Origin of the sequence: Flavobacterium sp. N502536, assembly GCF_025947345.1 — a bacterium.
Classification (GTDB): domain Bacteria; phylum Bacteroidota; class Bacteroidia; order Flavobacteriales; family Flavobacteriaceae; genus Flavobacterium.
In genome coordinates, this window is sequence record NZ_CP110011.1 from 1,903,156 (window position 1) to 1,960,826 (window position 57,671).

The following is a 57,671-nucleotide window of genomic DNA, read 5'->3' on the forward strand; positions in this document are numbered from 1 at the left end:
GGAATTTCTACAGGATATTGAAAAGAAAGGAAAACTCCTTTGTGCGCTCTTTCTTCAGGAGCAAGATCGGCAAGATCTTCTCCATCAAGGAAAACTTCTCCATCAGTAACTTCATAGTTTTCGTTTCCGGCAATTACAGCCGAAAGTGTACTTTTTCCGGAACCGTTTGGTCCCATGATAGCGTGTACTTCGCCAGCTTTTACTTCTATATTAATTCCTTTAAGGATTTCTTTATCACCAATTGAGGCGTGAAGGTTTTTTATTGATAACATTGTTTTTTTATTTTATATAAATGTCAATTCTATTTTTGTTGTTTGGTTTAGGATGTTGGCATTAAAATGCGCGTGTCCTAAATATTCCATGCCCAGATAATCGGCTGATTTTTTGAACGGAATGTAAAAACTATCTTCAATTTCATTATCGTGTGAATTGGAAATCACACCAATTTTCTTTCCTCTGAGTTTTCTTCCGGTTTCTTTTTCAATTCGGATTAAATCCGAAAAGCGATCAAAGAATACCTTCATGATTCCACTCATATTATACCAATATATGGGTGTTGCAAAAATTAAAGTGTCGTATTTTTCGATGATCCTTTTTATTAAAGGAAAAAAATCATCTTCTCTGTTCTTGCTTTCGTAATCATAATAGGAAATATTATAATCACTCAGATCAATTACTTCTATTCCGGTTTCTTTAGAAATTTCATCCGCAATTCGGGTTGTATTCCCGTTTTTTCTGGATGAACCTAAAATGATTACTTTTTTACCTTCCATTTCGTGATTAACCTACAGATCCTTCTAGAGAAATTTCTAATAATTTTTGAGCTTCAACAGCAAATTCCATTGGCAATTTGTTCAAGACATCTTTACTGAAACCGTTTACAATTAAGGCAATCGCTTTTTCAGTCGGGATACCTCTTTGGTTGCAATAAAAAACCTGATCTTCTCCAATTTTACTTGTTGTTGCTTCGTGCTCTATTTTAGCAGATGGATTTTTACTTTCGATATATGGGAAAGTATGTGCTCCGCAATTGTTCCCCATTAAAAGAGAATCACATTGCGAAAAGTTTCTGGCATTTTCTGCTCTCGGACTAATCTGAACTAATCCGCGGTAACTGTTTTGTGATTTACCAGCCGAGATACCTTTAGAAATAATAGTCGATTTAGTGTTTTTTCCTAAATGGATCATTTTAGTTCCTGTATCGGCTTGTTGGTAATTATTGGTAACGGCAATAGAGTAAAATTCTCCAACCGAGTTGTCTCCTTTTAATACACAAGAAGGATATTTCCAGGTCACAGCAGAACCTGTTTCCACCTGTGTCCATGAAATTTTAGCGTTTGTTTCGCACAAACCTCTTTTGGTAACGAAGTTGTAAACTCCACCTTTTCCTTCTTTGTTTCCAGGGAACCAGTTCTGAACGGTAGAATATTTAATTTCAGCGTCATCTAAAGCGATTAATTCAACCACTGCAGCGTGCAATTGGTTTTCGTCACGACTTGGAGCAGTACAGCCTTCCAGGTAAGATACGTAACTTCCTGCGTCGGCAATAACCAAAGTTCTTTCGAACTGACCTGTTCCTGCCTGGTTGATTCTGAAATAAGTTGAAAGTTCCATTGGGCAACGAACGCCTTTTGGGATGTAGCAGAAACTTCCGTCAGAGAAAACGGCTGAGTTTAATGCTGCGTAGAAGTTGTCTTTTTGAGGGACAACAGTTCCTAAGTACTTCTTTACTAATTCAGGATGTTCTTTTATAGCTTCTGAAATCGGGCAAAAAATGATTCCTTTTTCAGCAAGTGTCTTTTTGAAAGTAGTGGCTACAGAAACAGAATCGACTACAATGTCCATAGCGACATTGTTCATCATTTTTTGTTCGTCCACAGAGATTCCTAACTTTTTGTACATTTCTAAAAGTTCAGGATCTACATCATCCAAAGTTTTGTTTGGATCTACTTGTTTGGGTGCTGAATAATAGGAGATGGCCTGAAAATCAGGTTTCTCATAATGTACGTTAGCCCATTCCGGCTCAATCATTTCTTTCCAGGCACGAAAAGCTTCAATGCGCCAGTCAGTCATCCATTGAGGTTCTTCTTTTTTAAGAGAAATAGCTTTTACGATGTCTTCGTTTAAGCCAATAGGAAAGGTCTCCGATTCAATATCAGTATAAAATCCGTATTCGTATTCTTTAGTTTCGAGTTCGATTTTTAAATCGTCTTCTGTGTATTTTGACATTTTTTAGTTTTTTAAAACACTTAAGAAAAGGGTTTTTCTTAAGTGTTTAAATTTTTGCTTTTGTTAGATTCTTTTAATTTATAGCGAAAAAGACTCTCCGCAACCACAAGTTCTGCTTGCATTTGGATTATTGAATACAAATCCTTTTCCGTTCAATCCTCCTGAAAATTCAAGGATTGTTCCGGCTAAATACAGGAATGATTTTTTTTCAACTGCAATTGTTATGTCGTTGTCTACAAATATTTTATCGTCGTCGCCTTTCGTTTTGTCAAATTTTAAATCATATGACAAACCAGAGCATCCGCCACTTTTCACACCTACTCTTACGTAGTCGCTAGCGGCATCAAAACCATCATCTTTCATTAAGTCGATGATTTTCTTTTTAGCTGTATCAGAAACTTTTATCATTGTTTATAGTATTTGTTTGTGCTTTCACTTCAAGCTGCATTCAAAACGGTAATCCAATTATTACATTTTAAAGTGCTGTCTTTCAATGTTGAAATGAAATTATCTGCAAAGATACGACTTAAAAACCTTTTTCCATAACGGTTCACATTATTATAACAAATGTTAAAATAGATATTAGTTATTTTAAAGAAGGGAGGTGTTATTTCTGACCCATAAAAAAGGAATAAGAAGCATTCAAATTCCATTTATGAAATGAAGTTTTGATTTTTTTAAACAAAAATATTTAGCATAAGGGAATTGTATTTCCTAGCTTTGTTTTCCTATTAGAAATATATCCTCATGAAACTTTACCCTATAGAATCCGGAAATTTTAAATTAGACGGAGGTGCCATGTTTGGCGTTGTTCCGAAAACCATCTGGAACAAAACCAATCCGGCCGATGCCAATAATTTAATTGATATTGCGGCACGCTGCCTGCTTATAGAAGATGGAAACCGCCTGATTTTGATTGATACCGGAATGGGAGACAAACAGTCGGAGAAGTTTTTTGGCTATTATTCACTTTGGGGATCACATTCAATCGATAAATCTTTGGCGAAATATGGTTTTCACAGAGATGATATTACCGACGTTTTTATGACACATTTGCATTTTGACCATTGTGGTGGGAGTGTGCAATGGAATTCAGATAAAACAGGGTATGAGCCGGCTTTTAAAAATGCCAGATATTGGAGCAACGAGAATCATTGGGAGTGGGCAACAAAACCCAATGCGCGTGAAAAAGCTTCTTTTCTTTCAGAGAATATTTTACCCATGCAGGAAAGCGGACAGCTGAATTTTATTAAGCGTCCTGAAAATGATTTTGGCTTTTCTGAAGAATTGAACTTTGGAATTTATTATGTAGACGGTCATACCGAAAAACAAATGATTCCACATATTAAGTATCAGGATAAAACGATCGTTTTTTGTGCCGATTTGTTAGCTACGGCAGGGCATATCCCGTTGCCCTATGTAATGGGTTATGATACTCGACCTTTACTAACGATGCCCGAAAAATCAAAATTTTTGAATGCTGCTGCAGACAACAATCACTATTTGTTTTTAGAACATGATGCCCACAATCAGATTATAACGGTGGAACATACTGAAAAAGGAGTTCGATTGAAGGAGGTTTTTACCTGCGAAGAAATTCTTTAGAAGAGACTTAAATATAAAAATCCCATTTCAAATTGAAGATGGGATTTTTTAGTTGAACTAAATTGTATTGTTTATTCTAGGATCACTTTTTTAGCCGAAGCAGCATCCTGATTGATTAAGTATACATAATAAACTCCTTTTGGTAAACCTTGTAAATTTATGGTATTAGTGGTGTCACTTGAATTTAAGGTAAATGATTTTACAAGTTGTCCTAAGCTGTTATAAACATTTGCTTTTTCTAAACTTGCATTTTGAATGTTTACTTCGCCTTTTGTTGGGTTTGGATAGATTGTTACTTTTTCAAAATTGTTGGTATCAATACCTAATGTTTTACAAGTGTTAGAATAAGTGGCGCTTTTTTCTTTAATGTTTGCCCAGTTGGCATTTGAATAATCGGCATCATCCACTTGTATACAGCTTAGTGTTTTGTTTTCTAAGAAGCTGGTGTATATGGCGGTAGCAGCATTTTTTCCGGTTTGAGAGGGTAATATAAAATTTTTGTTATTACCATTTTGAATATTCAGTGAAGTTAACGGGTTAAATTCAAGGAAAACAAGTTCTAAAAGGGGATTATGTGATAAATCTAGTGATGTCAACTGATTCCAGGCAAGATTTAATCTTTTTAAACGAGGATTATTGCTAAGGTCTAAAGTGGTTAATTGAGCATTATCGAAATATAAGTCTTCTAATTTTGGATTAGAAGAAACATCTAGTTTTGAAATTTTAGTATAGACGCAGTTTAACTGCAAAAGATTAGGTTGATTTGATACATCTAATGTTGTTAGATCATTGTGACCGCAATAAAGTGATTCTAGTTCAGGATTTGCTGATAAATCAATGCTAGTTAACTCATTTCGATCCGCCGTTACGTAATGAACTTTTTTATTTTGCGATAAATCAATGGTTGAAATTTGATTCATACTAAACATTAAATTAAAGAGTTCTTTGTTTGCAGTAACATTCAGAGCTTTTAGTTTATTGTCGTGCAGTGATAATTTCTTAAGTGATTTGTTCTGACTTACATTAATCGACTGTATATTGTTATAGTTAAGATCTAGGTAGGTCAATGACGTGAAATCTTCTATACCTTTAACATCACTAATATTGGAATTAGAAAGGTCTAAGAAGGTTACTTTACTGATACTTTCGGTTGCAACTTTACCATTTTTACCATCTTTATCAATTTCGAGAGCAATCAATTTATCTTCGAAATTAAAATCTGGAATTAAGGTGTATCTGGTACAGTCTACATTGTAGTTTGCAATCGCATCTTTGAAAGCAGTCCAATTAGTATTGGCATAAACATCGTCGTCAACTTGGATGCAATTTAAATTAGGATTATTCTTGAAATTAGAGTTTACATCAAAATTTATATTATTCCCATTCTTTAGATCTAAACTTTCTAAAGAATTATTGGTACAATTAAGAAGGATTAAAGCTTTATTTTGAGAAAGATCTAAAAGAGACAATAGATTCCCGGAACAATTTAGAGAGTTTAAATTGGTAAAACCTTTAATTCCGGTTAAGTCTTTTATCCCACTTGAAGCAACGTCCAAAGAAGTTATATTTTCGATATCGCTGTTTAAAACAGATCCGTTTTTACCATCGGTATCTATGTTTAGTGTTATTAATTTATCTTCAAAAGTCGGATCTGGGATTGCTGTAGCTTTATCGCAATCTATAGTTGTATATGTTGCTGACGCATCTTTGAAATTTTCCCAAATTTTGTTAGAATAAAGTGCATCATCGACTATGATACAAGTTAGTAATGGTGTTCTTGTAAAATTAGTAGCATTGTAAGTAATTTGCATATGGCGGTTGTTTCCATTTCTTATATTTATCGTAGTCAATAATTTATTTTCAGGGCATGTTAAAGATGATAAAGATGTGTTTTTAGAAAGATCTAAACTTGTTAACAGGTTTGAAGCGCACCATAATGAAGATAGATTTTTATTGTTGGATGTATCAATATTGGTTAGTTTGTTCGAATCGACGCTTAGAAGTCTCAAATTAACATTTTGAGAAAGATCGAGATTTGTTATTTGATTGTAAGCTAGTGATAAGTATAATAGAGCAAGGTTTTTTGATGTATTTAATGTTGTTAGATTGTTGAAACTTGCTTGTAGGGATATTAATTGCAAATTTTGAGAGATGTCAAGACTGGTTATCTTGTTGGACATGCAACTTAATGACGTTAAAGCTTTAAAATCCTGAATTCCGGTTAAATCAGTAATATTACTAAAATAAAGATCTATTTCGGTAATAGTAGAAACTTTTGAAGTTAGAACTTTTCCGTCTGGAGCTCCAGAGTCGATTCCTAAAGCAATTAATTTTTTTTCAAAATTAATATCCGGAATTAAGGTGTAAGATTCAGGAGCGATACAAGGGGTTGAGGAAAAAGATGTAGTTGGGTCTTTTTTGGCTGACCAATTTGTATTTGCAGCTGCAACATCACTAACCTGAATACAAGTTAATTTTGGATTTGATGTGAAAGAGATTTGATTGCTAAGTAAGGATGTATTGTTAGTGAGATTTAAACTTGTCAATAGATTCTCTTGTAAATATAAAGTAGTTAGTCCCGGATTATTGGAAACCTCTAATGTTTCGAACTTATTTTGACGAAGGTCCAGACTACGCAAAGCTTTATTTTGAGAAAGATCTATCGTTGTTAATTGACTGTTTGCTGCAGTGAAAGACTCAAGAGCTTTGTTTTTGGTTAGATCATGACTTTTTGATAAATTGTTTCCGGAGACGGACAAATAAGTAAGTTTTAAATTTTGAGATACGTCAAGATCTGTTATTTTATTTTGATTAATAGTAAGTGTTTCCAGAGCTTTATTAGCGGTTAAATCAATATTTGAAATTTGATTTGAGCTCACATTTAATTGAATTAATGAAAGGTTTTTGGTAACATCTATAGTTGTTAGAATATTTCCTGCAATAAAAAATTTCTCTAATGATAAATTTTTAGTGATATCAATTGTTGTCAGTTTATTATAAGGACAATAGAGCAATTTTAAGGCTAAATTTTGCGATACGTCTAAGTCTGTTAGCTGATTTCCGGAGCAGTATAATGTGGTTAGCTTTGTGTTTTTAGTAACGTTTAATTTTGTCAATTTACCTGTTACTCCTCCATTAGGGTCGGAAGTTCCCGAGCAATACAAGGTTTCTAAGTTAGAAAAATCTTCAAGCCCTGTTAAGTCATAAATTATTGTGGCGGCAAGGTCTAAAATTTTAACTTTTATAATATTGGCAGTTAATACTTTTCCATCGGCAGTTCCGGAGTCAATTCCTAATGCAATTAACTTGTTTTCAAAATTAACATCTGGAATCGCAGTGTATTGTTGCGCATAAATAGAAAAATTTACTAGTAATAGTAATACAAGTAGTTTTGTTTTCATAGAAAATTGATTAGGAGGTGCAAGTATACGATTTGTGATCGGTATTTCTTTACGGAAAGACGTAATGGTTTGGCTGATTTTTTTTGGTTTCGAGAGGGCATAAAAAATCCTGTTTTCAGTATATCGAAAACAGGATTTTTTGGTTTAACTAATTGTAATTATTAAGATTTTAATTGGTTTTGAATTTCCAAATCTGACCGATTGTTTCTCCTCCTTTATTGTCTTTTACAACAACTTTCCAGAAATATTCTTTTGAAGTGCTAAGTGTTACATCAAATGAAGTTGAATTTGTATTTTCGGCAACTTTTGCTGTTGGTGGATTCGTCGTTCCAAAATACACATCATAAGTAAGAACATCATTACTGTCAACATCTGTGGCACTCCATTTTAAAATAGCCGTTGTTGTGTTCAAAACGGAGTTTATAACAGGCTGTATTAATTCCGGAGAAAAGGGCAAGTGATTGACCACTGCATCACCACTGGTGTAGAGTTTAAAAGTAGCGGAATAAGTGCTTGCCAGTCCTTTACTGTCGGTCGCTTTAACTCTCCAATAATAGGCAGTGTTTTTCTCCAATGCGATTGAAGTAGTATTAGTAGTTACTTCGGATGATTTTGCAATTTGTGCAAACGTATTTTCTTTTGCTACCTGAATCTGATAGGTTATGGCATCTTTATTTGAATCGGTAGATAGGTCCCATTGAAAAGAAACGGTATTATCGACACATAATTTGTTATCAGCCGGAAGTTTTAATGCAGGTACAGTTGGTGCCTCATTAGCTGCTTCCGGAGATCCTGAATCATCGCTGCCGCAAGCGGCAAATAAAAGACCAATGATGGTGAGGGATATAAACTTCTTCATCTTTATTTTTTTATAATTTTAATGTATTCCGGAGTCTCTAAATAGATTTTGGCAGCATAAATTCCTGACGGTTGATTGTCAAGATTTAATAACACTTTTCCGTTTTCAATCGTGTACGTTTGAGTCGAAACCAATTGACCCGAGAAGTTGTATAGTTCTATTTTAACTTCATTTTTAGTGCTTGGAATCTCTATTTCAAAACTACCTGAAGTAGGGTTTGGATAAGCCGATAAAGTTTGTGACTCGAAATCTGAAACCGATACTTTTTTGGCAAAAATACCTTCACAAGCTTTTGCAGTCGCTACTTCTACTAAGCCATTTTTAGTAACATCTATAGTAAAAGTGGCCTCATTGGTTTGAAATTGCTCTGTTCCGTTAACAAATACGGTAAATGGAGCTGTTCCTTGCGTAATTTCAACAGCAACCGTTTTAGCCGTTACGCTGGATTTTCCGGAAACAGTACCCCCTTTTGCAATGGTAACCGTAAAGTTTTGCTCGAAAATTACATCCGGAATCGTAATTTTAATCTTGTAGCTTCCTGGAGCCAGAGCCGTAATTTTTAAGCTGTTGTTGGCAAAAGTATAAGACTTATCATTTATAGTCGCGGTATACGCAAATGCTGCTTTCCCTGTGATACTTATTTCGCCATTATTTTCACCAAGACAAGATTCACTTTTTGTTTCAATGGTAAAATTGTTGGCAGGCAAACTTAATTCTCCGGTACATTCTGTATTATAAGTTGCAAAGGCATCTTTGCTATACGGCCAATTCGTCTTTGCATAATTTACATCATCAACCATAATACAATACAGTTTTGGATTTGATGAAAAAGAGACATAATTGTTGTTTAGTAAAGTGTTTTTACCATTTTTAAGATTCAAACTCGTCAATTGGTTAGAGTTAACCGTTAAAGTGGTTAATAGCGGGTTTTGCGACACGTCTATTGCTCCAATTTTATTTTCGCTTACTTCCAGCCCGGTTAATAAAGTATTATTTGAAACGTCAAGAGTGGTTAATTGACATTTTTTAACATTCAAATAAGTTAATGCTTTATTTTTAGAAACATCTACCGCTTTTAATTCCGTTGAAAAAGCACTTAAAGTTGTCAACTCCACATTTTTAAATGTATTTACTACTGCTATTTTATTTCCATAGATAGCGAGTTTTTTTAATGCTAAATTGGCAGCCACATCAATGTTTGTAAGCTGATTGGAACCCACTTCTAAATCCTCTAAAGCAAGATTTTGAGACACATCAAGAGTTGTAATTTGATTGTTATTAAGACGAAGCGTTTTTAAAGTTTTATTGGCTGACAGATCTATTGCTGTTAAATTGTTGAAACCGAAAGTTACCGATTCCATAGCAGTGTTTTTAGAAAGGTCTAAACTGCTGATTTTATTTTCACGTAAGTCAATATACTTTAATTTAAGATTGTTAGAAAGATCTATTTTAGTAATTGCTCCGTTATAACAGGTCAGTTTTTCTAATGCTGTAAAATCTTCGATCCCTTTTAAATCTGTAATTTTATAAGTGGAGTCAGTTACATCTAATTCCTGAAGATTTTTAATGCTGGAAGTTGCAATTTTTCCGTTTTCACCATCTTTATCAATACCTTTTTTGATTAAAACTTTTTCAAAGTTACTGTCCGGGATTAACGTATACTGAACATTTTCAGGACATATTCCGGTAGAATAACTGGCTTGTGAATCTTTTGCAAACCATTTCTCCGTAGAGAATGCCGCATCATCAACCTGAATGCAAAGTAAATTTGGATTTTCGGTGAAATTTCCAAAAATCATACGTTGCATGTTGGCATTGTTTCCATTCTTTACATTTAAACTATAGAGATTATTGCCTGCACAATCAAACTCTTTTAAACTTTTATTTTTAGAAACATCCAGATTTGTAATTTTATTAAAACTTGCACTTAGAGTAAGCAGCAGCGTGTTTCTGGAAACATCTAAAGTCTGAATGTTGTTAGAACTACAATTTACGTTAGTTAGTAAAGTGTTGTAATAAACCGGTAACTCGCTCAGTTGATTTTTAGAACAATTTAAGGAAGTCAAAGAATTAAAGTCCTTGATTCCGGTTAAGTCTTTAATATTACTGTTCGAGACATTTAAAGAGGTGACATTAATAATACTGGCCGTTAAAACTTTTCCGTTTTTACCGTCCTGATCAATTTGTAGCGCTATTAGTTTATCTTCAAAATTGGAATCAGGAATTGCAGTATATGCTGCTACAACCGGACATGAGTTTGAATAACTGGCAGTTGCATCTTTAAATTTTGCCCAGTTTGCATTAGAATACGCAACATCATCAACCTCAATGCAGGTTAATTTTGTATTGACAAAACCGGCATAAGCAAAGGTATTGGTTGAGAAGTTTTTATTGTTCCCGTTTTTTAAATTCAAATAGGTTAAATTCGAATTATAGGCACAAGATACACCCGTTAATAAAGTGTTTTTAGAGACATCCAAAGTTCTAAGATCGTTAAATTCACAATATAATGACCCCAGTTTTGTGTTTTTAGAAAGATCCAGTATTTTTAGATCGTTGCGTTCTACACCTAAATATTGAAGGTTAGTATTGTTCGAAACGTCTAAGGTTTTGATACCGGTTTCTGAACCGCTAAGGGTAACCAATGCCGTGTTTTTGGTGACATTTAGTTCGACTAGAGGATTTTGTCTAATGTCTAAAGATTTTAAAGCTGTATTTTTTGAAAGGTCAACTTTAGAAATTTTATTTTTAGTTACACTTAAAATCTCTAAAAATAAATTATTTGAAGTATCAAGTGTTGCTATGTTATTGTAAGAACAATCTAAGTAGGTAAGATTTTTAAGTGCTGAGATGTCTAGTTTTGTCAGTTTACTAGGTGTAGAATAGTTGGTAGCAGAACAATCTAATGATTTTAAATTTTTAAAATACTCTAATCCTGTTAAATCCGTTACTAATCCTCCGTTGAAATACAAATTCTCGGTGCTTTCCACTCTTGATTTTAGAACTTTCCCATCTAAAACACCATCTACGTTATTGCTGATTAAGGCTTTTTCAAACGCTGCATCTGGAATTAAAACATATTCCGGAGCTGTGCAGGTTAAAGAATAAGTAACATGCGCATCTTTAGATGTTGTCCACTTTGCATTAGCATAAGCAACATCATCCACAAGTATACAGCTTAGACTTGGATTGTTTTTCAAATTGATAGAGCTTATCTGACTATTTTTACCGTTTTGAAGGTTCAAAGTTGTCATTTCAAGATTTGCATTACACATTATGGTAGACAAAGCAGTGTTTTTGCTTAGGTCTAGTGTGCTTAGACGATTTGACGGAGCGCTTAAGTACACTAAGTTTTTATTTGCAGAAACATCTAATGAAGTTAATTGATTTGAACCGCAATACAGGTAAAGCAATTTGGTATGTTTTGAAATGTCTAACGAGGTGAGTTGATTGGAAATGCAGCTAAGAACTACTAAATTCAAATTATTAGAAATATCGAGAGTGGTCCATTTAAGATTCTGAATGTCCAGCTCCTTCAAGTTTGTATTTTTAGAAATGTTTAAACTTGGTAAAGAAGTAGATCCACAATACAAATAAGTTAAGACCAGATTTGTTGAAAGATCAAGTGAAGCAATTGGGTTATTGCTTATACTTAAGCTTTCCAGAACAGGGTTCGCAGCGGTACTTAGAACAGAAATTTTATTATAGTTAATACCTAAAGTAGTCAATTTCGGATTCTTAGAAATGTCTAAACTGCTAAGTTGATTCCCTGAAAGATGTAAAGAGGTCAAATTAGTATTTTTAGAAACGTTTATCGCTTTTAGTTTACCATTTCCTCCGGCACCGGTATATGAACTTGCATTACAACTTAATGTCTCTAAAGCCTCAAAAGCCTCTATTCCTGTTAAATCAGAAACTGTCGAAGCTTCAATAGTTAACGATTTAACGGTTTTGATCTTATCAGTCAATACTTTTCCATCGGCAGCTCCTGAATCGATTCCAAGCGCAATAAGTTTACTTTCAAAATTGACATCCGGAATTAGCGTATAGGCACAATCTATACTATAACTGGCCGATGTATCTTTTGTAGGACTCCAGTTTGTGTTAGCATAAGTTACATTGTCAACCAGTATACAATTTAACTGAAGATTCTGCTTAAAATTAGAAGTTTGAGCTTGAAGTCTGTCGTTATTCCCATTTTTCAGATTTAAAGAGACCAGCTTATTGTTGTTACATCTTAATGAAATGATCATGCTATTTGATGAAACATCAAGGTTTGTAAGTTGATTGCTTCCACAGTCTAACTCTTTTAAAAATAAGTTTTTAGAAACGTTTAAAGCCGCAATTTTATTGTTGTACGCGTTTAGAACAGTCAGCTCAGTATTTGCGGAGACATCTAAAGTGGTAATTTGGTTAGTGTAACAAAGTAAATCGGTTAAGAGCGTATTTTTTGATATATTTAAACTTGTTAACAAATTTTCTCCACAGTATAACTTGGTTAAAGCGGTAGTATTGTCAAGGTTTAAATTGGTTAGTTTATTGCCTGCAACATTTAGTTCCTTTAAGAGTTTACTATTCGATAGCTCTAAAGAACTTAATTGATTAAAGTTAACATTCACCGATAACAAATTGGTGTTTGTTGACAGATTTAAACTGGTAATTTTATTCGTCTGCGCATAAAGATTCTGTAAAAGAACATTTGCGGTAAGGTTTAATTCGGTCAGTTGATTTTCGCTAACATCCAGTCTGGTTAATTTTTTGTTCTGTGATAAATCGATCTTTGTTAATTGATTTCTTTTACAAGATAAATAGGTGAGCGATGTAAAGGCTTCAATCCCGGTTAAGTCAGAAATAAGCCTGCTTTCAACTTCTAACGAGGTTACAGAAGCCACATTTGCCGTTGGTATTTTTCCGTCAGGATTACCTGAATCAAGACCCAGGCTGATCAGTTTGTTTTCGAAATTGATATCCGGAATCAAGGTAGTAGCGGCACAATCTGTACTGAAACTTGCTATTCCGTCTTTTTGGTTAGACCAATTCGCATTAGCATCTCCCTCGTTATCTACCTGAATACATTTTAGATCCGGGTTTAATCTGAAGCCTACATTAATAAGGAAAAAATTCTTCCCGTTTTGTATATTCAAACTGGTTAGTTTATTTAAGGAACACTGTATGGTAGTTAGTTTAACATGTTTAACGAGGTTAAGATTCTCTAGCAAATTATCATAACACGTCAAGTTGGACAGATTCAGGTTGGAAGACAAGTCGAGAACCTTGATTTTATTTTTGGCACAATTTAAACTGGTTAGCATCAATTGATTAGAGGTGTTGATGCTTGTAAGTTGATTGTCGTCACAAGAAAGGGTTGTAAGTGCTTGGTTGTTAGATAGATTTATTGTTGTTAGAAGGTTCTTGGAACAATCTAAATTATCCAACAGAGTATTTTTAGACAAATTCAACTGTGTCAATCTGTTAGAGGAACAACTTAGTCTTTTTAAACTAATAAAATCTTCAATTCCGGTAAGGTCAGTGATGGAGCTGTTATCAACAAACAAAGTAGTGATACCAGCTACATTGGATTTTAAAACTTTCCCGTCGGGAGCACCTGAATCAAAGCCCAGACTTATTAGCTTGTTTTCAAAATTCACATCAGGAATTGAAGTGTACTGTTGTGCATGAATCGAAAAACTTGCTAACAACAGTAAGAAGAGTAGTTTTGTTCTCATAGATTAGATTTATAGTTAGGTCGGGCAAGTGTACAAAATGAAACTGATATTTCCTTACGGGAAGACGTAATCTGCAGAATTTAAATGGTTAACATAAAAAAGGCATAAAAAAAATCCCATTTTCGTTTGAATGAAAATGGGATTTTTGCTTTAATTAAATGGTATTACTCTACCACAATTTTTTTCGCCGAAGCTGCTTCCTGATGAATCAAATACAGGTAGTAAACTCCTTTTGGCAAATCAGATAAATTGATGGTATTATTGGTATCAGCCGGGTCTAGGGTGAATGATTTTACCAATTGTCCTAATGAGTTGTAAACAGCTGCTTTCTCTAAAGTAATATTGGTAATGTTTACTTCGCCTTTCGTTGGGTTTGGATATAAAATTACATTTTTAAGAGTAGTTTCCTCAATACCCAGCGTAGCGCAAGTTGCCGAATAAATGGCTGTTGGTTCTTTAATTTTAGACCAGTTTGCATTAGAATAATCAGGATCATCTACTTTGATACAGCTCAATTTGTCCAGACCAAGAAAAGAGGTGGTGATCGCATTTGCTGCGTTTTTGCCAGTTTCGGATGCTACGATAAAATTCCTGTTATTGCCATTTTGAAGGTTTAAAGAAATTAACGGATTGTTTGCAACATAGATAACTTTTAGATTTCTGTTTTTAGAGAGATCAAGAGTAGTGATTTGATTAAAAGCGGCATTTAATGTTTCTAAAGCCACATTTTTGCTAAGATCTAAAGACGTTAGTTGATTGTTTTCACAGTTTAAATGTACTAACGAAGTAAAGTTTTCGATACCAGACAAATCGGTAATGTTGCTATTAGAGAGATCCAAAGAGGTAATAGCCGTTACATCTGCAATGGTGATTTTACCGTTTAGTCCGTCGGTATCAATTCCTAAATCAATTAATCTTTGTTCAAAGTTTTGATTTGGAATCAAGGCAAATTCTGCCGTACAACTTGTATTGTAAGCAGCTGTGGCATCTTTTTGAGTAGACCAGTTCGCGTTGGAATACCCAGCATTATCGACCTGAATACACGTTAAATTTGGATTGTTTCTAAAATCTACATTGTAAACAATAACACCCGGATTTGGGTTGTAGGGCACTAAAAGTGTATTGTTTCCATTCTTTACATTTAAATAGATAAGTTTATTAGACGCACATTTAAAGGTACGAAGGTTTGGATTTAAGGAAACATCCAGTGTTGTCAGTTGATTATTATTGCAATCCAGCAAACCTAATTTAGTGTTTTTTGAAACATCCAGTTTGGATAACTTATTATTGGCACAATACAAATAATTTAATTTTAGGTTTTTAGAAACATCTAAAGCCGTTATCGTATTAAAAGTACAGTCAAAAGTCTCCAGATTAGTATTGGAGGACACATCAATGCTCGTTAATTGATTTCCGTAAACAAGAAATCGTGTCAAGGCTAAATTTTTAGAGACATCTATATTCGTCAGTTTATTGGTATTGCAAATTAAACTGGTTAGAGCTGTGTTTTTAGAGACATCTAAAGTTGTAAAAAAGTTATTTCCAGACCATAACTCATTTAAAGCGGTGTTTTTACTAATGTCTAAATTAGACAATTGGTTTGAAGTACAGGTTAACGACTTCAATTCTGTGTTTTTTGAGACGTCTAAAAGAGCTATTTTATTATAACCACAATCTAATTTAGTTAACAAAGTATTTTGTGTAACATCTAAAATTGCGATCTGATTGGAAGCACATTGTAGTGTTACCAAGGCTTTATTTTTCGAAACATCTAATGTTTGTAATCCGTTAGAATAACAATTTAAATAGGTCAAAGCTGTATTTTTTGACATGTCTAATTTAGCTACCAGATAATTGTTGTTACTGTCTAAATGAGTTAAGGCTATGTTTTCTGAAACGTCTAGTGTTTTTAACTGATAATTACCATAACATTCTAACTTGGTCAAAGCTTTGAAACCCTGAATTCCGGTTAAATCGGTTATAGAGCTATAGGAAACATTCAAAGAAGTTACGGTGTTGATGTTTGAAGTTAAAACCATTCCATCAGCAACGCCGGAATCAATACCCAGCGAAATCAGTTTGTTCTCAAAATTCACATCAGGGATAAGCGTATACAAATCAGAGGAGGAACATGACAATGAAAAACGGGCAGTTGCATCTTTAGCCTTAGCCCAATTTGCGTTGGCATAAGTTACGTCGTCTACCTCAATACAACTAAGATTTGGATTTTTAACAAGTGTTAAAATAGAACTGTTTAATAAGGTGTTTTTTCCGTTTTTCAAATTCAAAGAAGACAAATCATTCCAATCGCAGAAAAATGAAATCAGGGCCGGATTTTTAGAAAGGTCTAAGTCTTTTAATCGATTTGAGCTGCAGGAGAAGTAGTTCAAATTACTATTTTTAGAAACATCTAATGCGGTTAAAAAGTTTGAATTACACTGGAATTGTGCTAAATTGATGTTTTTGGAGACGTCTATAACCGCTAATTTATTAAAACCACAATCGAAGTTTTTTAATAAAACATTTTTAGAAACATCTAATGTACTAATGTCGTTTGCGCCACAAAACATAGAAACTAGCTCGATATTGGCGGTAATATTTAATGCTGATAATCGGTTAGAGCTACACCATAAAATATTTAAAGTTGTGTTTTTAGAAAGATCTAAACTGGTGATCTGATTGCTGCTGCAATCTAGCGTAGTTAATAATGTATTTTTGGAGACATCCAAACTAGTTAATTTTCCCTCTCCGCGAGTGTTCGAATTTCCATCAAGACCACTACAGCGCAAGCTGGTTAGTAAAGTATTTTGGGTTACGTCTAAACTTAACAGCTGTTTTGAACTACAATTCAGACTGGTGAGTAAAGTATTTTTTGATACATCTAAACTTGTCATGTAATTTCGACTACAGTCCAGTGTTTTCAAAGCGCTAAAGCTTTGAATCCCGGTTAAATCCTGTATGGAGCTCGATGAAACGTCTAGAGAAATTACAGTTTTAATCTTTGAAGTTAAAACTTTCCCATCAGCAATACCGGAATCAATACCCAAAGCGATTAATTTCTTCTCAAAATTAAGATCAGGAATAGCAGTGTAATAAGGATCGCAGACGGTCAAATAATTGGCGGTAGAGTCTTTTTTACTTCCCCAATTTGTATTCGAATACGCAACATTATCTACTTGTATGCACGTTAAATTAGGGTTATTTGTAAAATCGATATAGCTTGATAATGAAGTGTTTTTTCCGTTTTTTAAGTTGAAATCGGTTAATTGATTCGATTTACAGGACAGAGCGGTAAGTGCTGTGTTTTTAGAAACATCAAGACTGGTTAGCTTATTAAAATTACAGTCGATATTGTAAAGCGCAATGTTTTTAGAAACATTCAGAGAGGTCAGCTTATTTGATTCACATCGTAAATCTAAAAGAGCAGTATTTTTAGAAAGATCGAGAGTAGTCAAATCATTAGATCCGCAGAACAATTGAGTCAGGAGCGTATTTTTAGAAACATCCAAACTCGTCAATTGATTTGAAATAGCATACAATTCTGTTAGTTTAACATGTTTCGTGATATCGATAGTTTTTAAAGGATTCGAACTAACACGCAAAGAAGTCAAATCTAAATTTTTAGTAATATCCAGCTCCGAAAATTGATTGTTTTGGCACCATAAACCCGTCAGTTTAGTATTTTTAGTGACATCAAGCGTTTTTAATAAATTACCATTACAATCTAATTTAGTCAACGCAAGGTTCTGAGATACATCCAGACTTGTTAATTGATTGTACCTGCAATCTAAATAAGTCAAATCAGGATTTTTAGTAACGTCCAGAGTCGTTAATCGATTAGGGCTATTGGTCGTGGAGTCGCAGGATAAATAAATCAATTTGACATTTTTTGTTACATCCAGGCTCACTAAAGGGTTACTGCCGGTATACAACGTGGTCAGATTCACATTTTTAGTAACATCCAGATTGGTCAACTGGTTGGAGTCGCAGTATAATTCATTTAAGGCTAAATTCTCACTAACATTCAGATGGGTTAATTGATTAGAGTAACAAACCAATTGAGTTAAGGAAGTGAAACCCTCTATCCCTGTTAAATCGGTGATATCACTAGAGGCAACATTTAGCGTTTTGACAGCCGAAATTCTTGATGTTTGAACTTTTCCGTTCATACCGTCATCGTCAATGCCTAATGCAATTAACTTGTTTTCAAAAAGAGGATCGGGGATAAGCGTGTACGATTCGCAACTATTATTAAAAACGGCTGCTGCGTCTTTTTTTGAGCTCCAGTTGTTAGTAGAATAGAAAACGTCATCTACCTCAATACAAGTTAAATTCGGATTGTTGGTAAAGAGAATATCGTTGCTTACAAAAGCACTGTTATTTCCGTTTTTTAAATTTAAATAATAAAGCGCATTATTCTCACATCGCAAAGAGGTGATAAGCGGATTTTTAGAAATATCAATAGATTTTATTTGGTTAGAACTGCAATTTAGAGCTTGTAATTTGGCAAAGTATTCAATTCCGGATAAATCTGTAATTAAACTGTTTGAAAGGTCAAGTGTCGTTATATTGCTAATATTTGCAGTTGAAACAAATCCATTTTTACCATCTGTATCAAGCCCCAGACTGATTAATTTGTCTTCAAATTTTTCATCCGGAATCCTAGTGATACCAGCGCAGCTTATTTCAGAATATAAACCACCTGTTTTATTAAGGGTTGGCCAGTTTTTGTTTGAAAAAGTGGCATTATCTACCTGAATACAGAATAATTTAGAATTGTATGTAAAATCTAAATTATAACCGTTGATGTAATTATTACCACCGTTTTTTAAGTTTATAGAGGTTAATTCGTTGAAACTGCAATTTAATCGGGTTAGAACTCTGTTTTTAGATAAATCAAGCGTTGTTAATCGATTGGAATAGCAAATTAAATCTGTTAAAGATATATTTTGGGTTACATTCAGGCTGGTAAGGCTATTTTGTGAACAATCTAAACGGGCTAAACTTGTGTTTCGGGAGGTATTGATACTACTAAGTTTGTTTTCCTGACAATAAAGGGATTCTAGTTTAGTGTTTTTAGTCAGATCCAAAACCGTTAGTTGATTTTGTCTTAGGTTTAAACTCCGTAGTTGGAAATTTAGCGAAACATTCAATCCGGTTAACCTATTTACATCGCAGGATAGATTGACAAGCTCTGCATTGTTAGAAACGTCCAGGTTTGTTAGTTGATTGGATCGACAGTTTAAAGTAATAAGATTCCTGTTTTTTGTAACGTCGAGTGTCGTTAAACTATTGTTATTACAGTACAAAGCAGCCAGCAGCGTATTTTTGGAAACATCCAGACTAGTCAGTTTATTAGAATAACAAGACAAATCTGTTAACGAGACAAAATCCTGAATTCCGGTTAAATCAGAAATATCGCTTGAAATTACATTCAAAGAAGTCAGATTTGAGATTTTTGAAGTAAGTACTTGTCCATCAGTAGCGCCGGAGTCAATCCCTAAAGCGATTAACTTTTTTTCAAAGTTAATGTCAGGGATTGCGGTATATTGAGCATAAATAGAAAAGTTTGCTAACAACAGCAACAAAAGTAGTTTTGTTCTCATAGATTAGAGTTAGGATTAGGTCGAACAAGTGTACAAAATACAAATGGTATTTCCTTACGGGAACACGTATTCAGGAACTTATCTTTAAAGTTTAAAAGCCAGAGAATCAATTAGTCGTTTTTTTAAAGAGGTTAATGAGATCAGATTTTTTGATACGGAAGGGATTACAAGGTTCTTAAGGTTTCTTAAATGTTAAGGCAAAAATCATAAGACAGTGTTAATCGTTAGTTTTATGTAACAAAAAATCATAATTTAGGCGCATATTTAACTTTACAATATTTATTTAGATACATGAGACCTATAAAATCCCTCAAATTATCTGCTTTTGCATTAATCGTTTTAGCAGGTTGCAGCACCACTATGCAAGCGCAAACATCGGCAACAAAAGAATTTATTAAAGCTCCTTTAGCCGTTGTTAAAAAAGCCCCTGTTAGCGAAAATGAATTAAAAAGATGGAGCCATCTTGATCTAATCAAAGATTCGATTCCGGGAATGAGTGTCGATAGGGCTTACGCTGAATTATTGCAAGGCAAAACAGGACAAAAAGTGATCGTCGGAATTGTAGATTCGGGTGTCGATATCGAACATGAAGATCTAAAAGGGATGATCTGGACCAATCCTAAAGAAATACCGGGTAACGGAATCGACGATGACAAAAACGGATTTGTGGATGACATTCACGGGTGGAATTTTCTTGGAGACGCTATTCACGAAAATCTCGAACTGACACGTGTCGTTAAAAAAGGCGATGATGGATCTGCCGAATACAAAGAGGCTTTGGCGCAGTATACTAAAAAATACGAAGATGCCTTACAAGATAAACAACAAGCCGATTTTTTACTTGAAGTTCATAAAACAATACAAAAAGAACTCAATAAAACGACCTATAAATTAGAAGACTTAAGTACCATAACTTCTACAGATTCACGAGTTTCTCAGAGCAGAGATATCATGACTCAGGTTTTGACAAATGCCGGGCCAACTTTTGATCCTGATACAGAGTTAAAAGAATATAGTAAACAGGTTTACGATCAGTTAAACTACAACTTAAACAAAGAATACGACGGTAGAAAAATCGTAGGAGATAATCCTGAGGACATTAAAAACACAAATTATGGAAATAATATTGTTTTTGGACCAGATAAAGAGGAAGCACTTCACGGAACGCACGTAGCCGGAATTATTGCACAAATTCGTGGAAATGCTTTGGGAGGAGACGGAGTTACTAACAATGTAGAAATCCTGACCGTAAGAGCCGTTCCGGATGGTGATGAGTACGACAAAGATATTGCTTTGGCGATTCGTTATGCTGTAGACAATGGAGCAAAAGTAATCAACGGAAGTTTTGGAAAAAGCTTTTCTCCTCATAAAAAATGGGTTTATGACGCGATAAAATATGCGGCCAAAAAAGATGTTTTAATCGTGCATGCAGCCGGAAACGATGGTTATAATATTGATGAAACAAAAAACATCAACTATCCGAATGATTCAGAAGACAACGTCAAAGAATTTGCGAATAACCTGATTACAATCGGAGCACTTAATAAAGAATATGGAGAAACTGTTGTGGCAGGATTTTCAAACTTTGGAAAAATAAACGTAGATGTTTTTGCTCCGGGTGAAGAAATTTATGCAACGGTGCCAAACAACAAATACAAATACCTGCAAGGAACTTCAATGGCGTCTCCAAATGCTGCCGGTGTTGCTGCATTGATTCGTTCGTATTATCCAAAATTAAAAGCAGCTCAGGTAAAACAAATTTTAATGGATTCAGGAGTTGCACTTCCATCAAAGGTAGTTTTAGGTACAAACCCAAATCCGGAAGCAAAACCGGTGGCTGTTTCTTCAGCAGAATCTTCAAGAACTGCTAAAATGGTCAACGCCTATAATGCTTTATTGATGGCCGAAAAAATGTCAAAAAAATAACGAAAACCAAATATTAATTTAATGGAAGAGTGTGAGCTCTTCCATTTTGATTGAAATAACAATGCGAAAAATTATACTATTATCTTTTTTGAGTTTGGGTTTAAACTCAGCATTTGCACAAAGTGCACCTTATTGGCAACAGCATGTGGATTACAAAATGGAAGTATCCATGGATGTAAAGAATTATCAATACAAAGGAAAACAAGAGTTGGTGTACACCAACAATTCTCCTGATACGTTGAGAAAAGTTTTTTATCATTTGTTTTTAAATGCATTTCAGCCGGGAAGTGAAATGGATGCGCGTTTGCATACTATAAAAGATCCCGATGGAAGAATGGTGTCTAAAGTGAAAGGTGCGGATGGAAAAGAAACCAAACAAAGCCGAATCGAAACTTTAAAACCAAATGAAATTGGCTATTTAAAAATTTCAGATTTTAAACAAGATGGAGTTTCAGCACAAACAAGAGTTTCCGGAACTATTCTAGAAGTGACTTTGGCGAAACCAATTTTACCAAATTCTAAAACGACATTTACCTTAGATTTTGACGGACAGGTTCCGGTTCAGGTTCGTCGTACAGGACGTAACAATTCAGAAGGAGTAGAATTGTCAATGTCGCAATGGTACCCAAAATTAGCCGAATTTGATTTCGAAGGCTGGCATGCAGATCCGTACATCGCGAGAGAATTTCACGGAGTTTGGGGTAATTTTGATGTAAAAATTACAATCGACAAAGACTATACAATTGGTGGTTCAGGATATTTACAAGATAAAAATCAAATTGGTCATGGTTATGAAGATGCGGGTGTAACTGTTACTTACCCAAAGAAAACAAAAACATTGACATGGCATTTTATTGCGCCAAATGTTCACGATTTTACCTGGGCAGCTGACAAAGAATACACGCACGATATTGTAAAAGGACCAAATGATGTTGATTTGCATTTCTTCTACAAAAACAATCCAAAAACAACCGCAAATTGGAAACAATTAGAGCCTTTAATGGTTAAAGTAATGGATTATTACAACCACAGAGTTGGAGCGTATCCGTACAAACAATACTCTTTTATTCAGGGTGGCGACGGTGGAATGGAGTATGCAATGTGTACTTTGATGCTTGGAAACGGAACTCTTGAAGGAATTTTAGGAACAGCAACTCATGAACTTGGACATTCCTGGTTTCAGCATATCTTAGCTTCAAACGAATCAAAACACCCTTGGATGGATGAAGGTTTTACAACGTACATCGAAGACAGCGCTTTGAACGAACTGAAAGGTGATAAAAAAGAAGTAAATCCTTTTGTTGGAAATTACAAATCGTATTACAGTTTGGTAAATTCTGGTAAAGAACAGCCACAAACTACTCATGGAGACCGTTATGACGAAAACCGTCCGTACAGCATTTCCTCTTATGTAAAAGGAAGTCTTTTTCTTTCTCAGTTAGAATATGTAATTGGAAAAGACAATGTAGATGCTACTTTGAAAAGATATTTTAACGATTTTAAATTCAAGCACCCGACTCCAAATGACATCAAAAGATCAGCAGAGAGAGTTTCAGGAGCAGAATTAGATTGGTATTTAGTTGATTGGACGGGAACAACCAATACGATCGATTATGGGATTAAGGATGTAGCCGATAACGCTGGAAAAACCAATATCACTTTAGAAAGAATCGGAAGAATGCCAATGCCGATTGATTTAACAGTTGAATATACAGATGGTACTTCTGAGAGCTTCTACATTCCATTAAGAATGATGAACTTCATTAAGCCAAATCCAAACCCGAATGTAAAAAGAACGGTTTTAGACGACTGGGCTTGGGCACAATCTAACTATAGTTTTACAATAGACAAAAACAAAACAGCCATCAAAAAAATCACAATTGATCCAAGCGGATTAATGGCGGATGTAAAAGCGGCAAACAATGTTTATGAAGTGAAATAATCTTCATCTTAGCATATAAAAGTCTCGTTTGGAATTTATTTCTAAACGAGACTTTTTATTTAATAGCCTTTGTGTGATAAAGAAGAGAGGCTAAAAAGAATTGAAAACCGGCATCCATTAACGCTGCCAGTAAAAACCGTGGGCAAATTAAAACCATAAAAAAAACGCACAAATTGTGCGTTTTTATATTTTGTAGGCAGCTTATTATCCTAAATGCTCTAACATGTCTTTGGTCATCGATTCCAGATCAAAAGTATGTTTCCAGTCCCAGTCTTGTCTTGCCTCAGTATCGTCAATACTTGCCGGCCAGCTGTCCGCAATTTTCTGACGGAAATCAGGATTGTACGTTATTTCGAAATCAGGAATATGTTTTTTAATTTCAGCAGCAATTTCAGTAGGAGTAAAACTCATTGCAGCCAAATTGTAGGAGGAATGTATTTTGATTTTCTCTGCCGGTGCTTTCATAATGTTAATGGTCGCATCAATCGCGTCATCCATATACATCATTGGCATTTTTGTTTCAGAAGATAAAAAGCATTCGTATTTTTTATCGGCGATAGCCTTGTAGAAAATATCAACAGCATAATCTGTAGTTCCGCCACCAGGAGGCGTCGACCAGCTGATTAAACCAGGATAACGGATGCTTCGTACATCAACACCATAAATGTTATGGTAGTATTCGCACCATCTTTCTCCGGCTTGTTTACTAATTCCATAAACAGTAGAAGGTTCCATTACCGTATATTGAGGGGTATTTTCTTTAGGAGTAGTAGGTCCAAAAACAGCAATACTCGAAGGCCAGAAAATCTTCTGTACCTTTTTGGCTTTTGCTAAATTTAAAACGTGAAATAATGAATTCATGTTCAGATCCCAGGCAAATGCAGGGTTTTTCTCGGCTGTAGCCGACAAAAGCGCCGCCATCAAATAAATATCAGTAATTTTATGTACTTCAACAAGATGTTCGATTTGGTTGAAATCTAAAGCATTGACCACTTCAAACGGACCAGAATTAACAACGTCAGTATTTAATTTTCTAATGTCAGAAGCAATAACATTGTCTGTTCCGTATAGTTTGCGCAGTTTTTGGGTTAGTTCTGTCCCAATTTGACCACAGGCACCAATGATTAATATTTTTGGATTCATTTTTTGAATGGTTTTTTTAGAGAGACAAATATAACGTTTCCTCAATTATTTTTACTTTTCAGAAGGACAAATTATAAATTTAACAATGATAAAGATTCTTTTTTAGATTATTCGTTGTTAGACAGGGAGCGTAGATCAAAATTTATAAGTATTTTCGATCAGGAATTCGCGGTTTTTTGATAAGTCTTACAAACAGGAATTTGCAAATTCAGAATCCGCTACCCGTTGACAGATAAAGTAATTTGTATCAGAAATCAGAATTCGTAATTGTAAAATTACTTTGTAACTTTGTAGCTTAATGTTTTACCAAATGAAATATAAGATATCTCTTTTTCTACTGTTTGTTTTTGTATTGAATTCATGTCAGAATGAAGATGAAAAGCGCCGTGCTGAAAACGAAAAAGAAGCCAAAAAAAACGAAGTCATTTTTAATAAGATCAATAAAGGCTGGGATTTTATCGATGAGCCTATTAACGAAATTTCGGAACAAAAAGTGAATTCGTGGAACGAATGGCGTGACTTTTTAAAAGAACTCGGAGATAAGCCAAGAAAAACTATTGGAGCCTTTCAAAAGAAATCAACCGCGATTTCCAAAAAAGTAATGGCTTTAAACAATAACATTCCTGCGGAGTTTAATATCCCACAGGTCAGAAGCCGAATTTCTATTCTGATTACAAAAGTCAGAATGATGGATTTGTTTATTCACCTGAATCAGATTCCGTCAGATAAAGTAACATTTTTAATTGGGGAGATCAACAAAGAACTGGTTTCATTAGAAAGACAGATGGATCTTATTATGGTAAAAAGTAAAATTCCAAAAGAAGAAGGAGAGGAAGAGTTCTTAAAAATGTTAGATACAACACGTGCTATTCCAAATGCTGGCACAGCTCCCATTCCGGTAAAAAATATAGATCCAAACACACCAAAAGTTGAGTAAAAACGCCTTATATACCCTGTACGATAATCTGCCAAAAAATCAGCAGATTGCTACACAATTACTGGAGCAGAAGCAAATAAAAATGCATCTTAACGGATTGTTAGGGTCGGCGGTTTCATTTGTTATACGTGCCGTTTTCAAAAAAGCGGAATTGCCTTTTTTGGTGATTTTAGACAACAAAGAAGAGGCTGCTTATTATCTGAACGATCTCGAACAAATGATCGGAGAACAGGACGTATTGTTTTATCCTGCGTCATTCCGTCGTCCGTATCAAATTGACGAAACCGATAATGCCAATGTGCTGCTTCGTGCTGAGGTTTTAAACCGAATTAATTCCCGTAAAAAACCTGCCGTAATTGTCACCTATCCGGAAGCCCTTTTTGAGAAAGTGGTTACCCGAAGAGAACTGGATAAAAACACATTGAAAGTCGCTTTGAACGATAAAATTTCGATCGATTTTATCAACGAAGTTTTGTTTGAATATGAGTTTAAAAGAGTCGATTTTATTACCGAACCGGGAGAATTCTCTGTTCGTGGAGGAATTGTAGATGTATTTTCGTTTTCAAACGATCATCCTTATCGAATAGAGTTTTTTGGGAATGAAGTAGACAGCATCAGAAGTTTTGATGTTGAAACCCAATTATCGGTAGAAACGCACAAAAAAATTACAATAATCCCGAATGTCGAGAACAAGCTTTTTCAGGAGAACAGAGAGAGTTTCCTGGATTATATTGCAGAACATACCGTATTGTTTGTTCAAAACACCGACGGGCTTCTCAATCAGTTAGACAAACAATTTGCCAGAGCTGAAGAAGCTTTTGAGAAACTTTCAAAAGAAATAAAACATGCTGAACCTGAAAAGCTATTCTTAAATCAAAGTTCGTTTATCAAACGGGCGTTAGATTTTTCGATAGTAGAGCTGGCTTCAAAACCTGTTTTTAAAACCACAAAAACATTCGAATTTCATATTCACCCTCAGCCTTCCTTCAACAAACAATTTGATTTGCTGTTGAACAATCTGAGCGACAATCATTTTAACGGATATAAAAACTATTTGTTTTGTTCGAATGAAACTCAGGCCAAACGTTTTCATGATATTTTCGAAACTTTAGACGAAGCCAATTCCGAGAACATTCGAAAACAATATCATACCGTTGTATTGCCATTGTTTCAGGGATTCATTGATGAAGAAAGTCAAATTACAGCCTATACCGATCACCAGATTTTTGAGCGTTATCATAAATTTAATATCAAAAATGGTTATTCGAAAAAGCAGAATATTACCCTTAAGGAATTAACTGCGCTTTCGGTGGGTGATTATGTAACGCATATCGATCACGGAATTGGGAAATTTGGCGGCCTGCAGAAAATTCAGGTCGAAGGCAAAACGCAGGAAGCCATAAAACTGGTTTATGCGGATAACGATATAGTGTATGTAAGCATTCACTCGCTTCATAAAATTTCAAAATACAACGGAAAAGACGGAACTCCTCCGAAAATCTATAAACTAGGATCGAACGCCTGGAAAGTTTTAAAACAAAAAACCAAAGCGCGTGTCAAACATATTGCGTTCAATTTGATTCAATTGTACGCCAAACGACGCTTGGAAAAAGGGTTTCAGTTTGCACCGGACAGTTATTTGCAAAACGAATTAGAAAGTTCGTTTATATACGAAGACACGCCGGATCAAACCAAATCGACACAAGAGGTTAAAGCCGACATGGAGAGCGATCGCCCAATGGACCGTTTGGTTTGTGGCGACGTAGGTTTCGGAAAAACTGAGGTGGCGATTCGTGCGGCGTTTAAGGCGGTAGACAATAGTAAACAGGTGGCGGTTTTGGTTCCGACTACTATTTTGGCTTATCAGCATTACCGCACTTTTTCAGAACGATTGAAAGACATGCCGGTTACCATTGGTTACATGAACCGATTTAGAACGGCCAAACAAAAAGCACAAACCTTAAAAGATTTAGCAGAAGGGAAGCTTGATATTGTTATTGGAACCCATCAGTTAGTCAATAAAAATGTAGTTTTTAAAGACCTTGGTTTATTGATTGTCGACGAGGAACAAAAGTTTGGAGTAAACGTAAAAGACAAACTTAAAACAATTGCCGCCAATGTAGATACCCTGACCTTAACGGCAACGCCAATCCCGAGAACGCTGCAGTTTTCATTAATGGCAGCAAGGGATTTATCGGTTATTACGACGCCTCCGCCGAACCGATATCCTATTGAAACAAATGTGGTTGGGTTTAATGAAGAAGTAATCCGTGATGCAATTTCATATGAAATTCAGCGAAACGGACAGGTTTTCTTTATCAACAACCGAATCGAAAATATAAAAGAAGTGGCCGGAATGATTCAGCGTTTGGTTCCAAATGCTAGAGTCGGAATTGGTCACGGACAAATGGAAGGAGCCAAACTCGAAGAATTAATGTTGGGCTTCATGAATGGAGATTTTGATGTTTTGGTAGCGACAACCATCATCGAAAGTGGTCTGGATGTACCCAATGCCAACACGATTTTCATCAACAATGCCAACAACTTCGGACTGTCCGATCTGCATCAAATGCGAGGCAGGGTAGGGCGAAGCAATAAAAAAGCATTCTGTTATTTCATCTGTCCGCCATACTCATCCATGACCGAAGATGCCAGAAAACGTATTCAGGCTTTGGAGCAGTTTAGCGAACTCGGAAGCGGTTTTAACATTGCGATGAAAGATCTTGAAATACGTGGTGCAGGAGATTTATTGGGTGGGGAACAAAGTGGTTTCATCAATGAAATTGGATTTGATACCTACCAAAAAATCATGAACGAGGCGATCGAAGAATTGAAGGAAAATGAATTCAAAGATTTGTATCCGGAAGAAAATGATATTGAAACCAAAGAATATGTAAAAGATTTACAAATCGATACCGATTTTGAGTTGTTGTTTTCTGATGAATACATCAATAACGTTACGGAGCGTCTGAGTTTATACAACGAGCTGGGTGGTGTGAAAAACGAACAGGAACTTGTGGTATTTCAAAATAAATTAATTGACCGTTTTGGTCCGATGCCGCCGCGTGCCAATGCGTTGATGAATAGTATTCGCATCAAATGGATTGCGACAAGCGTGGGTATTGAGAAACTGGTGATGAAAAAAGGAAAAATGATTGGTTATTTCGTTTCAGACCAGCAATCAGATTACTACCAGTCCAAACGTTTCCATAAAGTGATCAAATTTGTACAAACCCATAGTAATCTTTGTCAGATGAAAGAAAAACAAACACCTAATGGTTTGCGTCTTTTATTGACTTTTGACAATGTAAAATCGACCAAACGAGCGTTGGAATTGATGGAATTACTGGGAGAGTAATATAAAAAACGAAACCCGACAGTTTTTTAAAAGCTGTCGGGTTTTTTATTTTTTGTAATTTAGAATATTTAGTTTTTCAGGTCCTTGATTACTTTAAAAGCAACATCAACCTGATCTTCTCCAACTAAAATGGTAAATTCATTTGAAGTCGAAATAACCTCATTGATGATAATTCCTTCCCATGCCAGACGCTGGAAAATGAAATAATAAATTCCGGGAACGACGATGTTTTCTTTTGGTAATTTTACCGTTATGGAGGCTAAATTATCTAATTTCTGAATTAGTTTTTCGCGCATAAAGTGTTTTTCAACCAAATGATTTACACTGCTGCTTACCACAATATTGGTTTCGTTTACCCCACGCGATGAGGTGTAAAAGATATCAGATAAAGCATTAATATCAGAAATTAAATCAGCCTGTTTGTTCAAAACAGTCTCCGAAGCGGCAAAAGTATAATCGGTCAGTTCAGATCGAACCGTGATTTCGCCAATATTCTTGATTACTTTATTGATTTTATGATTCAATTTAAAATCCAGTTCTTCTGTGAGCCGTTTCAATGACATTACAACAGCGCCTTGTTTTACTTCCTTACCAAATTCACTTTCTAATTCGGTCATAATGTTCCGCGAAAGAGACGTAAGGTTGATGATTCCAAGCGATAATGCATTTAATAAAAAGGGTTTTGTTTTAATGTAATTTTCGACGATTGAAGAAACGGTTTTCATAGTTTTTTTCTTTTTTTTGTAACTTAATTGGGTTGGTGTAGTTAAATTGTAGTGTTATAAAACTTTGCGAATATAAATAAAAGAACAATTTGTTACAAATATAACATTGTAAAATTATGTTAAAAATGGAAAAAAGCGTCTGTAATGTGTTCAATTGCAAATGATTCCTTTTTTTTGTGTATTGCAATGATGTCAAATCGCACCTCAAAATCCATTTCCCTATAGTTTATGTAGGCATTTACTGCTTTTACCAGCAGCTGAATTTTTTTTGGTTTCACAAAATCCTGTGGCAAACCAAAATCCAGACTTGATCTTGTCTTTACTTCAATGACCGCTAAAATGGATTCTTTTTGGGCGATAATATCAATTTCGGCCTTTTGAAAAGTCCAGTTCCGATCGAGGATTTGGTATCCGTTTTGCTCCAGATATTCGACAGCGAGGTCTTCTCCTTTTTTTCCAAGTTCATTGTGCTCAGCCATTTTTTTTAATTGTGAGTTATACTATTTTTAGGGAGTAAAGGGCAATTGGCATGTAAAAACGCGAAGTCGCAAAGAATAGAATAAAACTTTGCGACTTCGTGTCTTTATAATATTATGATAGGTGGTATTTAGAATTCTCTAGAGAAAAAGAATTCTCAGATACTATTATTTTTGAAAAGTAACCGTACTTCCTGTTTCCTTTACATCAATTGAAATAGTACTTCCCATAATTAAGGCCCTGTTATCCTGAATATGTCCGGCCGGAAAATTGAAAATTACCGGAATATTGTATTTTTTGGTAACATCATCTACAATTTCCACAGCATTTTTACCCCAGGGAACTTCGTTGTCCTTCATTTTGGTCATACCTCCAACAAGAATTCCTTTTAGGTTTTCGATGCATCCATTACGCCTTAAATTCATCATCATACGATCGATATGATAAAGGTATTCGTCTAAATCTTCGATAAATAAAATTTTATCCTTACAGTCAATTGCCGAGGGAGAACCTAACAAACTGTACAGGATCGATAAATTTCCGCCTACTAATTCACCGGTTGCAGTTCCAAATCGGTTCATCTTATCCGGACCAATCGCATAAGAAATCGGCTCACCAAATAAGGCAGATTTCATTGAACTAACCGCTGCGGGAGTAGCTCGTGGTACCGTTACAGGCATTATACCGTGAATGGACTGATAGCCCATCGTATTCAAATGATTGTGTAAAACCGTAACATCGCTAAAGCCAACAATCCATTTCGGATGTTGTTTGAATTTGGTAAAATCGAGTAAGTCGATCATTCGTACAGTGCCATAACCTCCGCGAACACACCAGATCGCTTTGATGTTTGGATTGTCTAACTGCTTTTGAAAATCGGCAGCACGCTGTTCGTCAGTACCGGCCAGTTGATTAAAATCCAAACCAATCGTACTTCCAACAACCGCTTCAAGTCCCCAGCTGTGCAATAAATCTATAGTAGGTTTTAAGTTATCGTCTATATTTTTTCTGGCTGTTGCTAAAAGGGCTACAGTATCTCCTTTTTGTAAATAAGGTGGTGTTATCATATTTTGTTGTGATTGACAGTGTATGGATTGTAAAGCAAAAATAAGAAATACGAGTTTATAAAAAGAAAAGTAGTTTCTGAAGTATTGGTGTAGGCTCGCTTTCATATTTTTTCTGCAGTTTCATTCGTAAAGATAGAACAAATATAAAGATTTTAAAAAATAAAATAATTAGAAAATTCCTACAAATAAAGTTAATTGTTTAAATTGAACCTTTTAAGGATCTAAGTTTATGAAGGTAATTTCTGTTCAGCTTTGTTGTATCGTTTTTCTGTCTCTGACCATCTTGCAGGCACAGCCCAAAAAGTATTCGATCCATACGGTTGCCTTCTACAACTTTGAAAATCTTTTCGACACGACAGATGATGTCAATACCAACGATGATGAATGGACACCCAAGGGGGCGCAGCATTGGACTATAGAAAAGTACAAACAGAAATTAAAAAACCTGTCCAGAGTTTTGTCTGAAATTGGAATGCCTGACAACTCCAATGCTCCGGTATTAATTGGAGGCGCGGAAATTGAAAATCGCGCCGTTCTGGAAGATTTGATTAAACAGCCTAAGTTACTCCCTTTTGATTATGGTATCATTCATTTTGATTCACCAGACAAACGAGGGATTGATGTCGCTTTGCTGTATCAGAGAAAATATTTTAAACCTACCGCGTATTCTAACATTCCATTACGGATCTATCATAATAAGGTCACGCCTAAAGAAGAGGAGTCACAGCAGGACGATGATATTGAAATCAAAATGGCCGACAACCATCGTGTCTTTACCAGAGATCAGCTTTTAATTACTGGATTTTTGGAAGGAGAAGAACTTCATGTTATTGTCAATCATTGGCCGTCCAGATCGGGAGGTGAAAAGGCAAGCAGTATTTTTCGGGAAGCTGCCGGAAATTTAAACCGAAGAATCATCGATTCGCTGCAAAAAATAAACCCCTCTGCGAAAGTGATCACGATGGGGGATCTGAATGATAGCCCTGCTAATAAAAGTGTAAAAACAGTTCTGGGAGCAAAAGCTAAGAAGTCAGAAGTGGGAGAATTTGGTGTTTTTAATCCGTTTGCAGCAATGCTTGATAAAGGTTTAGGAACCATTGCATTTCGCGATTCCTGGGACATTTTTGATCAAATTATCATCACAGAATCACTTTTAAAAGCTGATTTTTCGACCTTCAACTTTTGGAAAGCGGGGATTTTCAATAAGCCCTTTCTGGTTCAGCGTTCAGGACAGTACAAAGGATATCCGTTACGGCATAGTTTAACAGAAGTTGGATTCAGCGATCATTTTCCGGTTTACATCTATTTGATCAGAGAGGCGAAATAAGTCACAGTCGCAGTTCTCAGTCTCAGTTGATCGCTGTAAACTGTAAACTGTAAACTGTAAACTGAGACTGCGACTGAGAACTGCGACTGCGACTGCCAACTGCGACTAAAAACAAACGCTGCGACTGAAAACTTTTCCTTAACTTAGCTACTTAGAAACTTACTACCTTTAAAAATGGCAATAGCAAAACCTTTCAATCTTACGAAGTGGATCGATGAGAACCGTCATTTACTAAAACCGCCTGTTGGAAATAAAAATTTATACATTGATTCCGGTGATTATATAGTGATGATCGTTGCGGGTCCAAATGCCCGAAAAGATTACCATTACAACGAAACCGAAGAGCTTTTTTATCAGTTGGAAGGCAGCATAAAAGTCATCATTCAGGAAGATGGAGAGCGAAAGGAAATGGAATTACATGCGGGTGATATGTATCTTCATCCAGCTAAAATTCCGCATTCGCCCGTTCGTTCAGAAGGTTCAATTGGATTGGTTATCGAACGCAAACGTGCAGGGTTAGGTTATACTGACGGATTGCTTTGGCACTGTGACAATTGCAATCACAAACTCTATGAAGTGTTTTTTGAATTGCATAATATAGAAAAAGATTTTCTGCCGCACTTCGAACATTTTTATAATTCGGTAGCACTAAGAACCTGCGATAATTGCGGAACCGTAATGGAATCTGATCCCCGCTTTGTTGCGAAGAAATAAGGATATAATTATAATTATCAAACCCGATAGGTTTTTAAAACCTGTCGGGTTTAAATTTAAATGTTACAGTTCAAAACTCTTGCCCTGTTCAGGATAAATAAGTTTTAGCCCCAGATCATTTTGTTTTTGCAGCTGTTCTTTAAGTTTCACAATATTTTTAGTGGGCGGTTTCAGGTGCGTAACGATAATACTGAAACCTTTCAAAGTATCTTTTCCCGACAAATCCTGTAAGGTATGAAGTTCTTTCATCAGATAGTTTGGTGTCAGATGTCCGAATAAAAACTGATCCGGTTGCTCATTTGGGAATGAAACTTCAATAAAAATACCTTTAAGTTGTTTGCTTTTAACCAAAGGTGCAACTGCGGTCCAGAGCGACTTTAACTTGTCGCTTTTCTCTACAGCATCCGGTCCGGTATCACCCAGGTAAAGCACATACGATTCGCCACTTTTAATCAGGAAAGCAGTGCTCTCAAACGGATTCACATGACTTAATGGAAATGCTTTTACCGTCATCGTGGTATTGGTAATCGGAATTTCTTCTCCGATATTTAAAGTCTGAAAATGGTACTTTTTTAACGGAGTTCCGGGACCTTTATCTCCAAAATTGGCCCAGGTTTGATCGTTGAAATAATGGTTTTCCATCATTTCCATACATTTTTCAGTGGCATAAACTGTCTTCGAAGAATCTGCCGGAGAGTTTATGATTAAACCCGAAACATGGTCTAAATGAGCATGCGATATAAAATAACCTTTAATGTATTTTCGTAAAACTTCGCTGGTTGAAACTTTAAACACTTTATTTTCAATTGCTTTTTCAATTCCGGCGTTTACCGTTCCGGCATCTAAACAGATAAAATCATGCGTATTGGCAGGTGCAACTAAATAGGCTGAAAGATTCTTCTCGTCTATTCCTCCTTTTATCCCTAAAGGAACGACCTGAAAGGATTTTTTTTGCTCTTTTTGAGAAAAAGCAGGAACTGAAATTAGGACGAAACAAACTAAAAACCGACTGAAAATGGACATATTTGAGTACTTTTATTTCCGCAAATTTCATCAATTAAGACGAATAAATCATGCTATCGCGCTGTAATTCATTTTAATTAAATCTAAATTTACCTGATTTTAACAACTTAGTTCGATTAAATTTCAGCTTGAAATAATATCTTTACATAAAAATATAACAATTTTAACAAAAAAAGTTACAATGACAACAATAGCATCACAGTTTGGAATGAATGAGGCTCTGGAAAAATTGGGCATCAAAGCGATCAACGAAGGAACATCGACAGGTTTACAAAACTTTTCTTCGGGAGAAGTTTTAGAGAGCTTTTCACCGGTTGATGGAAAACTAATAGGATCGGTAAAAATGTCGACGCCTCAGGATTATGAAAAAGTAATGCAGGCGGCTACAGAAGCGTTTAAAACTTTTCGTTTAATTCCGGCACCGCAACGTGGAGAAATTGTACGTCAGTTTGGACAAAAGCTGCGTGAAAATAAAGAAGCACTTGGTAAATTGGTTTCTTATGAAATGGGGAAATCATTGCAGGAGGGTTATGGTGAAGTGCAGGAAATGATTGACATCTGCGATTTTGCAGTTGGTTTGTCACGTCAGCTTCACGGTTTAACCATGCATTCTGAAAGACCAGGACATCGTATGTACGAGCAATACCATTCGTTGGGAGTGGTAGGGATTATTTCGGCATTTAACTTTCCGGTAGCAGTCTGGTCGTGGAATACGGCTTTGGCATGGATTTCAGGTGATGTTTGTGTTTGGAAACCTTCTGAAAAAACACCTCTTTGTGGAATTGCCTGTCAGAATATTATCGCTCAGGTGATTAAAGAGAATAATTTACCGGAAGGGATCTCTTGTTTGATCAACGGCGATTATAAAATAGGAGAATTAATGACAGCGGATACCAGAATCCCGTTAGTTTCGGCTACAGGTTCAACCCGAATGGGGAAAATTGTAGCACAGGCGGTTGCAGGACGTTTAGGGAAATCATTGTTAGAATTAGGAGGAAACAATGCTATTATTGTGACTCCGGATGCCGATATTAAAATGACGGTTATTGGTGCTGTTTTTGGAGCTGTTGGTACAGCAGGACAACGTTGTACTTCAACACGCCGACTAATTATTCACGAAAGTATTTATGATAAAGTAAAAGACGCTTTGGTTGCGGCTTACAAACAATTAAGAATTGGAAACCCATTGGATGAAAACAATCATGTGGGGCCGCTTATTGATACGCACGCGGTGGAGCAGTATGCTAAAGCTTTAAATAAAGTAGTTGCCGAAGGAGGAAAAATTCTGGTGGAAGGCGGAGTGCTTTCAGGTGAAGGTTATGAAAGCGGTTGTTATGTAAAACCTGCGATTGCAGAAGCACAAAATTCATTTGAAATTGTACAGCACGAAACATTTGCTCCGGTCTTGTATCTGATTAAATATTCAGGAGAAGTGGAGAATGCTATTGATTTTCAAAATGGAGTTGCACAAGGATTGTCATCTGCTATTATGACCAATAATCTTCGTGAAGCCGAAAGATTTTTATCTGTAGTGGGTTCTGATTGCGGAATTGCGAATGTAAACATTGGTACTTCAGGTGCTGAAATTGGAGGTGCTTTTGGTGGAGAAAAAGAAACCGGTGGTGGACGTGAATCAGGATCTGATGCCTGGAAAATTTACATGCGCCGTCAGACCAATACAATCAATTATACGACAAGTTTGCCATTGGCACAAGGAATTAAATTTGATTTGTAATAGTTGTTTCCTGTAAAATGATAAAATGTAAAAGGCTTCCAATTGGGAAGCCTTTTGTTTTTGGTGTTATTTTTTAAGAACAGTTTGCGTAAAGGAACCGTCAGTGGTAACGACTTTTAGCAGGTAAGTTCCAGGGATCAGAGTACTTAGATCCATACTTTTAGTCTCTTTTCCGGAGGTTTTTACCAGATTGCCCGAGATGTTATAAAGGAACACTTTCTCTACAGTCTGATTAGATTCTGAAAAATATAAAACATCAGCAACCGGATTGGGGTATAAAATCACCTTGGAAGCTTTTGGTTCAGCGATCACGTCAGCCGCTTGTGCCATTCGTAACGTAGGTCCGTTGTTGTATTCCGTACTGATGTAAAACAGATTGGCAACAGATCCTTTTGTAATGGTATTTGAACCCGCAGGGATAGATGCGGTTACAATTCCGGCTGATGCGGTATAAGAAACATTATTTACTTTAACGGTTCCGGTAAAGTTAGAATCAAAAACCAGGGTTAAAGTAGAAGGGTTTGCAGTGGTATAAGCAATTGTAGTGCTTGACTCCATTTTTAAACGTGCTGTGAGTGTTAGTCCGGCATAAGTTACAGCCCCGTTAGTTGAATTCATATTTCCTGTAATCGTATAAAATGAACTAGTTTTTCCCGATGTTGTAAAGTTGTGAATTTCATCACTAGTTGGCGTTCCGGTAGTAACGGTAAGCGTTCCTGAACCTGTTGCCGGTGTTCCGGTTCCGGTTGTGGCAATCGAATAAGAAACGGTAGCGGTTGGAGTTCCTGAAATAGTGATGGTTTTGGCAGTGGTATTTTTTACAAAACTAATTCCCGAAGCAGGCAGTCCTGCAACCGTTGCATCAGTAGCATTTCCTCCCCAGGTAAATACGATAGAAGCAATAGCAGTACCGCTGGCAACTGTTTGATTGTTGTTGCTGGTTGAAGTTAAGGTTTGTGTTCCTGCTGCTGAAAGGGTAATGGTTCCTGAGCCTGTCGCTGGTGTTCCGGTTCCGCTTGTAGCAATCGAATAAGAAACGGTAGCGGTTGGAGTTCCGGTAATAGTGATGGTTTTGGCTGTAGTGTTTTTTACAAAACTAATTCCCGAAGCAGGCAGTCCTGTAACCGTTGCGTCAGTGGCATTTCCTCCCCAGGTAAATACGATAGAGGCAATAGCAGTACCACTGCTTACCGTTTGATTGTTATTGGCGGTTGAGGTTAGTGTCTGAGCACTTGCAGGCGGATTGCCTTCTCCCTGAATAGCAACCAAAGCACCTGTATAATTGGTTAGTGCCGACTTCAATGCTGTGATTACAAGTGAAGAGGTATCGTCTATGCTATTGTCGAAAGTCCATTTTAAATCACCTCCCGAAATACGTCCTGCGTATTGAGTGACCTTTGTTTTGGCTGTTACCGGCTGTTCTACAGTTAGATTTTTGACATATAGTGCAGCATCCGTATCAAAGTTGTTGTAGGTATTGGCTCCCGATTTGGATTTAACCGAACTGCTTACCGTTTCGCCTCTTGTGGTTGCAACATAAGCATCAAAATCTGTTGTTGAGCTAATTTTTCCGGCAATATTGTATAACGGATTAGGGTCGTTGTAAGCTACAAAACGCATATTATTAGTTCCGTTTGAAGCGTCAAAAGTATTGTTGAAGGCTTTTATAGATCCTCCGGCTTCCCCTGAGAAAGTTCCCATAGTTCCGGCATTGTTTACCTGATTGGCTTCGTCCCAGATATCAGTACCCTGCAAAGAAGTCAGCATGGGATGTTTGCTGTTACGGAAATAATTTCCTTCCACAAATAAGGAAGAGCCTAAGGTAGAACCTGAGCCGTATTTGGCTACACCGTCAAAATAGTTGTTGTAGATGTGTGCCGAATAGTAACGAACGCGAGGATGACGTGAATCAGAGTGATCGAACCAGTTGTGGTGATAAGTGATATACAATCCGCTGGTAGTGCCTTCGTTTAAACCTAGAAGACTTGCTTTTCCGTTGTCCCAAAAATGATTGTACGATAGCGTGATGTAGGTCGAAGTTTTATTGTCGAGAGCTCCGTCTCCTTTGATTTGATCGGCATCGCTTCCGGCATTTCCGTAAAACAAATCACAGTTGTGCACCCATACGTGATCATTGTCCTGCTGCATGCCAACATTGTCGCCGGCAGTGCTGTTGCAGTTCATGAAGCCAAGATTACTCACCTCTATGTTGGATGCCGATTTGAGACGTACGCCCCAGCCATTGGCTACAGCATCATTTCCGATTCCTTCAATCGTTAAATAACTTGCCGCATTGTTGGCATTTTCGATGACAACATCTCCGCCTTCCATAACCGTCATGTCAGTGATGTTTCCAATTAAACGAATGATAAACGGACGCGTATCTTTTCCTTTTTTGATCGCATACAATATGTTTTGCAAACCAACGCAAGGATTTGCACTGGCACCGGTGATGTTCATCGAAATGGTGTTTTTGGTATTTTGGGTAATGTATAGAATAACAGCATTGTCTTTTGGCGTTCCATCTGCCTTGTAACCTCCGGGAACACGTCCGCCTTCAAAAGCAAATCCGTTGCGATCTTGTGCAGCAACGGTTAAGGTACCAGTTACTGAACCTGTTCCTTCTGCACTCGAAATAACCGGTTTTACTTTAACGGTATACGATCCGGCTTTGAGTCCGGGGATGTCTGCGCGAAAATAGCTTCCATAACTTCTGATCAGTTGGTCGTCGATTTTTTGATCGGTGATGCCGTTACCGGAGTAGTAAACATTGTAGGTTTGTGCATTGCTTACAGGCTGCCATTTAACAAATGCTGACTCGAGCCAGCCTGAAGATTCTGTAATCTGAACTTGTTGTGCCCATAGGGGAACGATGAGCAGTAAAAGCATCAGAATAAGTAGGTTTCTTTTCATAATTGTGGTTTTTCGGTTAATAAAGTTTTTTGTGTTATTGAATCAATAAGTTTCTTGTAATCGATTACACAAAAATATATTTATTTTTTGATATGTGTAAAATATTTGCGATAAAATAATATAAGTGCTAAAAATTTATGCTTTTGAATATGAATTATGTAATAAATTGCATTTAATGCAATTTATTACATAATTTAGAAAAGCCTTGCCGGTGTTCATTTTTAATGTAATTTGGAGTACTGTTTGGGAAATAAAATCGATGCAAAAAAGAGAAAATGGTGATTTTTCGACGATTTAAGCAATAGTATTTTATAGTAAGAAAAAAGTTATATTTTAAAGCTGAAAATCATCCTCTTTATATTCTAATTGTATTTTTTAGATTAAAAAAGAATCGTTTTTGAGCGAAAAAAAGAGAAGTAAAGACTTCCGCAGCAGCAGACATTTTAACTTTGGGTGCGGAAAAATAATGGGCAATTGGAATGAAAAAGTAAGGGGAGTAGTTTGGGTATTTCTTACTTAAAGAATGTTTGACAGGGGGTATAAAAAAAGCCTTTTGAACATTCAAAAGGCTTTGATTTATGGTAAAGGAAAGAAATTAATCTTTGCTTGATAATTTTGATAATAAACGTAAGAATTCGATGTACAACCAAACCAGGGTGATGATTAATCCCATTGCGCCATACCATTCCATGAATTTTGGCATTCTTTGCTGTACTCCTTTTTCGATTTGATCAAAATCAAGGAATAAGTTTAATGCAGCAATAATAATCACAAAAACACTAATTCCAATACTCATCATTGAGTTTCCGTAATGAACCGGAGTCCAGCTTGTGAATAAAGAAACCAGCCATGAAATTAAATAATAAGTTGCAATTGCTAATGTTGCCGCAACCACTACTGATTTAAATTGCTCGGTAACTTTTACAATTCTAAATTTATACAAACCAAGGCATACCAAAAAAGTAACCAAAGTTGCTCCAACGGCATTAATTACAATTCCGGGATATTTGGCTTCAAAAATGGCTGAAATTCCTCCTATAAATAATCCTTCAAATAAAGCATAACCTGGAGCTAAATAAGGAGAAGCTTGTGGTTTAAAGGCTGAAATTACAACTAAAATTAGTCCAATGATAGCACCTCCGATAGCAGGCAGCATCACATTCATTCCATTAAATGCCATCCACCAGGTTACCATGGCCGATCCGCATAAAATTAAAAACAAGATAGCTGTTTTGTTAATCGTACCAGACAAAGTCATTTCCTGATTGTAATCTATGATTTGTGCATGGTGTACTTCTTCAGCTTTTGAAACAGCATTAGAGGAGAAACGCTTGTTGCTTAAAAATGGATTTTTTGAATTAAAGTTCATAATGTAATTGGTTTTAAAAACTCATCAAATATAATCGATATTTTTTGATACGCCTTTAATACTATGGAATTTTTAACAATTCGGGGGGATTGTTTTGAGGCATTATTCTTCTAAATAAAAAAGCCGTCAATGAAAATTGACGGCTCGTATAGCTGTTTTTAATTTCTTATTTTAAAAGGTCTAAAACTAAAGAAGGGAATAAACCTAAAGCAATGTTTAAAGCAATTGAAATCACGGCAACCGCATAAATAAGGAACGGTTTTCCTGTACGCTCCTGATTAGGCTCTTTAGAATACATCGCCAGGATTAGTTTGAAATAATAGCCAACACTAATAATGGAGTTGATAACCGCCACAATCACTAAAGCAATGTATCCTGCCTGAATGGTTTGGTTGAATAAGAATAACTTAGCAAAGAAACCTGAGAAAATAGGGATACCGGCCATAGACAACAAAGATCCGGTAAGGATTGCTGCCAATAACGGATTTGTTTTTCCTAAACCGTGAAAGTTCGTGATATCTTCGTTATCCTGATTTTTACATACGTATAAAACAACACTGAATGCTGCGATTCCGGCCAATGCATAAGCAGCAGTGTAGTACAATAAAACACCTGCTGAGGTTGCAATTGTTAGCAAAGTCATCAACATAAAACCAGCATGTGAAATTCCTGAGAATGCCAACATACGTTTTACGTTTACCTGACGTAATGCCATTATATTTCCAACAGTCATAGAAGCAATTGAAATGATGACTACAATCGTTTCAAAAGTTCCTAAAAGATCCTGGTTGTCTAAAGACGGAACTAAGTTTAAGGCATAAACTAATTTGTAAAGTGTTGCGATGGCTACAACTTTTGCCAAAGTACTCATCAAAGCAGTAGTTAATGCCGGAGAACCTTCGTAAACATCTGGAGCCCAGAAATGAAATGGAACTGCTGCTACTTTAAACAACATACCGATAATCATCAAAATCATTCCGATTGGAAACCAGATTGGCAATTCGGCAGATAATGATACTTCATGTATTTCAGCTACGTCAAAAGTTCCCATTGCTCCGTATATCAAACAAATTCCGAACAAAATGATTCCAGATGCGAAAGATCCCATTAGGAAATATTTCATACCCGCCTCGTTACTTTTTAGATTCAAACGATCGCTTGCTGCTAAAACATAAAGGGCAATTGACAGGATCTCAATTCCTAAGAAAAACATAGCTAAGTTTCCAAAAGAAACCATTGCCACTCCACCGGCCAATAAAAATACTTTGATCGCCACAAAATCGGAAATTTTGGTTGGATGATTTTCGTAAAAATTATGACTTAATGCTACCAGGAAAATAGTCAGTACAATAAACAACGATGAAAAGGTAACAGAGAATTTACTCACTGTAATCATGTTGTTATAGTAACTTGCTGTTGATCCGAATTCGTAAAAGTTAAGTGCCAAAACACCTAGTAAACCAACGATGGTAATAGGAACAATGGCCTTTCTTAAATTAAGAATTTCAAACAATAGGCAGAAAATACCCAATCCTGTTATAGCTATTAATGTATTCATTTTTGTTTTTTTGATTTAGGAAATCTAAAACTAATGATGCCCTAATTTATTTTTATTTAAAATATTTTTTAATTTTTATTGATAACGTTCAGAATTGTTTCTAAACTTGGTGTAATCAAATCTGTAATTGGTTTTGGATAGAATCCGAAGAAAATTAAAACGGCAATAATTGCAACTAATGAAATTCCTTCATTAACAGAAACGTCTGCAAAAGTTTTCGAATTGGTTTCTCCCAACATTACATTTTGAAACATTTTAAGCATATAATAAGCTCCTAAAATAATAGTGGTTCCGCCTAAAACAGCAAACCAGATATTAATTTGAGAAAGACTATACAAAACAGTAAATTCTCCAACGAAGTTAAAAGTACTTGGTAAGGCTACAGAAGCCAGTACCAAAATTAAAAACATAGAAGTGAATTTTGGAGATTGTGTACGGATACCTCCTAATTTTGAAATTTCTCTGGTTTCATATCTTCTGAAGATAATTTCGGCAGCATAGAATAAACCTACTACCACAAAACCGTGAGAGATCATTTGCAGTACAGCTCCACGTAAACCATCAATGGTTAAGGTGTAAGTTCCTGCAGCGATTAAACCAACGTGTGCCAAAGACGAGTAAGCCAATAATTTCTTTAAGTCTTTTTGTCTTAAAGCTACAATTGATCCGTAAATTACACCCGCAATTCCAAGCGCGATAAAGATGTCCATGTATTCTTTTGCAGCCAATGGTGCAAGTGGCAATTGCCAACGAATCACACTGTACAATCCCATCTTTAACATGATACCTGATAAAAGCATCGTTCCAACAGTTGGTGCTTTTTGGTACACATTTGCCTGCCAGGTGTGGAAAGGGATGATTGGAATTTTAATAGCATAAGCCAGGAAGAAAGCTAAGAATATCCAAAGCTGCTCTGTAGCCGATAAATTTAATTTGTATAAATCTTCGATTAAGAAACTACCCGCTTTTTGGTACAGATAGATGAAAGCTACTAACATGAACAAGGAACCTGCCAGTGTGTAGATAAAGAATTTAACTACTGCTTTTCTGCGCTCTTCGGCATCACCATTACCCCAGATTAGAGCAATGAAGTAAATTGGAATAAGAGCTAACTCCCAGAAAATATAGTATAAAAGACCGTCTGCTGCCAGGAAAGTTCCTGTCATAGCAAATGCCATAAATAAAATTAACGCGTAAAATGCTTTTGAATTTTTATATTCATTTCCAAAAGAAGAGAATATGATGATTGGTGTTAGCGCTACAGTCAATAAAAGCATGGCCATACCTAAACCATCTGCATTAAGGGCAAATGAAATTTTAGGCTGTGTAATCCACGTATTGATCAGGCTGATATTTTCGCCGGCACTAAAATGATTTAATAAAACAATTGAACAACCTAAAGCCGCCAAACTAAAGAACAAAGCTACTTTTGATGCTAGTTTGTCACCAACAAAATAAGTGGCAAATGCACCAATTAGAAGAATAATTAATATAAGAGAAACGTTCATAGTTGTAAAATTATTTAGCTAAAAATATATAGGAAACAATGGCACAAAGCCCTAAAACAAATGCAAAAAGATATAATCCGATACTTCCGTTTTGTAATTTTTTACCTTGAAAAGCCAGTTCATTGGCTACTTTTCCTAATCCAAAAACCAGAGCAGACAAACCTGTTTCGATATAGTCTCTGAAAAATCTTGATAATCCGTTGACAGAGCGAACGAAAATAGCATCGTAAGCTTCGTCTACATAATATTTATTGTATAACACTTTGGTCAGACCGCTAATGTTTTCATCCGCTTCCGGAACATTATCCTGTTTGAAGTATTTCACATAAGCAATTAAAATACCTAGTAATCCGCCTAAAACGGCAACACCCATTAAAGTATATTCTGTTGTACCTAAATGGTGCTCTTCGCCTGCCACTTTCGTGAAAAGAGGGGCTAAATAACCATTCAACCAGCTGTTTCCTGGTAAACTGATCAATCCGCCAAAAGTAGCCAGAATCGCTAAAATTACTAATGGGAAAGTAATCAATCCGTCACTTTCGTGTAAGTGGTGTTTTTGCTCTTCGGTTCCTCTGAAATCTTTGAAGAAAGTAAGGAACATCAATCTAAACATATAAAATGCCGTCATGATCGAAGCAACAGATCCTACTACATAAAGTGGAATATTGTGATGGAATGCCGTTAATAAAATTTCGTCTTTTGAGAAGAAACCAGAGAAAAACGGAACACCTGAAATGGCTAATGATGAAATTAACATGGTCCAGAAAGTGATTGGCATCGCTTTACGCAAACCACCCATTTTACGCATATCCTGCTCTCCGTGTAAACCGTGAATTACAGATCCTGAACCTAAGAACAGACAAGCTTTAAAGAAAGCATGAGTAATTACGTGAAAAACGGCTACTTCGTAAGCACCAAATCCTAATGCTAAAAACATTAAACCTAATTGAGAAACAGTAGAGTAGGCCAATACTTTTTTAATATCCGTCTGAACCAGACCAATTGTTGCCGCAACTAACGAAGTGATGGCACCAATAACCGCAATAACCGACTGAACGTCCGGAGCTAAATCAAATACAAAATTCAAACGGGTAATCATAAAGATACCGGCTGTAACCATTGTTGCAGCGTGAATTAATGCCGAAACCGGAGTTGGTCCTGCCATCGCATCAGGCAACCAGGTGTATAATGGAATTTGTGCTGATTTACCACAAGCTCCGATAAACAAACATAAAGCGGCTAGCGAAAGCAACGGGATGTTTAAGTTTGCTGCTCCTGCGATTGCTGTTTTTAAAGTAGCATAGTCTAAAGTAGAGAACATAGAACCTAGTATGAACATTCCGATTAATAAACCTAAATCTCCAATCCTGTTCATGATGAAAGCTTTTTTCGCAGCATCATTGTAATCCTGGTTTTTGTGCCAGAATCCAATTAATAAGTACGAACAAAGTCCAACACCTTCCCAACCGATAAATAAAACTAACAAGTTACTTCCAATTACAAGAGTAATCATGAAGAATACGAACAGATTCAAATAAGCAAAAAACTTGTGCATATTCTCATCGTCGTGCATATAGCTGATAGAGTATAAGTGAATCAATGATCCGATACCGGTTACAAAAAGCAACCATAATAAAGACAACTGATCTAATAAAAATCCAAGATTGATCTTTAAATTACTAATTTGAATCCAGTCAAATAAAGTAACCTGAAGGGCTTGTTTGGTTTGGCTGATTTGACTGAAGAAGAAAAGCGTAACAGCAAAAGAAACGACTACAGCAGCAGTTCCGATGATTCCTGAAACCGTTTTTCCTAAGCTCTTGCCAAAGAAAACATTGATTAAAAATCCTAAAAAAGGAGATAAAACTAAAAGTAAAGCTAAATTGGTATCCATTTTTATTTATCCTTTTAAATTTTTTAAATTATCGATACTAATCGAACCTAAATTTCTAAAGATCGAAACTAAAATAGCCAATCCAACTGCAACTTCGGCTGCAGCAACTGCCATCGAAAAGAATACAAAGACTTGTCCTTGTGCGTCTTGATGGTAAGTTGAAAAAGCAACAAATAAAAGGTTAACAGCATTCAACATGATTTCGATAGACATGAAAACGATAATAGCATTTCGTCTGTACAATACACCAAAAATACCAATACAGAAAAGTACAACACTCAAAAAGATGTAGTTTTCAATACCTATTTGATTTAATATATTACCCATTATTTATTTAATTTTTCTTTTTTAGACAATAATACAGTTCCAATCATGGCTACTAAAAGCAAGATCGAAGCAAATTCGAACGGAACCATATATTCGTTCAGTAATATTTTACCCAATACTTTAATCGATTGGAAATCTTCACCGGTTGAATCGTATTCGCCAACAATTGGCTTAGAGTTGATGAAAATTGCAATCAGTACAATACAAATCAAACAGAAAGAAACAATGGCACCCAAACGTGTAATTCTCGGACGGTGCACTTCTTTTTGTTCGTTCAGATTCATCAACATGATCGTAAACAGGAATAAAATCATAATCGCTCCCGAGTAGACTATAAGATGTACGATAGCCAGAAATTGAGAGTTTAATAGTAAATAATGACCGGCAATAGAGAAAAAACAAATCACTAAATAAATAGCACTATGAATTGGGTTTCTGCTAAAAATAGTCAGGAAAGCGGTAATCACGGTAATAAACGCTAAGAAACAAAATATAATTTGTACAGTTGTTGCGTGTGCAAAATCGGGAATATGTATCATTTAGTTAGCATTATTAAGTTGAGCATTTTTGATGGCCACATCAAGAGGCATCACTAATCTGTCTTTTCCAAAAATGAAATCTTCTCTTTCATAGCTTGAAGGGACCAAAACTTTTGAAGTCGTCAGGTAAATTGCATCTTTCGGACAGGCTTCTTCACATAAACCACAGAAAATACAACGTAACATATTGATTTCATAGATCGAAGCATACTTTTCTTCTCTGTACAAGTGTTTCTCGTCTGCTTTACGCTCAGCGGCTTTCATAGTGATCGCTTCAGCAGGGCAGGACAAAGCACATAATCCACAGGCTGTACAGTTTTCACGACCTTGCTCATCACGTTTCAATTGATGCTGACCACGATAAACCGGACTCATTTCACGCACCTGCTCAGGATAGTGAATCGTCACTTTTTTTCTGAATAAGTGTTTAAGAGTGATAAACAATCCTTTTACAATCGCCACAAGATACAATCGTTCCCAAAAAGTCATCTCTTTGTGAGAGACCATCTTTTTTCTACCCGATAATGATATAGTTTCTATTGACATTTTTTAATGTATGATTTACGATTCACAATTTGTATTAAACAAATTAAATCTGTTTTATTTTTATTTTGAAGCTAATCCTGCTATCCGCTGTATCTTTTGTGTCCGCCGCGGCGGACACAAAAGGATGCCGCTTCTATCAGGGCTAGGCATTACGGTTCTTAGAATCCTAAAGCTGCTGCAATATCGTGTCTTAAAATAACAGCTCCGGTAATCATGATATTAATGATCGAAAGCGGAATTAAAATTCTCCAGCCTAAATTCATTAATTGATCGTATCTGAATCTTGGAATGGTCCAACGTACCCACATATAGAAAAATATGAAGAAACAGATTTTAACAAACAAGACTACGATACCTAAAATATTACCCACATTTACGCCTACATTTTCTACCATCCAGCTCATTCCAGGATAATTGTATCCTCCAAAGAATAATACCGATATAATAGTGGCAGAGATAAACATACTCGCGTATTCAGCAAATAAATAGAATCCCATTTTCATAGAGGAGTATTCCGTATGGTAACCTCCAATTAATTCGTTTTCACATTCTGCTAAGTCAAAAGGAGTTCTGTTGGTTTCTGCAAACGAACAGATTAAGAAGATAAGGAAAGACAATGGCTGGTAAAAAACATTCCAGTTCATTCCTTCTTGCTGTAATGAAATTTCTTTTAAACTTAATGTTCCGGTCATCATCAACAAAGCAATCATCGATAATCCCATGGCAACTTCATAAGAAACCATCTGCGAAGCTGCACGAACAGCTCCCATCAACGAGAATTTATTGTTAGAAGCCCATCCACCAATCATGATACCATAAACCCCTACAGAAAGTACTCCGAAGATGTATAAGATACCAATGTTAATATCAGTTGCCTGTAAATAAACATCACGGCCAAAAACATGCAGTTTGTCTCCCCATGGAATAACGGCACTGGTCATTAAAGCCGTACTCATGGCAATTGCAGGTCCTACAACAAATAAAAATTTATTAGGTGTATTTGGGAAAAATTCTTCTTTCGAGAACAATTTCATACCATCGGCAAGAGGTTGTAATAATCCTCCCCATCCGGCACGGTTTGGTCCTACACGGTCTTGCAGAAAAGCTGCAACTTTACGCTCAGCCCAGGTAGAATACATTGCCATAATCATAGTGATCGCAAAAACGACAACAATAACGACACTTTTTTCTATAATAAATGCACTTTCCATTTCTTAAGATTTTTTATCATTAGTAATTAATGGAATTGCAGCCATACTAATTTTTTTACGATCAATATCTCTACCTAAAAGGATATTTTTCTCTGTATCAATTTCAACTTTCTCTAATTTTTGAGTGTAGTTGTTTTGGTTGATTACAGAGTCTTTTTCAAATTCTCTTGGTCCTTCAATTACCCAGTCGCTAACATTTTTATGGTCAAAACGGCAGCTGTTGCAAATGAATTCTTCCACTTCATGGTACTCGTCTTTACGACCTGTAACACGCTGAATTTCTCCTCCAAACATCCATACGGTTGTTTTTCCACAACAGCCCGGAGTAGTACATTCTCTGTGTGCATTAAAAGGTTTGTTGAACCATACTCTCGATTTAAAACGGAAAGTTTTATCGGTTAAAGCTCCAACCGGACAAACGTCGATCATGTTTCCGGAGAACTCATTGTCGATGGCTTTAGAAATTCCGGTTGAAATATTAGCGTGATCGCCACGATCTAATACTCCGTGAACTCTGTTGTCTGTCAATTGATCGGCAACTTGCACGCATCTTTGACATAAGATACAACGGTTCATATGCAGTTGAATATTTGGACCGATATCTTCCGGTTCAAATGTTCTTTTTTCTTCAATAAAACGTGATTTTGGGTTTCCGTGCTCAAAACTTAAGTTTTGAAGATCACATTCTCCGGCCTGATCACAAATAGGGCAATCTAACGGGTGATTGATCAATAAAAATTCGGTTACAGATTTACGGGCTTCTGTTACACGATCAGAAGATTTGCTGTTCACTTCCATTCCGTCCATACATCCTGTTACACAAGATGCCATTAATTTTGGCATTGGTCTTGGGTCAGCTTCACTTCCTTTGGAAACTTCAACTAAACAACAACGACATTTACCGCCGCTGCCTTTTAATTTTGAGTAATAGCACATGGCTGGCGGAACTAAATCTCCTCCAATCATACGTGCAGCCTGCAGAATTGTTGTTCCTGGCTCTACGTCTATACTTTGACCGTCTATGGTTACTTTCATCTCTTAATTTTGTTTTTTTAGTTTCAGGTTTAAAGTTTCAGGCTGTTGAACATGAAACTAAAAAAACGTGAAACTTGAAACTATTTTTAACTTATAACTATACGATTACTTTACCGCCTACTAAATGTTTTACTTGCGAAAAAGGTTCAGCTACAAAGTGATCTCTGTTTTTTATTTTTTCAGGAAAACGAACGTGATATTCAAACTCATCTCTAAAGTGACGGATTGCTGCGGCTACTGGCCACGAAGCTGCGTCACCAAGCGGGCAAATTGTGTTTCCTTCGATTTTACTCTGGATGCTCCACAGTAATTCGATATCTTCTTCACGGCCCTGACCGTTTTCAATTCTCCATAAGATTTTTTCCAACCATCCTGTTCCTTCACGGCAAGGCGTACATTGTCCGCAAGATTCGTGGTGGTAAAAACGGGCAAAATTCCAGGTGTTTCTAACTACACAGGCAGTGTCGTTGTAAACAATAAATCCTCCTGAACCTAACATCGATCCGGTAGCAAAACCACCATCACTCAAAGATTCGTAAGTCATTAATCGGTCTTCGCCATTTGCCGTTTTAAAAATTAATTCGGCTGGTAAAATAGGCACCGAAGACCCTCCCGGTACAAACGCTTTTAAAGGTCTGCTGGAAGACATTCCGCCTAAGTATTCATCAGAATTCATAAATTCGTCAACACTTAACCCCAATTCAATTTCGTAAACGCCCGGATTTTTAATGTGTCCTGAAGCCGAAATCAATTTAGTTCCTGTCGAACGGCCAATTCCGATTTTTGCATAATCGTCACCGGAGTTGTTTACGATCCATGGCACAGTAGCGATAGTTTCTACGTTGTTTACCACTGTTGGATTTGCCCAAAGTCCTGAAACCGCCGGGAAAGGTGGTTTGATACGAGGGTTTCCTCTTTTACCTTCCAGAGATTCGATAAGTGCAGTTTCTTCTCCGCAAATATAAGCTCCGGCTCCACAGTGAACGTGTAATTCTAAATCGTAACCTGTACCTAATATATTTTTTCCTAACCAGCCGGCAGCTTTAGCTTCGGCGATTGCTCTTTCTAATATTTTGAAAACCCACATATATTCTCCACGAATGTAGATATATGAAAGGTTAGCGCCTAAGGCATAACTTGAGGTAATCATTCCTTCGATCAATAGGTGAGGAATAAATTCCATCAAATAACGATCTTTGAAAGTTCCCGGCTCAGACTCGTCGGCATTGCATACTAAATGTCTTGGTTTTCCTGATTTTTTGTCAATAAAACTCCATTTCATTCCGGCAGGGAAACCTGCACCACCACGGCCACGTAGTCCTGATTTTTTTACTTCTTCGGTAACTTCATCCGGAGTAAGTGTTTTTAAAGCTTTTTCTACAGAGGCATATCCACCATTTTGGCGGTATACTTCGTAGGTTTTAATACCAGGAATGTTGATTTTATCTAATAATATTTTCTGTGACATCTTATTTATCGTGTAATATTATTTTATCATCTCTACAATCAGCGATTAACTGATCGATTTTTTCTTCTGTCAATTTTTCTTTGTAGAAATCTCCCAACTGCATCATCGGAGCATATCCGCAAGCACCTAAACATTCTACACCGGCAATGGTAAACATTCCGTCCGGAGTTGTTTCTCCCATTTTAATGCCTAATTTTTCAGAAGTATAATCCATTAAATTTTCAGCACCATTTAAACAACAACAAGAAGTCTGGCAAAATTCGAACATGTATTTTCCAATTGGTTTTTGGTTGTACATGGTATAAAAAGTAACCACTTCGTAAACCTCAATTGGTTTGATGTGCAAAATTTCGGCAACTTTATCCTGCAACTCCGTACTTAACCAGTTGTCATGAGCGTCCTGCACTTCGTGCAAAACGGGTAACAAAGCCGATTTTCTTTTGTCCTCAGGATAATGACTGATCAATTCATTGATGCGGGACATCAATGCTTCGGTCATGTTTATTTCTTGTTTGTAATGTTTTCGTTCCATTTTTATTTTAGATTTTAGATTTTGGATTTCAGATTTTTTCAATCTTTGTCCATAACCCATATTCTGCAATCTTTTTTAATTTTAGATTTCTGATTTTAGATTTCTGATTTTTCAATCTGTAATCTGCAATCTAAAATCTACAATATCTTTACGCGTCTAACTCTCCTGCAATTACATTTAAACTGGATAGAATAACAATTGCATCCGAAAGTAAAGATCCTTTAATCATATCCGGATAAGCCTGATAATAAATAAAACAAGGTCTTCTGAAATGTAATCTGTATGGCGTTCGGCTTCCGTCTGTAACTAAGTAGAATCCGATTTCTCCATTTCCTCCTTCAACCGGGTGGTAAATTTCTGCCACTGGTACAGGAACTTCTCCCATTACAATCTTAAAGTGATAAATTAAAGATTCCATCGAAGTGTAAACATCTTCTTTTGGAGGAAGGTAGTAATCCGGAACTTCTGCATGATATTCGTTTCCTGCCGGCATTTTAGCCAAAGCCTGACGAATAATACTCAAACTCTCCCAAACTTCAGCATTACGAACACAGAAACGATCGTAAGTATCTCCTGATTTTCCAACCGGGACAACAAAATCGAAATCTTCGTAAGAGGAATAAGGCTGTGCTACACGAACGTCGTAATCAACTCCCGCTGCACGTAAGTTTGGACCTGTGAATCCGTAAGCCATTGCCTGCTCTGCCGAGATAGCACCTACGTCTACAGTTCTGTCAAGGAAAATTCTGTTTCTTTCAAATAAGTTTACAAACTCTTGCCACGCAACAGGGAATTCTTCTAAAAAGACATCTAGTTTGCGGAAAGCTTCTGGTGACCAGTCTCTTTCGAAACCACCAATTCTTCCCATATTTGTTGTTAAACGAGCACCACAAATTTCTTCGTAAATCTCGTAAACTTTTTCTCTGAATTGAAAAACGTACAAGAAACCAGTATAAGCACCAGTATCTACACCCAAAATCGAGTTACAGATTAAGTGATCTGTAATACGGGCCAGCTCCATTACAATGACTCTTAGGTATTGTGCTCTTTTTGGAACTTCAATATTTAGTAATTTCTCTAAAGTCATCCACCATCCCATATTGTTAATAGGAGAGGAGCAATAGTTCATACGGTCAGTAAGAGGAGTGATCTGGTAAAAAGGGCGGTTTTCGGCAATTTTTTCGAAAGCTCTGTGGATGTAACCAATGGTTGGTTCAGCCTCAAGAATTCTTTCACCATCCATCAACAGGATATTTTGAAAAATACCGTGAGTCGCCGGGTGAGTAGGACCTAAATTAAGTACCGAAAGTTCACTTCCGTCTTCGTTTAGTCTATCCTTAATTATTTTAGCATATCGATGCTCTGGTGATAATAATAGTTCTGACATTTTATAATGTTGAATTATTTATTTTTAGCAATTTGTTGTTGTTCTTCCAAAGAATCTGTCGTCTTTATCAGTTCTTCCGCTGTCTTCCATTGGGAATTCTTTTCGCATTGGGAAAGACACCATTTCATCCATATTCAAAATACGTTTCAATTGCGGGTGTCCAATAAAATTGACTCCGAAGAAATCGTACGTTTCTCTTTCCATCCAGTTTGAACTTAAGAAAATATTTGAAATGGTTTTGATCTCCGGTTTTTCACCGTTTAAGTATACTTTGATTCGAATACGTTTGTTTTCGTACCAGTTATGCAAATGGTATACGATTGCATATTGGCGATCAGTTTCGTTGTCCGGATAATGAACACCGCATAAATCGGTTAAAAAGTGGAAGCGTAAATCGGAATCGTTTTTCAAAAAAAGAATCAGGGCTGTGATTTTATCAGCGGTAGTTTCCAGTGAAAAAATATCTCTTTCTTGTTGAAAGTTAAAAACACTTGTGTCAAATGTTTCTGTAAGTTTATCTTGAATCAGGGTATTTTCTAAAGCCATCTTATGTAATATTATATGAAGCTAGTAATTCTTGGTATTCCGGAGAGCTTCTGCGTCTTACCGATTCGCTTTTTACCAATTCCTGAAGTTTCATTACTCCATCTACAATTTGTTCTGGTCTTGGCGGACATCCGGGTACGTAAACGTCAACCGGAATTACTTTGTCAATTCCCTGTAAAACGGAATACGTATCAAAAATTCCACCTGATGAAGCACAGGCTCCAACTGCAATTACCCAGCGAGGTTCAGACATTTGTTCGTAAACTTGTCTTAAAATAGGGGCCATTTTTTTTGAAATAGTTCCCATTACTAAAAGCATATCAGCCTGACGAGGAGAGAAACTCACACGCTCAGAACCAAATCGTGCCAAATCGTAATGTGAAGCCATTGTTGCCATGAATTCGATACCACAGCATGAGGTTGCAAAAGGTAGTGGCCATAACGAATTGGCTCTTGCCAAACCTACAACATCATTTAGTTTTGTAGCGAAGAAACCTTCTCCTACAACTCCTTCTGGCGGCGCAACCATATTTACATTTGAATCGCTCATTTTTATTTCAGATTTTAGATTTCTGATTTTAGATTTTTAATCCTGAAACCGAAATCAATATTTTAAAAATCAATATTGTGTTTTGAGACATTAGCTTTCAAATCTAAAATTTTAAATCAGGGGATCTAAAATCTAAAATCTGAAATCTAAGATTTCTTTATTCCCAGTCTAAAGCTTTCTTTTTGATGATATAGAAAAAACCAACTAAAAGAAGCGACATAAAAACGATCATTTTCAGCATTCCTTCGATGCCTAATTCTTTAAAGTTTACTGCCCAAGGGTAAAGGAAAATTACCTCTACGTCAAACAATACAAACAAAATGGCTACCAGGAAATATTTTACAGAAAAAGGAATACGGGCGTTACCAACGGATTCGATACCGCATTCGAAGTTTTTATCTTTTACTTCAGAGCTTCTTTTTGGGCCTAATTTTCCGGAAATAATGATTGTTCCTACCACAAAACCAACAGCTAAAATTAACTGCATTAAAATAGGAATGTAACTGTATTGATCAGATTGCATAAACTTAGCTTTTTTACTTAAAGAATAAGCCACAAAGATAACTTTCAACTCTGTAAATCACAAGCTAAAAAATGATTTAAGTGTGCCCTGAAACCGCGTTACTAGCTAATTTTTATTGATTATAAATAACATGCTGAAATTTTAGTATTTTTTTAAGATTTGAGCAAAAAAAAACGCCCCGATTACTATCAGGGCGTTTTGAAAACCATTCAGAGGCAAAAAAAATAAATTGCTATATTTTTCTTAGATTACTGCTACTTTAGCAGCAACTTTCCCTTTTCTTCCTTCTTCTTCTTCATAGCTTACACGGTCACCTTCGCGTAATTCTTCCGCGTTAATTCCTGAAGCGTGAACGAAGATGTCTTTTCCTGTTTCTTCGTCTGTAATGAATCCATAACCTTTAGATTCATTGAAAAATTTTACTGTACCTGTACGCATTGTAATTGTAATAATAATTTATAATAAAGCAAATGTAAGATATAAATTCATACAAAAGACATATACCTGTTAAATTTTTGTAAAAATTATTGATTCACAGTCTTTTCGCTATTTATATTGCATCAAATTTGATATGGATGTACTTTATTTGAGAATCATTAATTATTATAATTAAATGTTAAAAAAGTAGCTTATATTTTACAAAAATTTAGTATATTAAGCGGAATACGCAAAGACTAAGGTTGTTTTTTGTGGGAAAATGCTTGATTTTACTGGTGTTTGCTTTTGTTCTTTAAGATTTTATTAACACGAAAAAAGAGCAAAATGACGATAAAATGCATAAAAAAACGACAACTGAATCTTTAGTTGTCGTTTTTTTCTATTTTCTCCAGAGGAAGAAAAAATTATTTTAAATCCAATTTAATGGCAAGTTCTTTTAACTGAGCTTCATCAATTGCCGCAGGAGCATCGATCATAACATCACGTCCCGAATTGTTTTTTGGGAACGCAATAAAGTCTCTGATGGTTTCCTGACCTCCTAAGATAGCGACTAAACGGTCTAATCCAAATGCTAAACCTCCGTGTGGCGGTGCTCCAAATTGGAAAGCGTCCATTAAAAAGCCAAACTGTGCTTTTGCTTCTTCTTCGGTAAAGCCAAGATATTTGAACATCAATTGCTGAGTTGCTTTGTCGTGAATACGAATAGATCCTCCACCAATTTCATTTCCGTTTAAAACCATATCGTAGGCATTGGCGCGAACTTTTCCTGGCTCGGTTTCCAATAACTGCATGTCTTCCGGTTTAGGAGAAGTAAACGGGTGGTGCATCGCGTGGTAACGCCCTGATTCTTCGTCTAATTCCAACAAAGGAAAATCAACTACCCATAACGGAGCAAATTCTTCGGGTTTGCGCAATCCTAAACGGGTTGCCAGTTCCATACGAAGTGCCGAAAGTTGTGCACGGGTTTTATTAGCAGGTCCTGAAAGTACAAAAATCATGTCTCCCGGTTTTGCACCTGTAATTTTTGCCCATTGCCCTAAATCGTCCTGATCGTAAAATTTATCTACAGAAGATTTAAAAGTTCCGTCGTCGTTACATTTTGCATACACCATTCCTGATGCTCCAACCTGAGGACGTTTTACCCAGTCAATTAAAGCGTCGATTTCTTTACGAGTGTAATTTCCGGCTCCTGGAACTGCAATTCCTACCACCAATTCGGCAGCATTAAATACAGGGAAATCTTTGTGTTGTGCAAATTCGTTTAATTCACCAAATTCCATCCCGAAACGAATGTCCGGTTTGTCATTACCATAGGTTTTCATAGCGTAGTCGTAGGTAATTCTTGGGAACTTGTCTACTTCAATGCCTTTAATTTCTTTTAATAAGTGTCTGGTCAGTCCTTCAAAAACATTTAAAATGTCTTCCTGCTCCACAAATGCCATCTCACAGTCAATTTGTGTAAACTCAGGCTGACGGTCAGCACGTAAATCTTCATCACGGAAACATTTTACAATCTGAAAATATTTATCCATTCCACCCACCATTAATAATTGTTTGAAAGTTTGTGGCGATTGTGGCAGGGCATAAAACTGTCCTTCGTTCATACGGCTAGGTACAACGAAATCTCTCGCGCCTTCCGGAGTCGATTTAATAAGGTATGGAGTTTCTACTTCGCAGAAATCTAAGTCCGATAAATATTTACGAACTTCCATTGCTACTTTATGACGGAATAATAAACTGTTTTTTACAGGATTTCTTCTAATGTCTAAGTAACGGTATTTCATTCGAATGTCTTCACCGCCATCCGTTTCATCTTCGATAGTAAACGGTGGTGTCAGCGCGGCATTCAGAATGGTTAGTTCGGATACTAAAATTTCGATTTCGCCCGTCGGGATATTTTTGTTTTTGGCTTCACGCTCAATTACAGTTCCTTTTACCTGAATTACAAATTCTCTTCCGAGTGTTTTTGCCAGTTCAAAAACTGTTTTATCCGTACGGCTTTCGTCAAAAATAAGTTGTGTAATTCCGTAACGGTCACGTAAATCAACCCAATTCATAAATCCTTTATCGCGTGATTTTTGAACCCAACCCGCTAGTGTAACTTCCGTGTTAATATTTGAGGCGTTTAATTCGCCGCAATTATGACTTCTATACATGATCAAAATTTTAGACTGCAAAAGTAAACACAAAATTCAAATTAATATAGTAAAGTGATGACTTGATGCTTAGAAATTTGAAATATTTTGTTAATTCTTAATTTTTGCGGCTCTAATTTCTTTAGATTTGAGTATCAAAATCAAAACCCCCATTTATATGAACAAATTTATTTTAACAGGTTTGCTGATTTGTAGCGCTTTGGGTGCTATTGGTCAGGCCAAAAGTCCAATTAAATTTACCGCTAAGATTGCGAACAGAAACAGTGATACTTTAGTAATTAAAGGGAAGGATAATTTTAAAAAGGTAATTCCAATTAATAAGAAGGAAACTTTTGTAGCTTCTTTTGACGCTCCAAAAGGATTTTATACGTTTTCGGATGGTACCGAAGCTTCTTATTTGTATTTAAAACCCAATTCGGATATTAATCTGACGATGAATGCGAAGGAGTTTGACGAGACGATTGTGTATAAGGGTAAAGGGGTTGACGAAAGCAATTTTCTGGCGCAGCAAAGTTTGAAAGATGAGAAGTTTCAAACAGAAGCTTTTGCTAAGGAAGCAACTGAGTTTGCATCGCTGTTGGAAGCAAAGCTGAAAACGGATCTGGAAAGTTTAGAGAAAGGTAATTTTGATCCTGAGTTTAAAACGGCTGTGAAGAAGAAGTTTGACAGTTTTCATAATAATGCTTTAAGCGACTACGAAAGTGCTTCAAAAGCAAATAAGATGAACGGAAAGGCATCTCCGGATTTTGATTATGAAAATCACAAAGGAGGAAAAACAAAACTTTCTGATTTAAAAGGAAAGTATGTTTATATTGATCTTTGGGCAACCTGGTGTGCGCCATGCCGCGCTGAGATTCCGTACCTGCAAAAAATAGAGGAGAAGTATCATGGAAAGAATATTGAGTTTGTGAGCGTTTCTATTGATAAGGCGAAGGATAACGAAAAATGGAAGAAGTTTGTGACGGATAAGAAGCTGGGTGGCGTTCAATTGTTTGCCGATAAAGATTGGGAATCTGAGTTTGTAACGAGCTACGGGGTAACCGGAATTCCGAGATTTATTATTGTAGATCCAAAGGGTAATGTGTTAAGCAGTGATGCCGAAAGACCTTCATCTCCAGAGCTTCAGACGCAATTAGATGCCTTATTGAAGTAATTTACGATCAAAAGTACAATCTTATAGTAATTTTGTGTTTGTTGTAAAACACCAGTAAAACCAAGGCATAAGCTTTGGTTTTTTTGTTTTTGGGGAATTTCCAATGTTAAGTTTTTACTCAATGTTACCAAATTGTTAAGCAAAAGTTTTTTTAATGTAAACAATTAGTTATATTTGATAAAGATTTGATAACATTAATACCTAAAGATATGAAAAAG

Annotated in this window: 41 protein-coding genes (2 of these 41 only partly in view); 10 read left to right on the forward strand and 31 right to left on the reverse strand. The window is 36.1% G+C overall.

Annotation, left to right across the window (positions count from 1 at the left end; genetic code table 11):
- From sufC to OLM61_RS08520, 4 genes are all read right to left on the reverse strand, one after another.
- Positions 1-272, reverse strand: partial view of a Fe-S cluster assembly ATPase SufC gene (gene sufC, locus OLM61_RS08505; RefSeq protein ID WP_017494567.1) — the 5' end (the start) only. The gene continues 475 nt to the left of window position 1, outside the view; only the first 272 of its 747 coding nucleotides appear in the window; its start codon is at positions 270-272; its stop codon lies beyond the left edge, outside the window.
- Positions 273-284: 12 nt separating this feature from the next.
- On the reverse strand, positions 285-773 hold the full coding sequence (locus tag OLM61_RS08510) for a flavodoxin family protein (protein WP_264525942.1): 489 nt from the start codon (positions 771-773) through the stop codon (positions 285-287).
- Between the two features lie 7 nt (positions 774-780).
- Positions 781-2,229: a Fe-S cluster assembly protein SufB gene (gene sufB / locus OLM61_RS08515; RefSeq protein WP_264525943.1), complete on the reverse strand. Its 1,449-nt coding sequence runs from the start codon at positions 2,227-2,229 to the stop codon at positions 781-783.
- 78 nt (positions 2,230-2,307) lie between these two features.
- On the reverse strand, positions 2,308-2,637 hold the full coding sequence (locus OLM61_RS08520; protein WP_055097560.1) for a HesB/IscA family protein: 330 nt from the start codon (positions 2,635-2,637) through the stop codon (positions 2,308-2,310).
- Between the two features lie 339 nt (positions 2,638-2,976).
- Here OLM61_RS08520 and OLM61_RS08525 point away from each other — a divergent pair, with 339 nt between their 5' ends.
- Positions 2,977-3,834 carry an MBL fold metallo-hydrolase gene (locus OLM61_RS08525; RefSeq protein WP_264525944.1) on the forward strand — a complete coding sequence of 286 codons (858 nt, stop codon included), beginning with the start codon at positions 2,977-2,979 and terminating at the stop codon, positions 3,832-3,834.
- A gap of 71 nt (positions 3,835-3,905) precedes the next feature.
- Here the strand turns inward: OLM61_RS08525 and OLM61_RS08530 are convergent, their stop codons facing one another.
- The 4 genes from OLM61_RS08530 to OLM61_RS08545 form a co-directional block, all read right to left on the reverse strand.
- Entirely contained in the window at positions 3,906-7,235 is a 3,330-nt protein-coding gene (locus OLM61_RS08530) for a T9SS type A sorting domain-containing protein (RefSeq protein WP_264525945.1), read from the reverse strand.
- A 169-nt stretch (positions 7,236-7,404) separates the two neighbouring features.
- On the reverse strand, positions 7,405-8,094 hold the full coding sequence (locus OLM61_RS08535) for a hypothetical protein (protein WP_264525946.1): 690 nt from the start codon (positions 8,092-8,094) through the stop codon (positions 7,405-7,407).
- A 2-nt stretch (positions 8,095-8,096) separates the two neighbouring features.
- Complete coding sequence (locus tag OLM61_RS08540) at positions 8,097-13,820, reverse strand: T9SS type A sorting domain-containing protein (protein WP_264525947.1); 5,724 nt, start codon at positions 13,818-13,820, stop codon at positions 8,097-8,099.
- A gap of 164 nt (positions 13,821-13,984) precedes the next feature.
- The gene (locus OLM61_RS08545) at positions 13,985-19,426 is read right to left on the reverse strand and encodes a leucine-rich repeat domain-containing protein (protein WP_264525948.1); all 5,442 of its coding nucleotides are present in this window, start codon (positions 19,424-19,426) and stop codon (positions 13,985-13,987) included.
- 291 nt (positions 19,427-19,717) lie between these two features.
- On the opposite strand from OLM61_RS08545, the gene OLM61_RS08550 reads away from it, so the two are divergent.
- Both OLM61_RS08550 and OLM61_RS08555 read left to right on the forward strand, forming a co-directional pair.
- On the forward strand, positions 19,718-21,352 hold the full coding sequence (locus OLM61_RS08550) for a S8 family peptidase (protein WP_264525949.1): 1,635 nt from the start codon (positions 19,718-19,720) through the stop codon (positions 21,350-21,352).
- Between the two features lie 61 nt (positions 21,353-21,413).
- Complete coding sequence (locus tag OLM61_RS08555; RefSeq protein WP_264525950.1) at positions 21,414-23,294, forward strand: M1 family metallopeptidase; 1,881 nt, start codon at positions 21,414-21,416, stop codon at positions 23,292-23,294.
- Between the two features lie 204 nt (positions 23,295-23,498).
- Here the strand turns inward: OLM61_RS08555 and OLM61_RS08560 are convergent, their stop codons facing one another.
- Entirely contained in the window at positions 23,499-24,437 is a 939-nt protein-coding gene (locus OLM61_RS08560) for an L-threonine 3-dehydrogenase (protein ID WP_264525951.1), read from the reverse strand.
- Positions 24,438-24,747: 310 nt separating this feature from the next.
- Between OLM61_RS08560 and OLM61_RS08565 the strand changes: the two genes are divergently transcribed.
- Both OLM61_RS08565 and mfd read left to right on the forward strand, forming a co-directional pair.
- The gene (locus tag OLM61_RS08565; protein WP_264525952.1) at positions 24,748-25,374 is read left to right on the forward strand and encodes a hypothetical protein; all 627 of its coding nucleotides are present in this window, start codon (positions 24,748-24,750) and stop codon (positions 25,372-25,374) included.
- On the forward strand, positions 25,367-28,732 hold the full coding sequence (gene mfd / locus OLM61_RS08570; RefSeq protein ID WP_264525953.1) for a transcription-repair coupling factor: 3,366 nt from the start codon (positions 25,367-25,369) through the stop codon (positions 28,730-28,732). The genes OLM61_RS08565 and mfd overlap by 8 nt, the downstream gene beginning before the upstream one ends.
- A 68-nt stretch (positions 28,733-28,800) precedes the next feature.
- Here the strand turns inward: mfd and OLM61_RS08575 are convergent, their stop codons facing one another.
- From OLM61_RS08575 to OLM61_RS08585, 3 genes are all read right to left on the reverse strand, one after another.
- Complete coding sequence (locus OLM61_RS08575) at positions 28,801-29,457, reverse strand: hypothetical protein (RefSeq protein WP_008466087.1); 657 nt, start codon at positions 29,455-29,457, stop codon at positions 28,801-28,803.
- A gap of 119 nt (positions 29,458-29,576) precedes the next feature.
- The gene (locus OLM61_RS08580) at positions 29,577-29,936 is read right to left on the reverse strand and encodes a YraN family protein (RefSeq protein ID WP_264525954.1); all 360 of its coding nucleotides are present in this window, start codon (positions 29,934-29,936) and stop codon (positions 29,577-29,579) included.
- A 165-nt stretch (positions 29,937-30,101) separates the two neighbouring features.
- A complete protein-coding gene (locus OLM61_RS08585) occupies positions 30,102-31,001 on the reverse strand; it encodes a S66 peptidase family protein (RefSeq protein ID WP_264525955.1) in 900 nt (299 codons plus the stop codon).
- A gap of 229 nt (positions 31,002-31,230) precedes the next feature.
- Between OLM61_RS08585 and OLM61_RS08590 the strand changes: the two genes are divergently transcribed.
- Both OLM61_RS08590 and OLM61_RS08595 read left to right on the forward strand, forming a co-directional pair.
- Complete coding sequence (locus OLM61_RS08590; RefSeq protein ID WP_264525956.1) at positions 31,231-32,328, forward strand: endonuclease/exonuclease/phosphatase family protein; 1,098 nt, start codon at positions 31,231-31,233, stop codon at positions 32,326-32,328.
- A gap of 174 nt (positions 32,329-32,502) precedes the next feature.
- Positions 32,503-33,042: a 3-hydroxyanthranilate 3,4-dioxygenase gene (locus tag OLM61_RS08595; protein ID WP_264525957.1), complete on the forward strand. Its 540-nt coding sequence runs from the start codon at positions 32,503-32,505 to the stop codon at positions 33,040-33,042.
- A gap of 63 nt (positions 33,043-33,105) precedes the next feature.
- Here OLM61_RS08595 and OLM61_RS08600 read toward each other — a convergent pair whose 3' ends face one another.
- Positions 33,106-34,065, reverse strand: a complete 960-nt coding sequence (locus OLM61_RS08600) for an MBL fold metallo-hydrolase (protein ID WP_264525958.1) — start codon at positions 34,063-34,065, stop codon at positions 33,106-33,108.
- A gap of 181 nt (positions 34,066-34,246) precedes the next feature.
- Between OLM61_RS08600 and OLM61_RS08605 the strand changes: the two genes are divergently transcribed.
- Positions 34,247-35,800, forward strand: coding sequence for an aldehyde dehydrogenase family protein (locus tag OLM61_RS08605; protein WP_264525959.1), 1,554 nt, complete (start codon positions 34,247-34,249; stop codon positions 35,798-35,800).
- A 66-nt stretch (positions 35,801-35,866) separates the two neighbouring features.
- Here OLM61_RS08605 and OLM61_RS08610 read toward each other — a convergent pair whose 3' ends face one another.
- The 18 genes from OLM61_RS08610 to aspS form a co-directional block, all read right to left on the reverse strand.
- Positions 35,867-38,713, reverse strand: coding sequence for a T9SS type A sorting domain-containing protein (locus OLM61_RS08610; RefSeq protein WP_264525960.1), 2,847 nt, complete (start codon positions 38,711-38,713; stop codon positions 35,867-35,869).
- 595 nt (positions 38,714-39,308) lie between these two features.
- Positions 39,309-40,082, reverse strand: coding sequence for a Bax inhibitor-1/YccA family protein (locus OLM61_RS08615; protein ID WP_264525961.1), 774 nt, complete (start codon positions 40,080-40,082; stop codon positions 39,309-39,311).
- 166 nt (positions 40,083-40,248) lie between these two features.
- Entirely contained in the window at positions 40,249-41,640 is a 1,392-nt protein-coding gene (locus tag OLM61_RS08620) for an NADH-quinone oxidoreductase subunit N (protein WP_264525962.1), read from the reverse strand.
- Positions 41,641-41,708: 68 nt separating this feature from the next.
- On the reverse strand, positions 41,709-43,148 hold the full coding sequence (locus OLM61_RS08625) for a complex I subunit 4 family protein (protein WP_264525963.1): 1,440 nt from the start codon (positions 43,146-43,148) through the stop codon (positions 41,709-41,711).
- Between the two features lie 10 nt (positions 43,149-43,158).
- On the reverse strand, positions 43,159-45,042 hold the full coding sequence (gene nuoL / locus OLM61_RS08630) for an NADH-quinone oxidoreductase subunit L (RefSeq protein ID WP_264525964.1): 1,884 nt from the start codon (positions 45,040-45,042) through the stop codon (positions 43,159-43,161).
- 6 nt (positions 45,043-45,048) lie between these two features.
- Positions 45,049-45,369 (reverse strand): NADH-quinone oxidoreductase subunit NuoK, encoded by a 321-nt coding sequence (gene nuoK, locus OLM61_RS08635; RefSeq protein WP_017494599.1) that lies wholly within the window; start codon positions 45,367-45,369, stop codon positions 45,049-45,051.
- Entirely contained in the window at positions 45,369-45,908 is a 540-nt protein-coding gene (locus tag OLM61_RS08640; protein WP_264525965.1) for an NADH-quinone oxidoreductase subunit J, read from the reverse strand. The genes nuoK and OLM61_RS08640 overlap by 1 nt, the downstream gene beginning before the upstream one ends.
- Positions 45,909-46,454, reverse strand: a complete 546-nt coding sequence (locus OLM61_RS08645) for a NuoI/complex I 23 kDa subunit family protein (protein WP_173965357.1) — start codon at positions 46,452-46,454, stop codon at positions 45,909-45,911.
- Positions 46,455-46,612: 158 nt separating this feature from the next.
- Positions 46,613-47,665: an NADH-quinone oxidoreductase subunit NuoH gene (gene nuoH / locus OLM61_RS08650; protein ID WP_264525966.1), complete on the reverse strand. Its 1,053-nt coding sequence runs from the start codon at positions 47,663-47,665 to the stop codon at positions 46,613-46,615.
- Between the two features lie 3 nt (positions 47,666-47,668).
- On the reverse strand, positions 47,669-48,700 hold the full coding sequence (locus OLM61_RS08655) for a 2Fe-2S iron-sulfur cluster-binding protein (RefSeq protein WP_173965355.1): 1,032 nt from the start codon (positions 48,698-48,700) through the stop codon (positions 47,669-47,671).
- A 97-nt stretch (positions 48,701-48,797) separates the two neighbouring features.
- The gene (gene nuoF / locus OLM61_RS08660; protein ID WP_072955480.1) at positions 48,798-50,168 is read right to left on the reverse strand and encodes an NADH-quinone oxidoreductase subunit NuoF; all 1,371 of its coding nucleotides are present in this window, start codon (positions 50,166-50,168) and stop codon (positions 48,798-48,800) included.
- Position 50,169: 1 nt separating this feature from the next.
- Complete coding sequence (locus OLM61_RS08665; RefSeq protein ID WP_133505971.1) at positions 50,170-50,700, reverse strand: complex I 24 kDa subunit family protein; 531 nt, start codon at positions 50,698-50,700, stop codon at positions 50,170-50,172.
- A gap of 148 nt (positions 50,701-50,848) precedes the next feature.
- Positions 50,849-52,087, reverse strand: coding sequence for an NADH-quinone oxidoreductase subunit D (locus OLM61_RS08670; RefSeq protein WP_264525967.1), 1,239 nt, complete (start codon positions 52,085-52,087; stop codon positions 50,849-50,851).
- A 24-nt stretch (positions 52,088-52,111) separates the two neighbouring features.
- Positions 52,112-52,633, reverse strand: a complete 522-nt coding sequence (locus OLM61_RS08675) for an NADH-quinone oxidoreductase subunit C (RefSeq protein ID WP_017494607.1) — start codon at positions 52,631-52,633, stop codon at positions 52,112-52,114.
- 1 nt (position 52,634) lies between these two features.
- Positions 52,635-53,183 carry an NADH-quinone oxidoreductase subunit B gene (locus OLM61_RS08680; protein WP_173965353.1) on the reverse strand — a complete coding sequence of 183 codons (549 nt, stop codon included), beginning with the start codon at positions 53,181-53,183 and terminating at the stop codon, positions 52,635-52,637.
- A gap of 157 nt (positions 53,184-53,340) precedes the next feature.
- Positions 53,341-53,706 (reverse strand): NADH-quinone oxidoreductase subunit A, encoded by a 366-nt coding sequence (locus OLM61_RS08685; protein ID WP_173965352.1) that lies wholly within the window; start codon positions 53,704-53,706, stop codon positions 53,341-53,343.
- A 243-nt stretch (positions 53,707-53,949) separates the two neighbouring features.
- The gene (locus OLM61_RS08690) at positions 53,950-54,144 is read right to left on the reverse strand and encodes a cold-shock protein (protein WP_007137066.1); all 195 of its coding nucleotides are present in this window, start codon (positions 54,142-54,144) and stop codon (positions 53,950-53,952) included.
- A 404-nt stretch (positions 54,145-54,548) separates the two neighbouring features.
- Positions 54,549-56,300 carry an aspartate--tRNA ligase gene (gene aspS / locus OLM61_RS08695; protein ID WP_264525968.1) on the reverse strand — a complete coding sequence of 584 codons (1,752 nt, stop codon included), beginning with the start codon at positions 56,298-56,300 and terminating at the stop codon, positions 54,549-54,551.
- Between the two features lie 157 nt (positions 56,301-56,457).
- On the opposite strand from aspS, the gene OLM61_RS08700 reads away from it, so the two are divergent.
- On the forward strand, positions 56,458-57,453 hold the full coding sequence (locus OLM61_RS08700; RefSeq protein WP_264525969.1) for a TlpA family protein disulfide reductase: 996 nt from the start codon (positions 56,458-56,460) through the stop codon (positions 57,451-57,453).
- A gap of 209 nt (positions 57,454-57,662) precedes the next feature.
- Positions 57,663-57,671, forward strand: the 5' end (the start) of a protein-coding gene (locus OLM61_RS08705; RefSeq protein WP_264525970.1) for a toxin-antitoxin system YwqK family antitoxin. 339 nt of this gene lie beyond the right edge of the window; the window shows 9 of its 348 coding nt (coding positions 1-9); it begins with the start codon at positions 57,663-57,665; its stop codon lies beyond the right edge, outside the window.

Excerpts from the sequence above, each read along its gene's own strand:
- OLM61_RS08510 (WP_264525942.1), bottom strand. The coding sequence starts at position 773 with ATGGAAGGTAAAAAAGTAATCATTTTAGGTTCATCCAGAAAAAACGGG.
- sufB (WP_264525943.1), bottom strand. The coding sequence starts at position 2,229 with ATGTCAAAATACACAGAAGACGATTTAAAAATCGAACTCGAAACTAAA.
- OLM61_RS08520 (WP_055097560.1), bottom strand. The coding sequence starts at position 2,637 with ATGATAAAAGTTTCTGATACAGCTAAAAAGAAAATCATCGACTTAATG.
- OLM61_RS08525 (WP_264525944.1), top strand. The coding sequence starts at position 2,977 with ATGAAACTTTACCCTATAGAATCCGGAAATTTTAAATTAGACGGAGGT.
- OLM61_RS08530 (WP_264525945.1), bottom strand. The coding sequence starts at position 7,235 with ATGAAAACAAAACTACTTGTATTACTATTACTAGTAAATTTTTCTATT.
- OLM61_RS08535 (WP_264525946.1), bottom strand. The coding sequence starts at position 8,094 with ATGAAGAAGTTTATATCCCTCACCATCATTGGTCTTTTATTTGCCGCT.
- OLM61_RS08540 (WP_264525947.1), bottom strand. The coding sequence starts at position 13,820 with ATGAGAACAAAACTACTCTTCTTACTGTTGTTAGCAAGTTTTTCGATT.
- OLM61_RS08545 (WP_264525948.1), bottom strand. The coding sequence starts at position 19,426 with ATGAGAACAAAACTACTTTTGTTGCTGTTGTTAGCAAACTTTTCTATT.
- OLM61_RS08550 (WP_264525949.1), top strand. The coding sequence starts at position 19,718 with ATGAGACCTATAAAATCCCTCAAATTATCTGCTTTTGCATTAATCGTT.
- OLM61_RS08555 (WP_264525950.1), top strand. The coding sequence starts at position 21,414 with ATGCGAAAAATTATACTATTATCTTTTTTGAGTTTGGGTTTAAACTCA.
- OLM61_RS08560 (WP_264525951.1), bottom strand. The coding sequence starts at position 24,437 with ATGAATCCAAAAATATTAATCATTGGTGCCTGTGGTCAAATTGGGACA.
- OLM61_RS08565 (WP_264525952.1), top strand. The coding sequence starts at position 24,748 with ATGAAATATAAGATATCTCTTTTTCTACTGTTTGTTTTTGTATTGAAT.
- OLM61_RS08575 (WP_008466087.1), bottom strand. The coding sequence starts at position 29,457 with ATGAAAACCGTTTCTTCAATCGTCGAAAATTACATTAAAACAAAACCC.
- OLM61_RS08580 (WP_264525954.1), bottom strand. The coding sequence starts at position 29,936 with ATGGCTGAGCACAATGAACTTGGAAAAAAAGGAGAAGACCTCGCTGTC.
- OLM61_RS08585 (WP_264525955.1), bottom strand. The coding sequence starts at position 31,001 with ATGATAACACCACCTTATTTACAAAAAGGAGATACTGTAGCCCTTTTA.
- OLM61_RS08590 (WP_264525956.1), top strand. The coding sequence starts at position 31,231 with ATGAAGGTAATTTCTGTTCAGCTTTGTTGTATCGTTTTTCTGTCTCTG.
- OLM61_RS08595 (WP_264525957.1), top strand. The coding sequence starts at position 32,503 with ATGGCAATAGCAAAACCTTTCAATCTTACGAAGTGGATCGATGAGAAC.
- OLM61_RS08600 (WP_264525958.1), bottom strand. The coding sequence starts at position 34,065 with ATGTCCATTTTCAGTCGGTTTTTAGTTTGTTTCGTCCTAATTTCAGTT.
- OLM61_RS08605 (WP_264525959.1), top strand. The coding sequence starts at position 34,247 with ATGACAACAATAGCATCACAGTTTGGAATGAATGAGGCTCTGGAAAAA.
- OLM61_RS08610 (WP_264525960.1), bottom strand. The coding sequence starts at position 38,713 with ATGAAAAGAAACCTACTTATTCTGATGCTTTTACTGCTCATCGTTCCC.
- OLM61_RS08615 (WP_264525961.1), bottom strand. The coding sequence starts at position 40,082 with ATGAACTTTAATTCAAAAAATCCATTTTTAAGCAACAAGCGTTTCTCC.
- OLM61_RS08620 (WP_264525962.1), bottom strand. The coding sequence starts at position 41,640 with ATGAATACATTAATAGCTATAACAGGATTGGGTATTTTCTGCCTATTG.
- OLM61_RS08625 (WP_264525963.1), bottom strand. The coding sequence starts at position 43,148 with ATGAACGTTTCTCTTATATTAATTATTCTTCTAATTGGTGCATTTGCC.
- nuoL (WP_264525964.1), bottom strand. The coding sequence starts at position 45,042 with ATGGATACCAATTTAGCTTTACTTTTAGTTTTATCTCCTTTTTTAGGA.
- nuoK (WP_017494599.1), bottom strand. The coding sequence starts at position 45,369 with ATGGGTAATATATTAAATCAAATAGGTATTGAAAACTACATCTTTTTG.
- OLM61_RS08640 (WP_264525965.1), bottom strand. The coding sequence starts at position 45,908 with ATGATACATATTCCCGATTTTGCACACGCAACAACTGTACAAATTATA.
- OLM61_RS08645 (WP_173965357.1), bottom strand. The coding sequence starts at position 46,454 with ATGTCAATAGAAACTATATCATTATCGGGTAGAAAAAAGATGGTCTCT.
- nuoH (WP_264525966.1), bottom strand. The coding sequence starts at position 47,665 with ATGGAAAGTGCATTTATTATAGAAAAAAGTGTCGTTATTGTTGTCGTT.
- OLM61_RS08655 (WP_173965355.1), bottom strand. The coding sequence starts at position 48,700 with ATGAAAGTAACCATAGACGGTCAAAGTATAGACGTAGAGCCAGGAACA.
- nuoF (WP_072955480.1), bottom strand. The coding sequence starts at position 50,168 with ATGTCACAGAAAATATTATTAGATAAAATCAACATTCCTGGTATTAAA.
- OLM61_RS08665 (WP_133505971.1), bottom strand. The coding sequence starts at position 50,700 with ATGGAACGAAAACATTACAAACAAGAAATAAACATGACCGAAGCATTG.
- OLM61_RS08670 (WP_264525967.1), bottom strand. The coding sequence starts at position 52,087 with ATGTCAGAACTATTATTATCACCAGAGCATCGATATGCTAAAATAATT.
- OLM61_RS08675 (WP_017494607.1), bottom strand. The coding sequence starts at position 52,633 with ATGGCTTTAGAAAATACCCTGATTCAAGATAAACTTACAGAAACATTT.
- OLM61_RS08680 (WP_173965353.1), bottom strand. The coding sequence starts at position 53,183 with ATGAGCGATTCAAATGTAAATATGGTTGCGCCGCCAGAAGGAGTTGTA.
- OLM61_RS08685 (WP_173965352.1), bottom strand. The coding sequence starts at position 53,706 with ATGCAATCTGATCAATACAGTTACATTCCTATTTTAATGCAGTTAATT.
- OLM61_RS08690 (WP_007137066.1), bottom strand. The coding sequence starts at position 54,144 with ATGCGTACAGGTACAGTAAAATTTTTCAATGAATCTAAAGGTTATGGA.
- aspS (WP_264525968.1), bottom strand. The coding sequence starts at position 56,300 with ATGTATAGAAGTCATAATTGCGGCGAATTAAACGCCTCAAATATTAAC.
- OLM61_RS08700 (WP_264525969.1), top strand. The coding sequence starts at position 56,458 with ATGAACAAATTTATTTTAACAGGTTTGCTGATTTGTAGCGCTTTGGGT.